The sequence below is a fragment of the Aeromonas sp. 600948 genome (assembly GCF_049174875.1).
In the GTDB taxonomy this organism is placed as follows: domain Bacteria; phylum Pseudomonadota; class Gammaproteobacteria; order Enterobacterales; family Aeromonadaceae; genus Aeromonas; species Aeromonas veronii_A.
In genome coordinates, this window is record NZ_JAAKTY010000015.1 from 1 (window position 1) to 57,671 (window position 57,671).

The 57,671-nt window shown below is 57.2% G+C and carries 53 protein-coding genes (1 of these 53 running past the window's edge); 29 read left to right on the plus strand and 24 right to left on the minus strand.

Features of this window, described 5'->3' with window-relative positions:
- Positions 1-169 precede the first annotated feature (169 nt).
- The gene (gene rne / locus G5182_RS13400) at positions 170-3,253 is read right to left on the minus strand and encodes a ribonuclease E (protein ID WP_421254435.1); all 3,084 of its coding nucleotides are present in this window, start codon (positions 3,251-3,253) and stop codon (positions 170-172) included.
- A gap of 413 nt (positions 3,254-3,666) precedes the next feature.
- Between rne and rluC the strand changes: the two genes are divergently transcribed.
- A complete protein-coding gene (gene rluC / locus G5182_RS13405; protein ID WP_227342952.1) occupies positions 3,667-4,611 on the plus strand; it encodes a 23S rRNA pseudouridine(955/2504/2580) synthase RluC in 945 nt (314 codons plus the stop codon).
- A complete protein-coding gene (locus tag G5182_RS13410; protein WP_227343055.1) occupies positions 4,611-5,273 on the plus strand; it encodes an HAD-IA family hydrolase in 663 nt (220 codons plus the stop codon). Before rluC ends, G5182_RS13410 begins: the two co-directional genes overlap by 1 nt.
- A gap of 100 nt (positions 5,274-5,373) precedes the next feature.
- Here the strand turns inward: G5182_RS13410 and G5182_RS13415 are convergent, their stop codons facing one another.
- Positions 5,374-5,955 carry a Maf family protein gene (locus G5182_RS13415; RefSeq protein ID WP_227342950.1) on the minus strand — a complete coding sequence of 194 codons (582 nt, stop codon included), beginning with the start codon at positions 5,953-5,955 and terminating at the stop codon, positions 5,374-5,376.
- A gap of 119 nt (positions 5,956-6,074) precedes the next feature.
- Between G5182_RS13415 and yceD the strand changes: the two genes are divergently transcribed.
- From yceD to G5182_RS13490, 15 genes are all read left to right on the plus strand, one after another.
- Positions 6,075-6,596 carry a 23S rRNA accumulation protein YceD gene (yceD, locus tag G5182_RS13420; RefSeq protein ID WP_227342948.1) on the plus strand — a complete coding sequence of 174 codons (522 nt, stop codon included), beginning with the start codon at positions 6,075-6,077 and terminating at the stop codon, positions 6,594-6,596.
- Between the two features lie 19 nt (positions 6,597-6,615).
- Complete coding sequence (rpmF, locus tag G5182_RS13425) at positions 6,616-6,783, plus strand: 50S ribosomal protein L32 (RefSeq protein ID WP_005300935.1); 168 nt, start codon at positions 6,616-6,618, stop codon at positions 6,781-6,783.
- A 9-nt stretch (positions 6,784-6,792) separates the two neighbouring features.
- Positions 6,793-7,812, plus strand: coding sequence for a phosphate acyltransferase PlsX (gene plsX, locus G5182_RS13430; protein WP_100653778.1), 1,020 nt, complete (start codon positions 6,793-6,795; stop codon positions 7,810-7,812).
- A gap of 7 nt (positions 7,813-7,819) precedes the next feature.
- A complete protein-coding gene (locus G5182_RS13435) occupies positions 7,820-8,779 on the plus strand; it encodes a beta-ketoacyl-ACP synthase III (protein WP_040065495.1) in 960 nt (319 codons plus the stop codon).
- A gap of 71 nt (positions 8,780-8,850) precedes the next feature.
- The gene (gene fabD, locus G5182_RS13440) at positions 8,851-9,786 is read left to right on the plus strand and encodes an ACP S-malonyltransferase (protein ID WP_421254443.1); all 936 of its coding nucleotides are present in this window, start codon (positions 8,851-8,853) and stop codon (positions 9,784-9,786) included.
- A 13-nt stretch (positions 9,787-9,799) separates the two neighbouring features.
- Positions 9,800-10,534: a 3-oxoacyl-ACP reductase FabG gene (gene fabG / locus G5182_RS13445; RefSeq protein ID WP_005333159.1), complete on the plus strand. Its 735-nt coding sequence runs from the start codon at positions 9,800-9,802 to the stop codon at positions 10,532-10,534.
- A 158-nt stretch (positions 10,535-10,692) separates the two neighbouring features.
- Positions 10,693-10,929: an acyl carrier protein gene (acpP, locus tag G5182_RS13450; RefSeq protein WP_005300909.1), complete on the plus strand. Its 237-nt coding sequence runs from the start codon at positions 10,693-10,695 to the stop codon at positions 10,927-10,929.
- Positions 10,930-11,011: 82 nt separating this feature from the next.
- On the plus strand, positions 11,012-12,253 hold the full coding sequence (fabF, locus tag G5182_RS13455; RefSeq protein WP_421254436.1) for a beta-ketoacyl-ACP synthase II: 1,242 nt from the start codon (positions 11,012-11,014) through the stop codon (positions 12,251-12,253).
- Between the two features lie 68 nt (positions 12,254-12,321).
- Positions 12,322-13,128, plus strand: a complete 807-nt coding sequence (gene pabC, locus G5182_RS13460) for an aminodeoxychorismate lyase (protein ID WP_227342946.1) — start codon at positions 12,322-12,324, stop codon at positions 13,126-13,128.
- The gene (mltG, locus tag G5182_RS13465) at positions 13,118-14,119 is read left to right on the plus strand and encodes an endolytic transglycosylase MltG (RefSeq protein ID WP_042083043.1); all 1,002 of its coding nucleotides are present in this window, start codon (positions 13,118-13,120) and stop codon (positions 14,117-14,119) included. Before pabC ends, mltG begins: the two co-directional genes overlap by 11 nt.
- The gene (tmk, locus tag G5182_RS13470) at positions 14,119-14,760 is read left to right on the plus strand and encodes a dTMP kinase (protein ID WP_005345536.1); all 642 of its coding nucleotides are present in this window, start codon (positions 14,119-14,121) and stop codon (positions 14,758-14,760) included. The genes mltG and tmk overlap by 1 nt, the downstream gene beginning before the upstream one ends.
- Positions 14,745-15,692, plus strand: a complete 948-nt coding sequence (gene holB, locus G5182_RS13475; RefSeq protein ID WP_069526838.1) for a DNA polymerase III subunit delta' — start codon at positions 14,745-14,747, stop codon at positions 15,690-15,692. The genes tmk and holB overlap by 16 nt, the downstream gene beginning before the upstream one ends.
- Positions 15,693-15,717: 25 nt before the next feature.
- The gene (locus G5182_RS13480; RefSeq protein WP_227342945.1) at positions 15,718-16,497 is read left to right on the plus strand and encodes a TatD family hydrolase; all 780 of its coding nucleotides are present in this window, start codon (positions 15,718-15,720) and stop codon (positions 16,495-16,497) included.
- A 373-nt stretch (positions 16,498-16,870) separates the two neighbouring features.
- Complete coding sequence (locus G5182_RS13485; protein WP_227342943.1) at positions 16,871-17,812, plus strand: site-specific integrase; 942 nt, start codon at positions 16,871-16,873, stop codon at positions 17,810-17,812.
- 173 nt (positions 17,813-17,985) lie between these two features.
- Positions 17,986-18,258 (plus strand): RepB family protein, encoded by a 273-nt coding sequence (locus G5182_RS13490; RefSeq protein WP_005360467.1) that lies wholly within the window; start codon positions 17,986-17,988, stop codon positions 18,256-18,258.
- A gap of 226 nt (positions 18,259-18,484) precedes the next feature.
- Here G5182_RS13490 and rsmF read toward each other — a convergent pair whose 3' ends face one another.
- The 4 genes from rsmF to G5182_RS13510 form a co-directional block, all read right to left on the minus strand.
- Positions 18,485-19,915, minus strand: coding sequence for a 16S rRNA (cytosine(1407)-C(5))-methyltransferase RsmF (gene rsmF, locus G5182_RS13495; RefSeq protein WP_216953590.1), 1,431 nt, complete (start codon positions 19,913-19,915; stop codon positions 18,485-18,487).
- Between the two features lie 144 nt (positions 19,916-20,059).
- A complete protein-coding gene (locus G5182_RS13500) occupies positions 20,060-22,612 on the minus strand; it encodes an MlaD family protein (protein ID WP_216953589.1) in 2,553 nt (850 codons plus the stop codon).
- A gap of 55 nt (positions 22,613-22,667) precedes the next feature.
- A complete protein-coding gene (locus tag G5182_RS13505; protein ID WP_005333132.1) occupies positions 22,668-23,270 on the minus strand; it encodes a paraquat-inducible protein A in 603 nt (200 codons plus the stop codon).
- Positions 23,254-23,880 carry a paraquat-inducible protein A gene (locus G5182_RS13510; protein ID WP_005345516.1) on the minus strand — a complete coding sequence of 209 codons (627 nt, stop codon included), beginning with the start codon at positions 23,878-23,880 and terminating at the stop codon, positions 23,254-23,256. The genes G5182_RS13505 and G5182_RS13510 overlap by 17 nt, the downstream gene beginning before the upstream one ends.
- Before the next feature lie 147 nt (positions 23,881-24,027).
- Here G5182_RS13510 and prpB point away from each other — a divergent pair, with 147 nt between their 5' ends.
- The 3 genes from prpB to G5182_RS13525 are packed head-to-tail and all read left to right on the plus strand — an operon-like array spanning position 24,028 to position 27,509.
- Positions 24,028-24,915: a methylisocitrate lyase gene (gene prpB, locus G5182_RS13515; protein ID WP_421254444.1), complete on the plus strand. Its 888-nt coding sequence runs from the start codon at positions 24,028-24,030 to the stop codon at positions 24,913-24,915.
- A gap of 10 nt (positions 24,916-24,925) precedes the next feature.
- Positions 24,926-26,053: a bifunctional 2-methylcitrate synthase/citrate synthase gene (prpC, locus tag G5182_RS13520; RefSeq protein WP_319920512.1), complete on the plus strand. Its 1,128-nt coding sequence runs from the start codon at positions 24,926-24,928 to the stop codon at positions 26,051-26,053.
- 10 nt (positions 26,054-26,063) lie between these two features.
- Entirely contained in the window at positions 26,064-27,509 is a 1,446-nt protein-coding gene (locus G5182_RS13525; protein ID WP_319920513.1) for a bifunctional 2-methylcitrate dehydratase/aconitate hydratase, read from the plus strand.
- Between the two features lie 99 nt (positions 27,510-27,608).
- Here the strand turns inward: G5182_RS13525 and G5182_RS13530 are convergent, their stop codons facing one another.
- Positions 27,609-28,337 (minus strand): FFLEELY motif protein, encoded by a 729-nt coding sequence (locus tag G5182_RS13530; protein WP_319920514.1) that lies wholly within the window; start codon positions 28,335-28,337, stop codon positions 27,609-27,611.
- Positions 28,338-28,596: 259 nt separating this feature from the next.
- Here G5182_RS13530 and G5182_RS13535 point away from each other — a divergent pair, with 259 nt between their 5' ends.
- Both G5182_RS13535 and G5182_RS13540 read left to right on the plus strand, forming a co-directional pair.
- Complete coding sequence (locus G5182_RS13535) at positions 28,597-28,929, plus strand: polyhydroxyalkanoic acid system family protein (protein WP_100645872.1); 333 nt, start codon at positions 28,597-28,599, stop codon at positions 28,927-28,929.
- A 255-nt stretch (positions 28,930-29,184) separates the two neighbouring features.
- A complete protein-coding gene (locus tag G5182_RS13540) occupies positions 29,185-30,615 on the plus strand; it encodes a wax ester/triacylglycerol synthase family O-acyltransferase (protein ID WP_319920515.1) in 1,431 nt (476 codons plus the stop codon).
- Positions 30,616-30,730: 115 nt separating this feature from the next.
- On the opposite strand, the gene G5182_RS13545 is transcribed toward G5182_RS13540, so the two are convergent.
- The 4 genes from G5182_RS13545 to G5182_RS13560 form a co-directional block, all read right to left on the minus strand.
- Positions 30,731-31,519, minus strand: coding sequence for a hypothetical protein (locus G5182_RS13545; protein ID WP_421254437.1), 789 nt, complete (start codon positions 31,517-31,519; stop codon positions 30,731-30,733).
- Positions 31,520-31,544: 25 nt separating this feature from the next.
- Positions 31,545-32,186 (minus strand): TetR/AcrR family transcriptional regulator, encoded by a 642-nt coding sequence (locus G5182_RS13550; RefSeq protein ID WP_227342928.1) that lies wholly within the window; start codon positions 32,184-32,186, stop codon positions 31,545-31,547.
- Position 32,187: 1 nt separating this feature from the next.
- The gene (locus tag G5182_RS13555) at positions 32,188-33,375 is read right to left on the minus strand and encodes a patatin-like phospholipase family protein (protein WP_108612728.1); all 1,188 of its coding nucleotides are present in this window, start codon (positions 33,373-33,375) and stop codon (positions 32,188-32,190) included.
- Positions 33,376-33,469: 94 nt separating this feature from the next.
- Complete coding sequence (locus G5182_RS13560) at positions 33,470-34,042, minus strand: phasin family protein (protein WP_005333118.1); 573 nt, start codon at positions 34,040-34,042, stop codon at positions 33,470-33,472.
- A gap of 248 nt (positions 34,043-34,290) precedes the next feature.
- On the opposite strand from G5182_RS13560, the gene G5182_RS13565 reads away from it, so the two are divergent.
- Positions 34,291-36,264, plus strand: coding sequence for an SDR family oxidoreductase (locus G5182_RS13565; protein ID WP_227342926.1), 1,974 nt, complete (start codon positions 34,291-34,293; stop codon positions 36,262-36,264).
- A 90-nt stretch (positions 36,265-36,354) separates the two neighbouring features.
- Here the strand turns inward: G5182_RS13565 and G5182_RS13570 are convergent, their stop codons facing one another.
- The gene (locus G5182_RS13570; protein WP_227342924.1) at positions 36,355-37,230 is read right to left on the minus strand and encodes an esterase/lipase family protein; all 876 of its coding nucleotides are present in this window, start codon (positions 37,228-37,230) and stop codon (positions 36,355-36,357) included.
- Between the two features lie 170 nt (positions 37,231-37,400).
- On the opposite strand from G5182_RS13570, the gene G5182_RS13575 reads away from it, so the two are divergent.
- The 4 genes from G5182_RS13575 (at position 37,401) to G5182_RS13590 (ending at position 41,243) form a co-directional block, all read left to right on the plus strand.
- Complete coding sequence (locus tag G5182_RS13575; protein ID WP_139407553.1) at positions 37,401-37,703, plus strand: YebG family protein; 303 nt, start codon at positions 37,401-37,403, stop codon at positions 37,701-37,703.
- A gap of 378 nt (positions 37,704-38,081) precedes the next feature.
- Positions 38,082-39,362, plus strand: coding sequence for a tyrosine-type recombinase/integrase (locus tag G5182_RS13580; protein ID WP_227343050.1), 1,281 nt, complete (start codon positions 38,082-38,084; stop codon positions 39,360-39,362).
- 71 nt (positions 39,363-39,433) lie between these two features.
- Positions 39,434-39,898: a hypothetical protein gene (locus G5182_RS13585; RefSeq protein WP_421172900.1), complete on the plus strand. Its 465-nt coding sequence runs from the start codon at positions 39,434-39,436 to the stop codon at positions 39,896-39,898.
- A gap of 667 nt (positions 39,899-40,565) precedes the next feature.
- Positions 40,566-41,243, plus strand: a complete 678-nt coding sequence (locus G5182_RS13590) for a hypothetical protein (protein WP_227342920.1) — start codon at positions 40,566-40,568, stop codon at positions 41,241-41,243.
- Here G5182_RS13590 and G5182_RS13595 read toward each other — a convergent pair.
- Positions 41,220-41,495, minus strand: a complete 276-nt coding sequence (locus G5182_RS13595) for a hypothetical protein (protein ID WP_227342918.1) — start codon at positions 41,493-41,495, stop codon at positions 41,220-41,222. The two genes, G5182_RS13590 and G5182_RS13595, sit on opposite strands and share 24 nt — an antisense overlap.
- A gap of 129 nt (positions 41,496-41,624) precedes the next feature.
- Between G5182_RS13595 and G5182_RS13600 the strand changes: the two genes are divergently transcribed.
- Together G5182_RS13600 and fabA are read left to right on the plus strand one after the other, a co-directional pair.
- Positions 41,625-43,601, plus strand: a complete 1,977-nt coding sequence (locus G5182_RS13600; protein ID WP_421254438.1) for a Lon protease family protein — start codon at positions 41,625-41,627, stop codon at positions 43,599-43,601.
- Positions 43,602-43,698: 97 nt separating this feature from the next.
- A complete protein-coding gene (fabA, locus tag G5182_RS13605; protein WP_216954370.1) occupies positions 43,699-44,238 on the plus strand; it encodes a 3-hydroxyacyl-[acyl-carrier-protein] dehydratase FabA in 540 nt (179 codons plus the stop codon).
- 84 nt (positions 44,239-44,322) lie between these two features.
- Here the strand turns inward: fabA and rmf are convergent, their stop codons facing one another.
- From rmf to pepN, 11 genes are all read right to left on the minus strand, one after another.
- Positions 44,323-44,502, minus strand: coding sequence for a ribosome modulation factor (rmf, locus tag G5182_RS13610; RefSeq protein ID WP_005315693.1), 180 nt, complete (start codon positions 44,500-44,502; stop codon positions 44,323-44,325).
- 158 nt (positions 44,503-44,660) lie between these two features.
- Positions 44,661-46,571 carry an ABC transporter ATP-binding protein gene (locus G5182_RS13615; RefSeq protein ID WP_421254439.1) on the minus strand — a complete coding sequence of 637 codons (1,911 nt, stop codon included), beginning with the start codon at positions 46,569-46,571 and terminating at the stop codon, positions 44,661-44,663.
- A gap of 73 nt (positions 46,572-46,644) precedes the next feature.
- Positions 46,645-46,875 (minus strand): glutaredoxin family protein, encoded by a 231-nt coding sequence (locus G5182_RS13620; RefSeq protein WP_139459381.1) that lies wholly within the window; start codon positions 46,873-46,875, stop codon positions 46,645-46,647.
- On the minus strand, positions 46,875-49,070 hold the full coding sequence (gene rlmKL / locus G5182_RS13625) for a bifunctional 23S rRNA (guanine(2069)-N(7))-methyltransferase RlmK/23S rRNA (guanine(2445)-N(2))-methyltransferase RlmL (protein WP_421254440.1): 2,196 nt from the start codon (positions 49,068-49,070) through the stop codon (positions 46,875-46,877). Before rlmKL ends, G5182_RS13620 begins: the two co-directional genes overlap by 1 nt.
- A 139-nt stretch (positions 49,071-49,209) precedes the next feature.
- The gene (ykgO, locus tag G5182_RS13630; RefSeq protein WP_005336596.1) at positions 49,210-49,335 is read right to left on the minus strand and encodes a type B 50S ribosomal protein L36; all 126 of its coding nucleotides are present in this window, start codon (positions 49,333-49,335) and stop codon (positions 49,210-49,212) included.
- The gene (locus G5182_RS13635; protein ID WP_005336598.1) at positions 49,336-49,599 is read right to left on the minus strand and encodes a type B 50S ribosomal protein L31; all 264 of its coding nucleotides are present in this window, start codon (positions 49,597-49,599) and stop codon (positions 49,336-49,338) included. It abuts the gene before it with no gap.
- Between the two features lie 365 nt (positions 49,600-49,964).
- Entirely contained in the window at positions 49,965-50,501 is a 537-nt protein-coding gene (locus tag G5182_RS13640) for a cell division protein ZapC (RefSeq protein WP_227342900.1), read from the minus strand.
- A gap of 90 nt (positions 50,502-50,591) precedes the next feature.
- Positions 50,592-51,602, minus strand: coding sequence for a quinone-dependent dihydroorotate dehydrogenase (pyrD, locus tag G5182_RS13645; RefSeq protein ID WP_005336601.1), 1,011 nt, complete (start codon positions 51,600-51,602; stop codon positions 50,592-50,594).
- Between the two features lie 77 nt (positions 51,603-51,679).
- Positions 51,680-56,518 (minus strand): NAD-glutamate dehydrogenase, encoded by a 4,839-nt coding sequence (locus tag G5182_RS13650; RefSeq protein WP_227342899.1) that lies wholly within the window; start codon positions 56,516-56,518, stop codon positions 51,680-51,682.
- Positions 56,519-56,796: 278 nt separating this feature from the next.
- On the minus strand, positions 56,797-57,018 hold the full coding sequence (locus G5182_RS13655) for a DUF2835 family protein (protein WP_005351919.1): 222 nt from the start codon (positions 57,016-57,018) through the stop codon (positions 56,797-56,799).
- Positions 57,019-57,088: 70 nt separating this feature from the next.
- On the minus strand, positions 57,089-57,671 hold the 3' end of the coding sequence (gene pepN / locus G5182_RS13660; RefSeq protein WP_421254441.1) for an aminopeptidase N. 2,042 nt of this gene lie beyond the right edge of the window; the window shows 583 of its 2,625 coding nt (coding positions 2,043-2,625); its start codon lies beyond the right edge, outside the window; its stop codon occupies positions 57,089-57,091.

Sequence of the window (57,671 nt, forward strand, 5' to 3'; positions counted from 1 at the left end):
CAGTTTAAAAGTCAGCGAGTAATCGCGCAGTGTCCGTTTCACACCTTGTCCCATCGGGTTCTCCATTTATTGGGGGGAAAGGTGTAAACCATATTCAGGACGGGACAAGAGAAATAAAAAAGCCACACCGGTTGGTGTGGCTTTTGTTTAGGGGGTCAACCCGGGTTGCTTAGGGGCGACCGGCCGGGCAGGTGGCCACGTTGACGGCGGCAGTGCTGCCACCATGACGACCTGATGTGCTCACCTCGTTGCGTACCAGCGGCGGGTAGTTAACCGGCTCACGGGCAGGCAGGGCAGGGGCTTCGGCAGGGGTTGCCATCGGGGCGGATGCTTTGCGGGCACGAGCCAGCAGGCCAGCACCGTGAGCTACCTGTTTGGTCACGACCGGAGTCTCTTCCACCACAACCGCAGCGACAGGTGCCGGGGCAGCAACTGGCATTTCGACTGCAGCCGGTACAGCTTCCACGACAGGAGTGCTGACAGCAGGGGCTTCTTCAACAACCGGAGCAGTTTCAACGACTTCAATGGCAGCCATGTCGACAGCCGGAGCGGCGACAACGGCAACTTCCGGCTCTGCAGGCACCACGACCTCAGCGACAGCGTCAACAACCGGGCTCGCGATCACATCGGCTTGAGTTGCTTCGACCTGGGCAGCAGCCTGCTCGGCAGCTTCTTCAGCAACGGCTTCGACAACCACATGCTCGGTCAGTGCAGCAGAGGCTTGCAGGGCAGCAGCGACGGCTTCAGCGCTCGGGATGGTAACAACAGGCACTAACGGCTCTTCGACTTGCGCTTTGGCAATATCTGCCTGAGCTGCGGTGGTCAGAGTGGTGGTATCTTGCTGTTCTTCGTCACGCTGGCTGCGGGCATCTTCGTTGATGCGCTTGCGGCGCTGGCCTTCGATACGCTGGCTGCGCGGAGTGCGGCGTGAACGGCGCTGGCCTTCACTCTGCTCTTCCTGTTCGTTACCCACGGTAGCATCGATCACTTCAGCTTGCGCTGGTACTTCGTCAACCGGCAGGGCAGGGGTGTCAGCAGCGGCGACATCGACGCGGATCTGCTTGCGCAGTTGGCGACGTTCGCGGCGCTCGGCCACTTTCTGCTCTTTCTCCTGACGTGGCTGGACGGCAGCTGCATCGACGGTATCTACTGCGTCAACAACGACTTCGGCGCGCGGCTCACGGGGAGCACGAGGTTCACGGGCCGGACGTGGCGCACGTTCCTGACGCGGTTCTCGAGGCTCGCGCTCCTGACGGGGTTCACGTTCCATGCGCTGTTCGCTGCGCACTTCGCCACGAGCTTCACGCTCCTGACGAGGCTCGCGCTCTTTACGTGGACGGCGATTGCGGTTTTCACCGGCTTCGCGGTTGCCACCTTCACGCTTCTCGCCAGCTTCTGCATTGTTGCGGTTGCCACGATTGTCGTCACGACGAGGACGCTGACCACGGCCACGACCTTCTTCGCGCTGGTGACGTTGACCTTCATCCTTGCGTGCTTCACGAGCAGCAGGTTTCTCGGCGGGCGCTTTCACGTCGGCAGGGGCTGCATCGCTGCTGAACAGGCCGGTAATGCCTTTGATCAGCTTGCTGAAGAAACCGGCTTCGGCAGGGGCCGCAGCAACGGGAGCCGCCGGCTGTTGCGGTGCAACAGGGGCCGGTTGTGCCGGTTGGGCAAAACCTTGCAGCAGCGGTTGCTCACGCTCGATCACCTGAGCTTGCTTCGGTTGGTAGACCGGCTTGGCAATCTCGGTTTTTAGCTCGTAGCTGGCCGCTTCCGGGATCTCGTTCTGACGAATGCGGGTTACTTCGTAGTGCGGGGTTTCCAGATGCTGGTTCGGAATGATGTAAACACGCACATCATTGCGCTGTTCCAGACTGGCGATGGCGGCGCGCTTCTCGTTAAGCAGATAGGCGGCAACATCCACCGGCACCTGAGCATGCACCTGCTCGGTGTTGTCCTTCATCGCCTCTTCTTCGATGAGACGCAGGATGGACAGGGCGAGGGATTCGTTGTCACGGATCACGCCTTGACCCTGGCAACGGGGGCAGATATGGCTGCTGGACTCGTTGAGGGAGGGGCGCAGACGCTGACGAGACATCTCCAGCAGACCGAAACGGGAGATCCGCCCCAGCTGGATGCGGGCACGATCCTGATGCACCGCTTCACGCAGACGGTTTTCCACTTCGCGCTGATGGCGAACCGGGGTCATGTCGATGAAGTCGATTACGATCAGGCCACCCAGGTCGCGCAGACGCAATTGACGGGCAATTTCGTCGGCCGCTTCCAGGTTGGTTTGCAGCGCAGTCTCTTCGATATCGCCGCCCTTGGTGGCGCGGGAGGAGTTGATATCGATGGAGGTCAGTGCTTCGGTCGGATCGATAACGATGCTGCCACCGGAAGGGAGGCGCACTTCACGCTGGAAGGCTGATTCGATCTGGCTCTCAATCTGGAAGTGGTTGAACAGGGCAACTTCACCCTTGTACAGCTTCACGCGGTTGAGGAAATCGGGACGTACCAGCTCGATATGGGCCTTGGCGCGTTCGAAAATCACCGGATTGTCGATCAAAATCTCGCCCACATCGCGACGCAGGTAGTCACGGATGGCACGCACGATGACGTTGCTTTCCTGGTGGATCAGCACCGGCGCAGCGCGCTCCTGAGAGGCCTTGTGGATGGAGTCCCAGTGGTTGAGCAGAACGTTCAAATCCCATTCCAACTCTTCTGGCGACTTGCCCACACCAGCGGTACGCACGATTAGCCCCATGCCTTCCGGCACGGTCAATCCACTCAGGGCTTCTTTTAGTTCAGTCCGCTCATCACCCTCGATGCGGCGGGAGATACCACCGGCACGGGGGTTGTTGGGCATCAGTACCAGGTAGCTACCTGCCAGGCTGATAAAGGTGGTGAGGGCTGCACCCTTGGTGCCACGCTCTTCCTTGTCGATCTGGACGATAACTTCCTGACCTTCGCGGACCACTTCTTTGATGTTGGGACGACCCTGATAGGAGTAACCGGAGGGGAAGTAATTGCGGGCGATCTCCTTCAACGGCAGGAAACCGTGGCGCTCGGCGCCGTAGTCGACAAAAGCAGCTTCAAGGCTGGGTTCTACGCGGGTGATCTTACCCTTGTAAATGTTCGCTTTCTTCTGCTCGTGTCCCGGACTTTCAATATCCAAATCGTAGAGCTGTTGTCCGTCAACCAGCGCTACGCGCAACTCCTCTTCTTGAGTTGCGTTGATAAGCATTCTTTTCATTGAGTTCTCATTATTGTGTCATTTTGATTTCCTCCATCTGGGTCCTGCCAGCGCCGGCCTCGGGTCTTCAGCATACTGGGGCAACCTCCCGGTTGGGGTATGCATGAGGCGCAAACTAAGGGCGTTCTGGTCATCACTTCTCGAGAAGGAATGAATAAGGATGCCGAAATGGAGACAAATAAACGGTGATGTTTGTGTTCTCCATGCGTTGTACCTCGCACCCGGGAACCGTCATGTTCTTATATACACGGTGTTTCGGGATTGGGTGGCATACTTTTTGGCCACTTAGTACAAGGCTTGAACACAATGACAAAACCTTGTTTATTATCCCATTTAAACCTCTTTTATAGCAAGGCGCCATTTTTCAACAAACCATGCAGCCAAGGGGCGCGGGCAGTGTTAAAATCCGCGCCATGACACAGATACAACAACAAGTGCAGCTGCTCACCATCGAAGCTGAGCATGACGGGCAGCGCATCGACAATTTTCTCAAGACTCAGCTAAAGGGCGTCCCCAAGAGCCTGATCTATCGCATCCTTCGTAAAGGCGAAGTGCGAGTAAACAAAAAGCGCATCAAACCGGAGTACAAACTCTGCGCAGGTGACGAGGTGCGGGTACCCCCCGTGCGCGTTGCCGAGAAGAATGAGCTGCCTTCAGCCAACCTCGGGGTTATCCAGCGTCTGGAGAGCCAGATCCTGTTCGAAGACGATGCCATGATCGTGTTGAACAAGCCCTCCGGCATGGCCGTACACGGTGGCAGCGGCCTCAGCTTTGGTGTGATTGAAGGGCTACGCGCACTGCGTCCGGAAGCCCGCTTCCTCGAACTGGTTCATCGACTGGATCGTGACACCTCTGGGGTATTGCTGGTTGCCAAGAAGCGCAGCGCCCTGCGCAGCCTGCATGAACAGTTGCGGGTCAAGACCATGCGCAAGCAGTATCTGGCACTGGTACGCGGCAAGTGGCAGGCTCACGTCAAGGTGGTCAATGCGCCGCTGCGCAAAAACGATCTGCAATCCGGTGAACGGGTAGTGCGGGTCAGTGCCGATGGCAAGCCCTCCGAAACCCGGTTCCGTATCGTGCGTCAATTTGCCGAAGCGACTCTGGTCGAGTGCAGCCCCATCACTGGCCGTACCCACCAGATCCGCGTGCACACCCTGCATGCCGGTCACCCGATCGCCTGTGACGATAAGTACGGTGAAGCGGCGTTTGACGATAAAATGCGCAGCCAAGGTCTGAAACGGCTCTTTTTGCATGCCTGGAAGCTCAGCTTCACCCATCCGGCCGATGGTCGCGAAATGCAGGTAGAAGCGCCGCTGGCACCTGAGCTCGACAACTTCCTCAACGGCTTGCCACGTTGATGCAGGATATCCGGCTCGCCATTTTCGATTGGGACGGCACCCTGATGGATTCGGTAGGCCGGATTGTTGCCTGTGTGCAAGGGGCCGCCAGAGATTGTGAGCTGGCGGTACCTGCACCAGCCCAGATCCGGCAGATCATCGGATTGAGCCTCGATGTCGCCATGTCCCGTCTGTTCCCCTTATGCAGTGGCAGTGGCGCCACCAGCGGTGAGCGCCAGATTGCCGCACTCATCGATCGCTATCGTCATCACTATCTGCACGATGCCACCCCCAGCCCGTTGTTTGCCGGGGCAGGGGAGTTGCTGCATGACTGGCGGTCACGAGGGCTGCAACTGGCCGTCGCGACCGGGAAATCACGCCGCGGGCTGGATCGGGTATTGGATGAAACCGGGCTACGCCCGTTGTTTGTGGCTAGCCGAGGGGCCGATGAGGCCCGCTCCAAGCCTGATCCGCTGATGCTTGAGCAGATCCTGGACGAGCTGGGGCTGTCACCCCGGCAGGCGGTAATGATCGGCGACTCTGTTCACGATATGGCGATGGCCGAGGCGATCGCCATGCTGCGTATTGGTGTCACCTGGGGGGTGGATAGCCGCGATGCCCTCAGTCGTCACGGGCCAGTGGCGGTGGTGGATTCTATGGCGGCTCTTCGCGGGCTGTTATAGACGCCTCTCTTTAAGAGACGTCGATCTGATTGATAACAGAAGCCCGGTCTATTGACCGGGCTTTTTATATGCTCGATCTAGCTTATCTATTCGTCCGCGATCAGGGCAGGGCAATACCGTGGCGCTCCAGCAGCTCGATCAGGCCGATCAGTGGTAGACCGATCAAGGCGTTAGGATCGCGCCCCTCCAGCCCCTTGAACAGCACGATCCCCATCCCTTCACATTTGAAGCTGCCCGCACAATCTAGGGGCAATTCTGCCTCTACATAGCGGCGAATGGCGGCTTCATCGAGGTTGCGAAAATGGACGGTGAAAGGTTCCACCAACTGATGAGCCTCCCCGGTTGCAGCGTTAAGTACGCACAGCCCGGTGTAAAAGGTGACGCAGCGCCCCTGGGCCGCCATCAGCTGGGCGATGGCATTGTCTATGGTGCCCGGTTTGCCGAGGATGTGATTATCGCAGACACACACCTGATCAGATCCGATGATCAAGCCGTGATCACGTTGCCCGGCGATGGCATCAGCCTTGGCACGAGCCAGTCTGGCCACCAGCGCCTCGGCGGATTCGCCAGCCAGTGGTTGCTCATCCACATCGGGCGCGGCACATTCAAAGGGGAGTCCGAGCTTCTCCAGCAGGGCTTTGCGATAGCGAGAAGTTGAGGCGAGGATCAGATTCTGTGGCATAATCGAGTTACCGATGAAAGCGAGTACCGGCATTCTAGGGACTTGTGACGTTAAAATCATCGGCGGTAAGGACTTTTTCCTTTGACTATCAGTTGTTGGACCTATATTATTCGCGCCCTATGCAAAAGGTGAAGTTGCCCGTTAAGGTTGATCCAGTCCGTAGTGCCTTGAAGCTGCTCGATTACATCGGGATAGTGGAAAAGTCGCAGATGCCCAGGCTGGAGGAATCAACCGCTGGCTTGCAGAGTGATATCGAGGTATCACTGCACTTTGGCAAAGATGTCCAGAAGTTGACCGTTATGAAAGGCACTGCCCATGCCAAGGTTGACCTGGTTTGCCAACGTTGCGGAGAGACATTCGAACACCTCTGTGAAGCTGAATTTATCTACACTCCGCTGTTCGAAAGAACAAACGAGGAAGAACTGCCGGAAGCTTATGAGCCCATTGAGTTGGACGAAAACGGCGAGATGGATCTTCATCAAATCCTGGAGGATGAACTCATCCTCTCGTTGCCTCAAGTCGCTATGCATTCTCTGGATGCATGCCCGAGAGGAAACATGGAGATGACTTGGGGTGAAATCGAACCTGCTGATGAGCGGCCGAATCCCTTTGCAGTTCTTGAAGAGCTTAAACGTAAGTGAATTTAGGAGTTAGCCTACAATGGCCGTACAACAGAACCGTAAAACCCGTGCCAAGCGTGGCATGCGTCGTTCCCACGATGCGCTGACCACCGCTGCCCTGACTGTTGATCAGACCAGTGGCGAAATTCATCGTCGTCACCACGTGACTGCCGATGGTTTCTACCGCGGTAAAAAGGTAATCGCTTAAGGATTGCCTTTGTCTACGCAAACTGTCGCGCTAGACATCATGGGGGGAGATATTGGCCCCTCGGAAACAGTGCCTGCCGCCGTGCAGGCACTGTCTCTTTTACCCCAGTTAAAACTGATCCTGGTCGGCGACCAGCACCAGACCTCCTCTCTGCTGCAGCAACATGGTTTGCTGAATCATCCCCGAGTCCGTTTCGTACATGCATCCCAAGTGGTTGGCATGGGCGATAAACCGATCGTGGCGCTGCGTACTCTGAAAGACTCCTCCATGCGGGTGGTACTCAATCTGGTGAAAGCCGGTGAGGCCGATGCCTGCGTCAGTGCCGGCAATACCGGTGCGTTGATGGCGATGGCCAAGTGCGTGCTCAAATCCCTGCCCGGGGTCGATCGGCCGGCACTTATCAAGGCGCTGCCGACATTGAGCGGCAAACGCACCGTGATGCTGGATCTAGGCGCCAACGTCAGTTGCGATGCGGATACCTTGCTGCAGTTTGCGGTGATGGGCTCCGTCGTGGCCGAAAAGGTAGAAGGCATTGCATCCCCCCGTGTTGCCTTGCTCAACATCGGCGAGGAGGAGATCAAGGGCAACGATCTGGTGCGCCACAGCGCCGAATTGTTGCGTCAGTGCCAAGCGCTCAATTATGTCGGGTTCGTCGAAGGGGATCGCATCTTCAGCGGCGACAGCGATGTGATCGTCTGCGACGGTTTTGTCGGCAATGTCGCCCTCAAGACGGCAGAAGGGGTGGTGCGGATGATGGCCCAGCTGGCCGGATATCCCCGCAAGAAACGCACTTTTCTTGGCCGGATCGCCGGATTTATGTTCAAACGGCGTTTTTCTTACCTGAACCCCGACCAGTATAACGGAGCAAGTCTGTTAGGATTGCGCGGCATTGTGGTAAAAAGTCATGGGCGGGCCGAACGGCGCGCTCTGTGTAATGCGATCCTGCTGGCCGCACAAGAGGCCAAACATCAACTTCCACTGCAAATAGCAGATCGCCTTGAAGCTGTCTTCTCTGACAGGGATCTATAAGAACTCTATGCATAGCAAAATTCTGGGTACTGGCAGCTACCTGCCGAGTTCAGTGCGTACCAACGCCGATCTCGAGCAGATGGTTGAGACCAGTGATGAGTGGATCGTGGAACGTACCGGTATCCGTGAGCGCCGTATTGCCGGGGCTGACGAGACCGTTGCCACCCTCTCTTACCAGGCCGCTCTGCGCGCCCTGGATGCAGCCGGTTTGACCGCTGCCGATCTCGATATGATAGTGCTGGCCACCACCAGTGCTGAAAATGCCTTCCCGGCTGCCGCCTGCGAGCTGCAGGGGCTGCTCGGCGTACCGGGCATTCCTGCCTTTGACGTGGCAGCGGCCTGTGCCGGTTTCACCTACGCACTCTCCATTGCCGATCAGTTCGTCAAATCCGGCGCCGCCCGCCATGTGCTGGTCGTCGGGGCCGATGTGCTCTCCCGCATGTGCGATCCGCAAGATCGCGGCACCATCATCCTGTTTGGTGATGGGGCAGGGGCTGTGATTGTCGGTGCCAGCGAGACGCCGGGCATTCTCTCTACCCATCTCCATGCCGATGGCCGTTATGGTGAGCTGCTCAAGCTGCCTCATCCCCGTCGCGGCATGCCGGGTGCTGAGCTCGAAGCCTACATGTATATGAAGGGCAACGATGTCTTCAAGGTCGCGGTCACCCGTTTGAGCGAGATCGTCACCGAAACGCTGGCCGCAGCTGGCATCGAGCCGAGCGAGCTGGACTGGCTGGTACCGCATCAAGCCAACTTCCGCATCATCAGTGCCACCGCCAAGAAGCTGGGTATGAGCCTCGATAAAGTGGTGCTGACCCTCGACAAGCACGGCAATACCTCTGCTGCTTCCGTTCCGGTCGCCTTCGACGAAGGGGTGCGGGATGGCCGGATCAAACCGGGTCAGCTGGTACTGCTGGAAGCCTTTGGTGGCGGTTTCGCCTGGGGCTCGGCGCTGGTTCGCCTCTGATCTTCGGCGGGATGGTGCGCCTATCATCCCGTCACCGATTTCATTTTTGTCTTATCTAAAAGGAATCAATGATGACCCAATTTGCCATTGCCTTCCCGGGACAAGGTTCCCAGTCCGTAGGCATGCTGGCCGAGCTGGCCGAACAACATGCCGTGATCAAGGAGACCTTCGCCGAGGCGAGTCAGGTGCTGGGTTATGACCTGTTTGCCATGGTGATGGATGGTCCGGTTGAAGATCTGAACAAAACCTGGCGCACCCAGCCTGCACTGCTGACTGCCTCTGTCGCTCTGTGGCGCCTGTGGCAACAGCTGGGTGGGGCAACTCCTGCCATGATGGCGGGTCACAGCCTGGGTGAGTACTCCGCGCTGGTTTGCAGCGGCGCACTCGATTTTGCCGATGCGGTCAAACTGGTCGAGTTGCGTGGTCTGGCCATGCAGGAAGCGGTACCGGAAGGCACCGGCGCCATGGCTGCTATCATCGGTCTGGATAACGAATCCATCGCAGCCAACTGCGAAAAAGCGGCACAAGGGCAGGTCGTCTCTCCGGTCAACTTCAACTCCCCGGGCCAGGTGGTTATCGCCGGTCACAAAGAGGCCGTTGAGCGCGCCAACGTGCTGATGAAAGAGTCGGGCGCCAAGCGTGCGCTGCCGCTGCCGGTCTCCGTGCCGTCTCACTGCGCGCTGATGAAACCTGCCGCAGAAAAACTGGCAGCTGCGCTGGACGGGATCGAGATCAAGGTTCCAACCATCGCGGTCATCAATAATGTCGACGTATCCTGTGAACAGGATCCGGTCGCCATCAAGCAAGCACTGGTTCGTCAGCTGTTCAGCCCGGTTCGTTGGACCGAGACTGTCGAGCGGATGGCCAATGAGGGGGTTACCCTCGAGATCGAGATGGGACCGGGCAAAGTGTTGACTGGGCTCGCCAAGCGTATCGACAAGCGCGTGGAAGGTATTCACGCCAACGATGCCGCCTCTTTCGAGCAGGCGCTGGCCCAGATCAAGTAAACAGGAGCAAGTGATGAGCTTTACCGATAAGGTTGTGTTGGTGACCGGTGCCAGTCGTGGCATCGGCCGTGCGATTGCCGAAACATTCGTGGCCCGTGGCGCGAAAGTGGTCGGTACGGCGACCAGCGAGAGCGGTGCCGAGGCGATCAGCGCCTATCTGGGCGAGAATGGTTGTGGCATGGCACTCAACGTGACCAGCCAAGAATCCATCGAAGCCGTCTTCGCCGCCATCAAGGCGCGCTTTGGCGACATCGACATCCTGATCAACAACGCAGGGATCACCCGTGACAACCTGTTGATGCGGATGAAAGATGACGAGTGGAACGAGATCATCGATACCAATCTGACCTCGCTTTACCGTCTGAGCAAACCGGTGTTGCGTGCCATGATGAAGAAACGTCACGGTCGCATCATCAGCATTGGCTCCGTGGTGGGAACCATGGGCAATGCCGGTCAGGTCAACTATGCTGCCGCCAAGGCCGGTCTGGTTGGTTTTACCAAATCGTTGGCGCGGGAAGTGGCATCCCGTGGTATCACAGTGAACGCGGTTGCCCCCGGTTTCATCGAAACCGACATGACCCGTGCCCTGAATGACGATCAACGTGCCGGCATCATGAGTCAGGTGCCTGCCGCCCGTTTGGGTGATCCAAAAGAAATTGCCGCAGCTGTGGTATTCTTGGCTTCTGATGAAGCAGCCTATATCACCGGCGAAACCCTGCATGTTAATGGCGGGATGTACATGGTGTAATCAATTTGTCGTAAGATCTGTTCAAATTTGCGATAGTACGCCGAAGTTTGGCACATTTCGTGGTTTGACCAGCGGCAAGCTACTTGCAAACTCACGTCAATTGAATAAACTACCCCAACCAGACGCAAATAGCGTATTTTTAAAGGAAAATTCAGGTCATGAGCAACATCGAAGAACGCGTAAAGAAAATCATCATCGAACAACTGGGTGTTAAAGAGGAAGACGTTAAGAACGCTGCCTCCTTCGTCGACGACCTGGGCGCTGACTCTTTGGATACCGTTGAACTGGTAATGGCGCTGGAAGAAGAATTCGATACCGAAATTCCTGATGAAGAAGCCGAGAAGATCACCACTGTTCAAGCGGCTATCGACTACATCACCGCTAATCAGGAATAAGTTCCTGTTCTGAAAGAAGCGGCCCAAGGGCCGCTTCTTTTGTATTTGTTCCTTTTCAAAACACCTCTCGGAGACTACCTCAGTGTCAAAACGCAGAGTCGTGGTGACCGGCTTGGGGATGCTTTCCCCGGTGGGTAACACTGCCGAATCCAGCTGGCAAGCACTGCTCAACGGGCAGAGCGGCATTTCCCTTATCGAACACTTTGATGCCAGCGAGTTTGCAACCCGCTTCGCAGGTCTGGTCAAGGATTTCGATCCAGAGCAGTACGGTATCAACCGTAAAGACGCTCGCAAGATGGATCTCTTCATTCAATACGGCATCGCGGCCGGTATGCAGGCGCTGGATGATTCCGGCCTGACCATCAATGAAGAGAATGCCGAACGTGTCGGCGTGGCGATTGGCTCCGGTATCGGCGGTCTGGGTCTGATTGAACAGAACCACGAAAGCTTGGTCAACGGCGGCCCGCGCAAGATCAGTCCCTTCTTCGTTCCGTCCACCATCATCAATATGGTGTCCGGTCATCTTTCTATCATGAAAGGTCTGCAAGGGCCGAACATCGCCGTGACTACCGCCTGTACCACTGGTACCCATGCCATCGGTATGGCTGGCCGGATGATCGCTTACGGTGATGCAGACGTGATGGTCGCTGGCGGTGCCGAGAAAGCCTCCACCGCGATGGGGATGGGGGGTTTTGCTGCCGCCAAGGCACTCTCCAACCGCAACGATGAGCCGCAAAAAGCGAGCCGTCCGTGGGATAAAGATCGCGATGGTTTCGTGCTGGGTGACGGTGCCGGTGTGCTGGTACTGGAAGAGTACGAACACGCCAAGGCCCGTGGCGCCAAGATCTACGCCGAGCTGGTCGGTTTTGGCATGAGCGGTGACGCGTACCACATGACTGCGCCTCCTACTGATGGCAACGGTGGCGCTCGCGCCATGAAAAATGCCATCAAGGATGCCGGCATTGCCCCCGAGCAGATTGGTTATATCAACGCGCACGGCACCTCCACCCCGCTGGGTGATGTGGCCGAGCTGCGTGGCATGAAGTCGGTGTTTGGTGAGCACGCCAAATCCCTGATGGTCAGCTCCACCAAGTCCATGACCGGTCACCTGCTGGGTGCCGCCGGTGCCATCGAGGCGATCATCACTGTGTTGGCCCTGCGTGATCAGGTGGCTCCGCCCACCATCAACCTGGACAACCCGGATGAAGAGTGCGATCTGGATCTGGTGCCCCATGTGGCCAAACCAGGCAGCTTTGAATACGCCCTCTCCAACTCGTTTGGTTTTGGCGGCACCAATGGCTCACTGATCTTCAAACGCGTATAATTTGCCGCAGGGCAAAGACACAGGCCCGATACTGCCGGTATCGGGCCTTTTTTATCGGAGGGATCCCTTTGCTTATCAATGGTATGAAGCTTGATACGATCTCGGCCCATGATCGGGGGCTGGCCTATGGTGACGGTCATTTCACCACCATGGCGGTCAGGGAGGGTCGCGTGTTGCAGTGGCCTGCCCATCTGGCACGGTTGCAGCTGGCCAACAACCGGCTGGGATTGGTTGAACCGGACTGGGATCTCTTGACCCGGGAGGTTGAAGAGATGGTGGCCGAGCAGCCACACTGCGTGGCCAAGGTGATCCTGACCCGCGGCGAGGGGGGGCGGGGCTATGACGGCAGCGGATGTCAGCACACAACCCGGATTGTCACTCTGGCGCCGTTTCCCACTCACTATGGCCAGTGGCAACAGGAGGGGATCGAGATGGTGGTGTGCCGCCAGCGGATCGGCGATGCCCCCATGCTGGCCGGGCTTAAAACCTTGAATCGTCTGGAGCAGGTATTGCTGAAAAGCGAACTTGTCAGCCGAAATGCAGTCGAAGGGATAGTACTTAACAGTCGCGGTTTTCTCATTGAAGGGGTCAGTGCCAATCTGTTTTGGCGTCGGGGCAAGACGGTGTTTACGCCCGATCTCGCCCGCGGTGGTGTCGATGGCATCATGCGCCGCCAGGTGATGGCGATGCTGAAACAGATGAGTATTGAGTTGCGTGTGGTAGAGGCTCCGCTGGAGTCACTATGGCAGGCGGAAGAGGTGTGGCTCACCAATACCCTGATGGGGGTCGTGCCGGTCAATGGCATCGAGGATATCCATTATCCCCCAGCGGTATTGAGTCGCCGTTTACAGGAGCGTTTGGTCATTGAAGTTTAATCGGCTTTACACCCTGCTCGCGGGGGCGGCACTGACGGTAGCCGCTGCCGGGGGCTATGTACATTACAAATGGCAACAGGTAGAAACGCTCACCAACAAGGGGCCGACCCGGCTCTTTACGGTGGAGAAGGGCGCCCATGCGGCGCGCCTCATCGCCGAACTGGGGGAGGGGGAAGCCAGCCCCTGGGCGGTGCGGCTCTGGCTGCGCAGCCATCCCGAACTGGTGGCCATCAAATCGGGCACCTATGAAATCAAGGAAGGGGCCCCTCTCAAGGAGACCCTTTCTCTGTTCGCATCGGGCAAGGAGTTTCACTTCAGCCTCACCTTCGTCGAAGGTTCCCGTTTCGAGGATTGGCAGAAGCAGCTCTCCAGCGCGCCATACCTTGAGCGATTGACCGTCGAGCAATCAGAAGCCGACCTGGCGCAGGAGCTCGGCATCGAGAATGGCAAGCTGGAGGGGTGGTTCCTGCCGGAAACCTACGCCTATACCACCCATGCCAGCGATCTCTCGATCTTGCGTCGTGCCCATCAGGATATGGAGACTTTCCTGCAGCAGAGCTGGGAGAAACGTCAGGCCAACCTGCCTTACAAGACCCCCTACGAGGCGTTGATCATGGCCTCCATCATCGAGAAGGAGACCGGTCAGCCGGACGAGCGGGCACAGATCGCCTCGGTGTTTGTCAATCGTCTGCGTCTGGGCATGAAGTTGCAAACCGATCCCACTGTCATTTACGGGGTGAAGGATCGCTACGATGGCAATATTCGCCGTAGCGATCTGACCGACAAGAACCCCTACAACACCTATGTGATTGACGGTTTGCCGCCCACGCCTATCGCTATGCCGGGCAAGGCCTCCATCGAAGCTGCGCTTAACCCCAAGTCGACCGATTATCTCTACTTTGTCGCCAAGGGGGGCGGTGCCCACTATTTCTCCAAGACCCTCGATGAACACAATCGGGCGGTTCGCGAATACATATTGAAGAAACCTTAATGTCTAAATTTATTGTGATCGAAGGATTGGAAGGGGCAGGGAAGAGCTCGGCCGTGCGTTATGTGACCGACTATCTGCAGCGCCACGGCATCAACCGGATCGAGTGCACCCGCGAGCCGGGTGGTACGCCGCTGGCCGAGCGGATGCGGGCCATCGTCAAAGAGGTGCACGACGAACGCCTCACCATCGAGGCGGAACTGCTGCTAATGTATGCCTCCCGGGTACAACTGGTGGAGACCCGCATCAAACCCGCACTGGCCGACGGTGTCTGGGTGGTGGGGGATCGCCACGATCTCTCCTCCCAGGCCTATCAGGGTGGTGGCCGTGGTATCGATGCCCAGCTTATCGGAGCCATCAAACAGGCGGTGCTCGGCAACTTCAAGCCGGATCTCACCCTCTATCTCGATATCGATCCTGCCCTTGGCTTGCAGCGCGCGCGCCATCGTGGCGAGCTGGATCGCATCGAACTGGAGCAACTGAGCTTCTTCGAGCGTACCCGAACTCGTTATCTCGAACTGGCCGCCAAGGATGATTCCATTGTGGTGATCGATGCGGCGCAAACGCCGGAACAGGTCAAAGCTGCCATCGAGCGTGCATTGGATCACTATCTGTCGAACGAGCCGCTATGTATCCCTGGCTGATCCCCGACTGGCATGCCCTGAGCCAGACGGCTCAGTCCGGACGTCTCGGTCACGCCTGGTTGTTGCTGGGCGATCCCGGTCTTGGCAAGGAGCAACTGGCCGAGCGGCTGGCACGTTTGCACCTTTGCCAGCAACCGGATCGCGGAGAGCCGTGCGGTCAGTGCCACTCTTGCCAGCTGTTTGACAAGGGCAACCACCCGGATCTCGGCACCATCACGCGCGACAGCAAGACCATCGGGGTCGAGGCCATTCGCGAGATCTGCACCCGGCTGCAGGGCTCTGCCCAACTCGGCCGCGGCAAGGTGGTGATCATTCCTGATGCGGAGCGGATGACCGAATCGGCGGCAAATGCCCTGCTGAAAACCCTGGAAGAGCCGGCCGGCGACAGCTTGCTGTTGCTGATTGCCTCCCAGGTTTCCCGGTTGCTTCCCACCATTCTCAGTCGCTGTCACAAACATGTCTGCCAGTTGCCAGCGGAAGGGGAAACAGTACGCTGGTTGGCCGAGCAGGGTCATCAGGCTACTCTGGCTCAGGTGCGGATCTGTCAGGGGGCCCCGCTGCGGGTACTCGACTATATCGAGCAGCAACAGGACGGTACTCGCCGCGAATTGCTGGAGCAGTTTGTCGCCCTGAGTCAAAGTCCGGTCAAGGCGACGGCACTGTGCAGCCAGCTTGGTCAGGAGACGCAGGTCAGGTTGCACTGGTTGCAGCTCTTCTTGTGCGATGCCCTGAAAACCCAGGCAGGATGCGGTCACCATCAGCTGGCAATGCCTGATCTGGCCATCTTGAGTCAACGGTTGGCGGAGCAGCACTCCAGCGAAAAACTGCTGGAGGCAGAACAAGATCTGGTTGCCCTGAAAGCGGCATGCCAGCCGGGTCAGCTCTCCAATCCCACCATCCATCTGATGAACTGGCTCAGTCGCTGGTTATAAGTACCGACAAGTAGAAAGGTTTTATATGTTACTCGTTGATTCCCACTGTCATCTCGATCGCCTCAGCTATGGTAGCAAGCAGACCAGCATGGCCGATGTGCTGGCCAAGGCCGCGCAACTGGACGTGGGATATTTTCTCTGTGTCAGTGTGACTCAGGCACAGTTCCCGACCATGCTCGAGGCGATCGCCCCCTATCCCCAGGTGTTTGCCTCTTGCGGGGTACACCCGCTCAATCAGGAACCCGGGGTGGATGCCGAGTTGCTGCTCAAGCAAGCTGCCGATCCACGTGTGGTGGCCATCGGTGAGACCGGTCTCGATTACTTTTACTCGCCCGAGAACAAGGAAGTTCAGCAAGCCTCTTTCCGCGAACATATCCGGGTTGCTCGCGCGCTGAACAAGCCGCTGATCATCCATACCCGCGATGCCCAGCAAGATACCTTGCAGATCATGCTTGAAGAGGGCGCTGATCAGGTTGGCGGTGTGCTGCACTGCTTCACCGAATCCCTCGAAATGGCAGAAGCAGCAATGGCGATGGGGTTCTATATATCCATCTCCGGGATCACCACCTTCAAAAATGCGTCTGCCCTGCAAGAGGTGGTCAAGGCTCTGCCCCTCGACAGATTGCTGGTCGAGACCGACTCACCCTATCTTGCCCCCGTACCGCATCGGGGGAGGGAGAACGAACCCGCCTTTGTACGAGACGTTGCCCAGTTTATTGCTGACCTGCGTCATATTCCGCTAAATGAATTGGCAGAAGCCACCAGCCGGAATTTCTTTGAACTGTTCAAGCTGGCGAAAAAATAACCCCCAAGCCCCGTTATTCGGGGCTTTTTAATTTTCAAATATCAAGCTGATTACCCACTTGAATATCAACACCGAGCTACGTTATCTCTCACTTCTTCCTGCCAATTTTACTTTTTCGTTTTTGCTAAACTGGGTCGAATGATATTCCTATGTTTCCTTTATTCAGCGTGGTCAAAGGGTATTGAAATAAGATGTTCTAAGTATCGATAATATTCATTATCGATACTTGATGTGTGTGGAGGATCCTGTAAGATCCTATCAAACTTCATATGAATCATAGTGTTCCGTGGCATATCCATCCTTATCCAATCCGGCTCATCAGTCACTGCAGACTGTTTTCGATGCACAGCTAAATAGTCGGGCACGCCGCTTTTTGCGCAGTGCAAAAGCGGATTCCACCCTCAATGCCTATCAGGCGGATACCCGTATTTTTGTCTTCTGGTGTCAATTGCACGGGCTGGATCCGCTGCAAACGACCCATCACGACATCATGAATTTTCTCGCTGATCAGGCCGACGGCGTATTGGCCGACTGGGTATGGCTGGATAAAGAGGAGGGGAAGGGAGAACTGCGTAATGGCGAGCCTCGAAAACCAGCAACCCTGGTGAGACGGCTGGCGGGGATCCGTTATGCCTTCAAGCAGAAAGGCATTCACCCCATGCCCACCGAACATCCCGAAATCAAGGAGATGATGCGCGGTATTGTCAGGTTGGGGGATAACCGTAAACGCAAAACCGGCGCCCTGACGCTGCAACCATTGACCCAGGTGCTGGATGGCATCGACACCAATGACCTCGCGGGTTTACGTGATCACACCCTGATACTGCTGATGTTCAGTGGCGCCTTGCGCCGTTCGGAAGCGGCCCGAATTGAGGTGAGCGATCTCGATTTTATGGGGCAGGGGATCCGCCTTCGCCTCAAACCGAGCAAACATCAGCTGCATGAAACCGAGATCGCCCTGATCCCGGGCAAGCACTACTGTCCCGTCTCGGCACTGCAAAAGTGGCTACACAAAAGCCGGATCAGCGAGGGGCCGCTGTTTCGGCGCATGAACCGCTGGGGTCAACTGATGGCTGAACCACTCGGCCCCCAGGGCATCAATCTGATGATCAAGCGGCGAACCGGTCAAACCATCGACGATCTCTACGTCAGTGGCCATAGCCTGCGGCGCGGATTTATCACCTCGGCGGTGACTGCCGGCAAGCCAATGAACAAGATCATCGAGGTAACGCGCCACAAGGATATGCGAACCCTGCAGGAGTACTTCGATGACGCCCATAAATTCTCCGATCATGCCCTTGATGGCTTGCTTTGACACAACTGCGTCACTTTGTTTTTTATGTTAAATGATATCTTGTTGATCTGATGATATATTTGCCGTGCAGCCAGCAGCCCAAGGTGGAAGGGGCATCTTCCAATGGATAATGACATGTGATGAGAGATAACAAACTAGGAAACGTAATATCGCAAGGACATATGAGACCAGAAATGACAGTACGTGAAGAGCAAGAGGCAGGGCCCCAAAACAATGCCGAGCGGCAGCGCCAACATGTAAAACGCAAGCAGGAGACCCATACCCGGCTGCAATGCTGGATCAGCAATCGCCACGCCGAACGATTGGCCGCGCTGGGTCTTCATCTCGAAGACAGTCAGGCATCACTCATCGAGCAGGCGATCGATCTGCTCTACCAACATGAGCTGGGTAGAGAACCTCCGTTTGAAAACAGAGTCGCCACACAGGTCGAAGAGACCGTTGAATAGACACAAGAGTGAAGTAACAGCGATACGTGAAGAGATAAAAAAAGCCAGGTACGAATTCCTTGTACCTGGCATAGGGGAATTGGCTCCTTGCAGAGCCGTGCGCTAACTGGTGTTCGGATTGCCTTAAGCTTAGACAAGGCTCAAGGCTTTTCAAGATCCGAAGAAAAGTTCAACCAGAGTGTGGGTATTTCAGACTCGTTCAAGTGCTTATGCACCGAGCGGCCCACTACGCATTGAACAGATTGTTGTCACGCACCAGCTCGCGGGGGAGGGCATTCTTGACCCGACTCCCCACCCATTTCCCCATGCCCAGGGTATGCCCCTGATAGCGGACGATAACCTCGCCAGTGCCAGCATCCTGCTCTGGCCAGACATCACGCCCCATCATGAATTCCCGCGCATTGGCGCTATCAAGCTCAACCACGCCCTTGCTCGCTTTATCGCCATAGGCCAGAGCCCACTCATGAGTGAGGCGATAGCCTTTCTTGAAGGTTTCGGCCAACTTGATGCCGATGCGATCGAAACGCAGCTTGCCCTGCACCTGATCAAACTGCTGGGGAAAGAGCCAGATCTCGTCATTGCGGCCAAACAGTTGACCCTGCGGTGCCACTCCGAAGTTGGCTTCAATCTCGCGCAGCATGGGCTCTGACTCTTTTGCTGCCAGTGGCAGGAAGGGGAATTTGCCCAGCTTGCCCGGCTTGAACATGGTGTTGGGTACCGAGTGATGCTTGCGCAATCTGGCCACGAAAAAGCCTTCACTGTCGAAGATCTGGGGCCAAACGTGCAGATATCCTTCAGGTGTGCAGGCTTGCTCTGCATGGGGAAACAGGTCGGCCAGCGAGTCAAAACTCAAGGCATCGCCAAACTTGTCCAGCAGGGATTGGCAGACCGCCTGATTCTCCTGCTCACTCAAGGTGCAAGTGGAGTAGACCAGTACGCCACCCGGTTTCAAGGCATGGAAGGCACTCTCCAGCAGCCCCTGCTGCACCGCCGCGATCTCGTCGATGCTCTCGATACTCCAGTTGCGCAGCGCATCTTCATCCTTGCGCACCGTACCTTCACCGGAGCAGGGGGCATCGAGCAGGATGGCATCGAAGGTCTCCGGCAACCACTGGCCAAATACCTTGGCATCAAAATGGGTCATCCCCACATTGGTCACGCCGCAGCGCTGGATATTGGCGCTAAGCACTTTCAACCGGCTGCTGGAAAACTCGTTGGCAACCAGCATCCCCTGATTGTTCATCAAGGCGGCTATTTGAGTGGTCTTGGAGCCGGGGGCCGCCGCCGCATCCAGCAACATGCCATCCGTTTTGATCTTGTCGCTGGCAAAGAGTGCCGTCACCGGCAGCATGGAGCTCGCTTCCTGAATGTAGAAGAGCCCGCTCAAGTGCTCAGCGGTGTTGCCAAGTGGGACGGTTTCATCGCTGCGGGTCAGCCAGAAGCCAGTATCACACCAAGGCACGGGGTCGAGCTGCCAACCCAGTGGCTCCATCAGGGCGACGAAATCCGAGACGGCGATCTTCAAGGTATTGACCCGAATGCTGCGGCGCAGCGGACGTCGACAACTGGCCACAAACTCATCCATCGAGAGATGAGCCGGCATGATGGCCGCAATGTGGCGTAAAAAGTAATCGGGAAGGAAGGTGTTGTCGTGCACTGTGCCGTCTCGTTGACCGAAAAAGAGGGGCGATATCCTACCACAAGGCTAAGAATATTCTGAATCTGAACCCTATCAACAGGCACCGGAATATAAAAAAGCCCGGCGCGATGCCGGGCTTGTATGAGATACAAAGGGAAGAGATCAGGGCTGGATACGCGGACTCCACTCCAGCCACTCTTTCTCGGCCTTGCCGTAGAGCGGATAGCTGTGGCCAGCCTTGACGGTTGGCCCCATCTCTCTCTCCGGCGTATTGAAGGCGATGCCGCCGGCCAACAGACTCTGCACCGTCTCCACTTCGATAGTGCCGCCAGTCAGGCCAATATCCGCCTTGACCCCGGAGACATTCCAGAAACGAGAGTTGGCCCGCACCAGATGGGCATACTCCTGATCCACGTTGACATCGATCACCACCTCGCTGCCATCCCGAGCCAGCGCCACCTTGGTGACACTGCCCACCACCATCTTGCGAAACAGCAGCGGGCTGCCGACGCTCAGGCCATTGACGGAGGGGCTCTTGAGGGTCAGGGCCAGACCCACCGGGCCGACCTGACTCAAGGGGAAGCGATCTTTGCCAGCGCCTTTACCGGGTTGTGCTTCTACAAACGCCCCCTTGATCAGGGTATCGAGGTGAGCGACACCGCCCAGCCCCAGCTTGGCCTGCACCAGAGTGAAGCGGGCGCCGGACTGCAGGAAACGCTCGGCATAGTGGCCATCGAGTTCCGCCTTGAAGATCACCTGACCCAGAGACGGCTCCAGCTCGATCTCTTCAATTTTGCCGATATCGACCCCACGATAGCGGATCGGGCTGCCAATCCCGAGCCCCGGATTGCTATCTGCCACCAGTGACAGCTGGCGCACCTTGGCCTTGGCTTGCTCTCTGGAATCGAACAGTTGATGACTGCTGCGGCCATTGGCCAACCGGTCGAACTCGATAGCGCCGCGCAGCAGGGTAGCGAGGTTGCCCACCTTGACCTGCACCCCATCGACCCGCACCTTGGTGTCGATGGCCGGTTTTTTCCAAAACTGGGGTTGCTGGGCGAGGAGGGGAGCATAGACGCCATCAATTTCTAGCTCGATCTCGACCCCCTCTTTGGCGGCGCGCAGCTGTTTGACTTTGCCCGCTTCCAGCCCCAGATAGAGCACAGGTGAGCCAATGCCAATGCCATCGGCCTGATCTGCCTTGAGCAACCAGCGCTGCGGCTTGGCATCACGGGTACCGAGCAGTGCCAACTCCTGACTCGGGTAGAGACGGTTAATCCGCTCGCCACTGCTGGCTTGTACCAGCTTGATCCCGCCCCCCAACCAGGCACTGGCCGGACTGGTTTCTACTTTGATGCCGCTCAGATCGGCATCGATCTGCAACGGGGCGGCGCGATAGAAGCGGGCACGGTTGAGCAGATGGCCATAGTTCGGCGCCATCACCAGCTCAACGCTGGCATTGCCGCGCGCATCCAAGGTGAGCTGGCTGATACGGCCCACATGCAATCCCTTGTACCAGACAGGTGCATCCTGATTGAGCCCCGCCAGATCGTCAGCCTGCAGCGTCACCTTGGTACCGCTCTGGGGCGCGCGATCGGTCAGGGTCATCTTCTGTACCGGTTTGCCCGCTACATAGTCGAGGCGAATGGCCGGGCCGGAGAGCAGGCGATCTGCATGCTGCACGCCGGTCGCGGAGAGGGAGACGCTCTCCCACACCAGTTGACTCTTGTCAGTAATGCGGTAAGCCTGCTCCGGGTTGATCAGCGCTGTGACCACACGGCCTTTGTCGGTGAGGCGAATGGGGTCGATACGACCAATCTCGATCCCCTCATAGAGGATGGGCATCCCCTCCTTGACCGGAAGATCGCCAGCCGCAATGTCGATACGCTCGCCACGCGCCGCTTCCGCCAGCCCTTTATAGAGGACGAAAGTCTGTCCCTTCTCCGGTTCCGGTGAATCTTTGGGCGAGTCAAAGGCAATGCCGCCGCTCAGGATGGAGGTAAGGCTGCCAGCCTCCACGTTTACCCCGGCCAGACTGAAGGAGCCCTTGATGCCGCTGATGTTCCAGAAGCGGGTATCGGCTTTGACCAGATGTTCGAAACGCGGCTCGATCACCAGATCCAGAATGACATTCTGGTTGTCCTGACCCAGGCGGGTATTGATAACGCTGCCCACCTCGATGCCGCGGAAATAGAGCTTGGCGCCAATCCCCACAGAACCCAGCGAATCGGCGGTCAGGTGCAGCATGCGTCCCTGAGCCTGATAGCCGGGGGGAGGGCCCTCAAGGGCATCGAAGGTCTCCTCCAGCGGATTGCTTTCACGCCCCGGTTGCAGGTTGATGTAATTGCCGGAGACCAGAGTATCGAGGCCGGAGATCTCGGTCAGCGATGCCTTGGGGCTCACCAGCCAGAAGTCGGAGCCTTTGCGGATCAACGGCCGGGCACGGCTGTCAATCTTGGCCATTACCGCAATCTTGCGGCCATCTTCAGCCAACTCCAGCTCCTGCACCACACCGATAGCCACCCCCTGATAACGAACCTGGGTTTTACCAGGCAAGATGCCGTTGCCCTGGGCGAAGTTGATCTGGATAAGCTGGCCACGGCTCAATACCTGCTGATAGAGAAAGCCACCTGCCAGCAGCAGGGCTATCAGGGGTAACAGCCAGACCGGCGATAACCAGCGACGCTTTTCGATGACGGGTTCAGCCCCGATCATAGTGACTCCTTATTGGCTGGATTAAACAGCACATCAGACAAAAACAGAGAAATCATCAACGGGCCGCCTTGTCCCACAGTAAACGGGTATCGAGCATGCGGGCCGACATCATGGTCAGCACCACCACACCGGCAAAGGCGGTGGCCCCCGGGCCTGCGCGGACACTCAGCAGCACACCCCGATCGACCAGTGCCACCATCAGCGAAATCACGAACAAGTCCAGCATTGACCAGCGACCGATAAAATCGATCACCCGATACATCACCAGCTGGCGCTTGCGCCGCACCGGCTTGGCCCGCTGCAACTGCCAGCAGATCCAGCCCAACCCCAATATCTTGCCCACGGGTACCAGTATGCTGGCGGTGAGGACTATGGTGGCAATCCCGCTCATCTTGCTGCGATAGAGCATCATGATACCGCTGAAGATGGTATCTGACTGCAGTAACCCCTTGTTGTAGAAATGGGTAATGGGCAATAGATTGGCAGGCAGCAACATGAAGGTGGCGAGTGCCAGCAAGCCCCACGACCAGGCGAGGGAGCGGGGAATGCGCACCTGTAATTTGCTGCTGCAACGGGGGCAGACTGCCCCGGCTTGATAACGCACCAGCAGACCGCAGGTATGGCAGCGGCAGAGCCCCATCTCACGGGCGCTGGTCATGTTCCGGCTCCTTTAACGGGATCCGCGCCCAGTAGGGGGCGGGGTCAAACAGGATCAGCAGAGTCATGTTGAGCAGCATCAGAATACCGAGGCTGAGCAACCCGCCACCGAGGCGTACATCGGCGATGTCGATCAGTTTGAACAGGGCAACCAGCAGGCTGACGATATAGACCTCCAGCATGGCCCAGTGGCGAAACACCTCGACCAGCTTCAAGGTGACGGGAAGAATGTGCCAACGTTTGGCCAGACCCGAAGCCAGCACAAAGATCCCCGCCAATAATCCCACCGGCGCCAACACCGCGCACCAGAGCACCAGGCTGGCCACCCACCATTCGCCCTCGCCAAACAGCACCAGAATACCGCGCAGCAGGTCGGCGTCGGTGTTGACCCCAGCCAGCCGCAGATAGATCAGCGGTTCAAAAAAGGCGGAGGGCAGCAGCAAAAAACCGGTGATGGTCAGGGCCATCAACTGAGAGGGACGAAAGGCATAACGACCATAGAGATGCTGATGACAACGCGGGCAGTGGGCATGACGACGCAGCGGCAGTGCTTTGCGCTGGATCAGCAAGTCGCACGCCGGACAGACAATTACGGAACCGGGCTCCATCATACAATTCAACCTGTTGAAGGAATTGGTGAAATTTACCCTAAAACCGGTTTCCTGTCTTGCCTGCGGTCGGAATGTTACGAAAGTATAATTGACGTTAACGTAAACGTGATATTAGATAGCCAGACTAGACAGGTGAAAGGAGTCATGATGTCCAGTTTGTCCCCCTCGGCAGGCTTGCGCTTTCGCACCGCCCTTGCCAATGAACATCCCCTGCAGATCGTCGGCACCATCAACGCCTATATGGCGCTGATGGCCGAGCGCAGCGGTTTTCAAGCCCTCTATCTCTCCGGCGCCGGAGTCGCCAACGCCTCCTACGGATTGCCGGATCTCGGCATGACCTCCCTTAACGATGTGCTGATTGATGCAGAGCGGATCACGGCGGCCACCCGAGTGCCGCTGCTGGTCGATATCGATACCGGCTGGGGCGGGGCATTCAACATTGCCCGCACCATTCTCGCGTTCGAGCGGGCCGGAGTTGCCGCCGTCCATATGGAAGATCAGGTGGCCCAGAAGCGCTGTGGTCATCGCCCCAACAAGGCGGTGGTGTCGCTGGATGAGATGTGTGATCGGATCAAGGCGGCAGTAGATGCTCGCGAGAATGGCGAGTTCGTCATCATGGCCCGCACCGATGCGCTGGCGGTAGAGGGGATGGAGTCGGCTCTTGAGCGCACCGCCGCCTATGTGGCCGCCGGGGCCGACATGATCTTCGCCGAGGCGGTGACCGAACTGGCCCAGTACGACCTGTTCAAGCAGGTGGCCGGGGTGCCCATCCTTGCCAACATGACCGAGTTCGGCAAAACCGAGCTGTTTGACAAAGAGCAACTGGCCGCCCACGGGGTCGACATGGTGCTCTACCCGTTAAGCGCCAACCGGGCCGCCAATCAGGCCGCCCTCAACGTCTATCACCATATTCGCCAGGATGGCCATCAACGCGCCGTCGTGGAGACCATGCAGACCCGGGAGTCACTCTACGACTTCCTCGGATATCACCACTACGAGCAGACACTGGATCGTCTGTTTACAGCCAAGGAATAGGAGGCAGCTTATGGGACAGCAAAAACCGTTGGGCGGGGCCGGTCTGCGCGGCCAAAGCGCAGGGGAGACCAGTATCTGCACCGTGGGCAAGAGTGGCACCGGTCTTACCTATCGCGGCTATGACATCAAGGAGCTGGCCGACAGCGCCCAGTTCGAAGAGGTCGCCTATCTGCTGCTCAAGGGGGAGTTGCCTGGTGAGCAGCAGCTTGACGCGTACAAGCGCGAACTGCGTCGCCTGCGCACTTTGCCGACGGCGTTGCTGGAGGTACTGGAGCGCATTCCCGCCGATGCTCATCCCATGGATGTGCTGCGCACCGGCTGTTCCATGCTCGGCGATCTGGAACCGGAAGATGGTTTCGAGCATGAGCATGAAGTGGCGGATCGGCTGCTGGCGGCCTTTCCGGGCATTCTGATCTACTGGTACAAGTTCAGCCATGAAGGTATTCGTATCGCCCTCGACAGCGACGAGGAGTGTATCGGTGGCCACTTTCTGGCGCTGCTGCACCAGAAGGCACCGAGCGAGCTGGAGCGGCGGGTGATGCATGTCTCTCTCATCCTCTACGCCGAGCATGAGTTCAACGCCTCCACCTTTGCGGCGCGGGTTTGCGCCTCGACCCTTTCCGACATGTTCTCCTGTATCACCGCCGCCATCGGTACCCTGCGCGGCCCGCTCCACGGCGGTGCCAACGAGGCGGCCATGGCGATGATCGAACACTGGCAGGATGAAGCGCAGGCAAGGCGCGAACTGCTGGCCAAGCTGGCGGCCAAGGAGAAGATCATGGGCTTTGGCCACGCCATCTACCGCACTTCTGATCCGCGCAACGTCATCATCAAGGAGTGGTCGGCCAAGCTCGCCGAGGCGGTGGGGGATGATCGCCTCTATCGCGTCTCCTGCGAGGCGGAGAAGGTGATGTGGGAAGAGAAAGAGCTCTTTCCCAACGCCGACTTCTTCCATGCCAGCGCCTATCACTACATGGGGATCCCGACCAAGCTGTTCACGCCTATCTTCGTCTGCTCGCGGGTCACCGGCTGGTGCGCCCACGTGATGGAGCAGCGCGAGCACAACCGGATCATCCGCCCGAGCGCCGATTATGTCGGCCCGGCCCCCCGTCACTTTGTCTCTCTACAACAACGATAAGGAAATCACGATGTCCGCCAACGTCGACGTCAACCACAGACCCGAGCCCGATCAGGTACTGGTCGATATTGCCGATTATGTCTGCAACCACCCCGTAACCAGCGAGGCGGCTCTCGACACCGCCCGTTACTGCCTGATGGATACGCTGGGCTGTGGCCTGCTGGCCCTGCGCTTTCCCGAGTGTACCAAGCACCTTGGCCCCATCGTACCCGGTACTGTCGTGCCCCACGGTGCCCGGGTGCCCGGTACCCAGCTCTGCCTCGACCCCGTCAAGGCAGCCTGGGATATCGGCGCCATCATCCGCTGGCTCGATTACAACGACACCTGGCTGGCCGCCGAGTGGGGTCATCCATCCGACAATCTGGGCGGTATTCTGGCCACTGCCGACTGGCTCTCCCGTACTCGCGTGGCCGAGGGCAAGGCGCCGCTCACCATGGCCGATGTGCTGGTGGCCATGGTCAAAGCCCACGAAATTCAGGGGGTGCTGGCGCTGGAGAACTCCTTCAATCGGGTTGGTCTCGATCACGTGGTGCTGGTCAAGGTCGCCAGCACAGCCGTGGTGACTCATATGCTGGGTGGCACCCGTGATCAGGTGATCGATGCGGTCTCCCAGGCCTGGGTCGATGGGCAAAGCCTGCGTACCTACCGTCATGCCCCGAATGCGGGTTCCCGCAAGAGCTGGGCGGCGGGGGATGCCACCTCTCGCGCGGTGCGCCTCGCCCTTATCACCATGAGCGGCGAGATGGGCTATCCAGGCGTACTGAGCGCCCCCAAGTGGGGTTTCTACGATGTGCTGTTCAAGGGCAATCAGTTCGCTCTGCATCAGGGGTACGGCAGCTATGTGATGGAGAACGTGCTGTTCAAGATCTCCTATCCCGCCGAGTTCCACGCCCAAACTGCGGTAGAGTGCGCCATGAAGCTGCATGGGCAGGTGAAGGGGCGGCTCGACGAGATCGACCGTATCGAACTCACCACCCATGAGTCGGCCATTCGCATCATCAGCAAGGTCGGTGCCCTCAATAACCCGGCCGATCGGGATCACTGCCTGCAGTACATGGTGGCGGTGCCGCTCATCTTTGGGCGCCTCATCGCCGAGGATTACGAGGATGACGTGGCGGCCGATCCCCACATCGACGCGCTGCGTAGCAAGATGGTGGTGCAGGAGGACAAACGCTACAGCCGCGAATATCTGGAGGCGGACAAGCGCTCCATTGCCAACGCCATCCAGATCTTCTTCAAGGACGGCACTCACACTGCCAAGGTGGAGGTGGAGTACCCGGTCGGCCATCGTCGCCGTCGGGAGGAGGGGATCCCGCTGCTGGTGGAGAAATTCCAACACAATCTGGCCACCCGCTTCCCGGCCAAACGGGTCAGCGACATTCTGGCCCTCTGTCAGGATGGGCCGCGTCTTGCCGCCACCCCGGTACACGCCTTTATGGATCTGCTGGTGATCTGACCGGTCTTGCATTGGCCAACATATCGGCAAACAGTGATAAACGAAAAGCGGGCTCATCGGCCCGCTTTGTTATTCTGGCGGCTTATCCCTCGATAAGCCTCACCCCAGCACACGGCTGTCGCCGTTAAAAAGCGCCGTCATGATGGCCGTCTCGCGACTGGCGATGGTTTCGAGAAACTCGTTGGCACACCCCATCTGATGACACACCTGATAACCACGCTCGACAAAGGAGAAGAGCTCGCCAAGCCCCGCCAGATGGGCGGGACCTGACACCAGCTTGAGGGTCGCCCCCAGCAGTGGTTTTCTCGCCAGCCTGTCCAGCGTCATGCCAAGCTCGCTCACCAGCGCAATCTGATGTTCCCGGCGCGCCTGTTCACCTACGGCACGATAGGCGATGGTGTAATGGTCCGGTGTGATGGGAGCAATGCCATCAATGCGCCGTAGCGCCACCACCATCAGGTAATCCAGCTCTTCGGAGAGAGCGTCTAGCTCGATCGCCTGCGCCAGCACCTTGAGACCGGACTCCGGCAACAACCGCTCGGCGGTCGGCATCACCCGCATCACGTCCGCATCGCGGCGGGCACAATCCCCCGGGCCATAGAGATCGGTCAGGAAAAACTCGGCGGCAGGGCCGTAGCGGTCACTCTCCAGCAGATCACGATGGGTTCGCCCCAACCGGTCGGCCTGCCACTGGCGTAGCCGATCCCGATCCTGCTGATCTTCCGGGTGGGCACGCATCTGCTCGCGCAAGGCTGCAACCCGCTTGAGCTGGCGGTATAGCCGACCCAGGGTGCTATCGTCGTCGTGGGCATGTTCTTGATGCGTCATCTACAGCTCTCTGGCCTTGGGCCCATTGATGGGAATTGGGTGATACGAAGATACAAGTGAATGAAAAACAAGCAGCTTTTGCTGAAGGTTCCGTGACAAGTGTAGCGCGCACGGGGGAGGGAATAAATGCCATGCCCCGCTGATGGCCTGCATCCCTCTCGACTCTGTTAAGTGAGTCCCATTTATGTGAACCATCCTTTCATTTGTTGTGAACATGTGTTTAATATCAATAACTAACTTATGACCCAGAGTAACGACCATGTTCTTCAACTCGCTCGCTGGCAGCAGCGCACTCTCTACCATCCAGATCAGCCGTCAGCATCCGCTGGGATTGGCCGCCGCCCGGATCGCGGCCGAAGCCATCGCTGCGGACATGAGCGAGAGCTATCAACTCGATTGCGAATGGGCAGATGAAGAGGAGACCGAGCTTCGTTTTCGCGGCTCAGGGGTACATGGCACTCTCACCCTGGACGAAGATACCCTGGAACTGGAAGTGCATCTTGGTTTGATGCTGTTGCCTGTACGCAGCGTACTGGAGCAGGAGATCCTCGATTATGTCGACAATCGCTTACCTTGCCCCAAACGTGTTTGAAACTCTTCGTTGCACTGGTTTTAAATAAACCAGCTGTAAACGATGGCTGTTTGAAATAAGTTGGCAAGCCATATAGTTTGTCAGATTTATTATTCGGCGAGGTCTCAATTCTATTTTTTAAGTAATCTTTCATCTTTATTTCATATTTCGAGTCGGCACTCATTAATGTCATTCTGATTGCATCAAGTCTTCATCCGGATATGAGGGCAGGAGCAATTTGCCGCCTCGGTAAATTCATTTTGTAGGGAAACAACCATGCCACTGAGTGAATTTATCTCCTGCGTCGATACCGCCTGGTTACGCATGGACAGACCCAACAACCTGATGCAGATCATCGGTGTCCTGATGTTTGAAGGAGAGCTTGATGAAGCGCGTCTGCGGGCCGGATTGCGCCACACCATTTCGGTACAGCCCCGCTTCCACCAGCGGGCCGTGCTGGAGGGGGGCTCCTACTACTGGCGCCATGATCCCGATTTCGATCTCGATCAGCACCTCAAGCGAGTGATCCTGCCGGGTGAAGCAGGCAAGCTGGAGCTGGAGAAGCTGGTGGCCGATCTCGCCTCGACGCCGCTCAACCACCAGCGCCCCCTGTGGGATATGCACCTGACCGACACGTCGCTGGGTGGGCAAGCGCTGGTGGTGCGCATTCACCACGCCATGGGCGACGGCTTCTCGCTGGTGCGGGCCATGCTGACCATGATGGATAACACCCCGGAAGGGGCGCCGCGACCACCGTCACCGGAGCCACTGGATGACAGCGATGACGAGGATGAGGAGGATTGCCACCAGGGCAGCCGTCTGGTGCGGGCCGGTCTCAAGCTGACCGGTAGCCTCTGGTCCAAATATGTCGAAGTGGTCACCCATCCCACCAAGGCGGTGGATTACCTCAAGACCGGGCGGGATGTGGCGAGCGAGCTGTGCAATATCGCCACCCTAGGTGATGATTCACCCTGCCGCCTGCGGGGCAAGACCACCAGCACCAAGCGGGTGGCCTGGTCGGAGCAAATTGATCTGCCGGATATCAAGGCAGTGGGCAAGGTGCTGGGCTGCTCGGTCAACGATCTGCTGATCGCCGCCACCGCAGGGGCGTTTCGCCACTACCTGCAGGAGAAGGGGGATGATGCCAACAAGGTCAAGATCCGCGCCCTGGTGCCGGTCAATATGCGTGCACCGGACGATGAGGGGGCACTTGGCAACCGCTTCGGGCTGGTGGCCCTGGACTTGCCACTGGATGTTGCACACCCGTTGCAGCGGCTCTATACCGTGCGTGACCGGATGCAGGCGCTACGCACCTCGCTGCAACCCGTGGTGGTGCTCAACTTGTTACATGCCCTTGGCATGGCCCCCAATGCGGTGCAACAGCAGGCCGTCGAGCTGCTCACGGCCAAGGCCAGCGCGGTGATCACCAATGTGCCCGGCCCGCAGCAGACCCTCTATCTGGCTGGAGCAAAATTGCGTCAGCCGCTGTTCTGGGTGCCGCAATCGGGGGATATCGGCGTCGGCGTCTCCATCCTCTCTTACGATCACAAGGTGCAGCTGGGCCTTATCACCGACAAGAAGCTGGTACCGGATCCGGATCGGGTGGTCGAGCGGTTTGCGGTGGAGTTCGAGCAACTGCTGTTGCTGGTTCTGATGGAGCCGGAGCTACTGTTTGACCCCAACGGACTGGATGCGCTGCTCGGTTGAGTGTGCACTTGAGCGACCGGTGACGGCGTAGCCAACCGGTCAGCCCCCATCATAAAAGAGGCCAACCCGCGGGTTGGCCTCTTGTTTTGTTATCTATCCGTGGCAAGAATGGTGGTTAATCCTCCAACTCTTCCCGCGCCGCCTCTACATCGAGGCGCTCCATGGCATCCATGGGTTCGCACTCAGCCGCTTCGGCATAGAGGGCTTCGGCTGCTTTCAGGCGGCTCTTGCCGTGCAGCATCACCTGAGCGTTGGCGTACTCCATGCGGGCGATAGCCGAGTCGGGGATCAGCGCCAGCGCCTCCTTGAAGTGACGCTCGGACTCCTCCTTCTTGGCGCCATAGGTGAGGCCGCCGATCATGGCCCCCAACTTGTCGACGATCTCCGCATGCCAGGCGCCAAAGGCAATATGGGCCTCGGCGTGATCTGGCGCCAGCTCCAGAGTCTTCTCAAGGCTTGCCTTGATCTTGTCGCCAATTCCTTGCGAGAGGGCCTTGGAGATGGAGATCACCTGGCTGTAGCGCCCGAGGGCCAGCGCGTGGAAATACCAGGCGTTGGCGTTCTTGGGTTGACGCTTTTGCAGCTTCTCGGCATGGCTGGCCGCCCGCTCGAAGGCGGCGCGCTTGGCATATTTGTCTTCCAGCAGATAGCTGGCATGGATCACCAGTGCCTTGTTCGCCACATTGAAGCCCGCCTCACCGGCCGCTTCGCCAAGGGCGACGGCCTGGGCAAAATCCCCGGCATGATAGGCCCGCCAGGCATCCTGAACCTGTTCATCTTCAGGCCAAGATTCGGCATCCCCCTGATGGAGTCGATCCCAGTTGTCCGCCAGCTTCTGGCCGGCATAGTCATAGGCCGCATCCGCGTAGGGGAAGGGGACAAATTCGAGTTGTGAAGTGGTCATGCTTGTTCTCCCTGTAGCATGTGAATCAAACCTTGTCGGTGTAGTGGTGGGCGAGGGCGCCCAAATGAGCGCGAGCATCGGCCCGCAAATAGGGTGCGACCAGCTGCATCACCTGAAAGACGCCGAGGGCAATATCGGCGTCCGCCTTGGGGTGCAGTGCCCGCTGATAAGAGATCCAGAATGTGCCCACCAGCGCCACATTGGCCGCCAGCGTGCGCATCTGTTGCGCCGTGCCCTCCATCAGCCCGACCGTTTGCAGATGGTTGCAAATGGCGATGGCAGTCTGCTCCTTGCGGCGCAGCAGGGCGGAAAAGCGGTGCTCTACCTGATGATAACCACTCATCAGGGTCGCGATATCGTAGTAGAGGAAACGGTACTGCCAGATGGCTTCAAACATCAGGTGGAGAAAGAGCCAGATATCTTCTGGCTCATCGGACGGGGTGCTGACCGCCTCCAGCAGGCGATCCATCTGCTGTTCAAATTCGCAGAACAGGGCGTTGACGATCTCCTCCTTGTTGTGGAAGTGGTAGTACAGATTGCCCTGGCTGATCTCCATCTCGGCCGCAATGGCCGAGGTGGTGACGCTGGGTTCCCCTTGTCGATTGAAGCAGGCGAGGGCAGTGGTCAGGATCCGCTCCCGGGTACGACGTTTGGGTTTGCGATCCATGCTACTCCTTTGGTGATGAACGACGCACGCCGTGGCGATAGCGTTTGGCAAGCCAGTGCTGCAGCTGCTCCAGCGACTTGTCGAGGGCGGCAACCGAGCCAATGCCGGGGGCCAGCAGGGTGCGATCTTCATCGGCCAGCGCGGCCAGATTGAGCTCGAGGCCATGCTTGGCCAGCACCGGCGCCAGCTCGTCACGGCGCTGCCAGAGATCGCGGCGGGTATGCTGGTAAGCGTGCTCGCAGAGACGGCGGCGATCCCGATAACTGAACACATTGGTGAAGAACATCTCGCCATCGGCAGAAGAGGGCTCAAACAGCAGGGCGTCGGCGTCCGGATATTGGTGTTTGTAGCGATCCATCCCCACATGCATACGGGAGTGGATGATGGCGCGAAAGGTCTGGGCCAGTACCACCGGCAGACCGCTGTCCACCAGATTGGTGGGCGCGCCGGCGGCCATGTCCGCATCATAGGGCACCAGCGGATTGATGCAGAACACCAGATCCGCCCCCTCTTCCAGCGCTACCGAAGCGTGCAGAGTCTTGATCAGCGCCCCGTCCACATAGTAACGCCCGTTAATCAATGAAGGGGGAAAGAGGCCGGGCAGGGCGGCCGACGCCTGTACCGCCGCCGAGATGGGCACGTCATCGAGCCCCGGGCTGCCGAAGGCGACCGGATGGCCGGTATCGAGTTCGGTAGCGACCACAAACAGTCGGCTGCGCAGCTGGCGGAAATCGTTGCTGCGGCCGGGACGAGAAAAAAACTGGGTCAGGGTGCGATCCACCCCGCGGTTGTCGAACAGTCCGGTCGGAATGGCCTTGGAGAGCCCCTGCAGCGATTCAAACAGGCTGCGTTTCCAGGGCGCCGCCAGATAGTAGGTCAGGCTCTGCCACGCCAGTGGCGGGATCGAGGTCAGACGGTCAGCGTATTCACGAAAGGCGGGGCGCAGCAAGGTGGCCGGGTCAAACATCTCCCCCGAATCATCGCTGAGCAGGATCCGCACCAGCTTAGCCGGCGAGATGCCGTTGGCCAGCGCCGATGCCACCACGGCCCCCGAACTGACGCCGACATAGATATCGGCATGGTCAAGGCGCAAGCCACTGATGCTGTCAGAGAGGGCAGCGCAGGCACCGATCTCGTAGATGCCGCCGAGGGGCCCGCCGCCAGCAAGGGCAATTGCGATGGTACTCATAGCGTCGCCTCCCTATCCATGACATTCACCATGACAAGACCGGCCCAGCGCAGGGCATGGGCCGGTATCAATCACCTTCCGTCACCGCGAGGGATCAGGGCAGAACGCTCTCGGCCTTGGCCTTCACCTCTTTGACTGCATCTTCTGCAGCGGAGAGGAGATCGGCGGCCTGCTCAACCACGGCCTCTTTAGCCTTGGCTACCGGTGCCTTCTTTACCGGAGGCTTGCGGGCAGCGGGCTTTTTGGCGGCAGCCGGTTTGGCTTCTGCGGCCGGGGCTTCTTCTTCCTGTGCATCCAGCAGTTGCTGGACCACATCGGTCAGCTCGGCCATGCGCTTGGAGAGCTTGTCGATATCCTTGCGGGTCGGAATGCCGAGGCTGGCCACAGCGCGGGCCACGCGATCTTCAAACACCTGCTCCAGACGACCCCAGGTATTGGCGGTCTTGTCGGTCACAGCGGCAATCTTCTCATCTGCGCTCTGACGGGTTTTTGCTTGCAGCGCTTCACCTTCCTGCACCAGCGCTTCAAAGATCTTGCCACCCTCTTCCTGCGCCTTGGCATAGGCACCCAGACCCGCCAACCAGATCTGCTGGGTGGACTCCTTGATGGTGGAGGTGAGTTGGTTGTCGGTCACTGACCCTGCCAGCGCTTTCAATTTCTTAGCCATGATCTTCTCCTTGAATAACGACAGTTAAATGTAATGGCGACAACGAAACTGCAATCGGGTTGTGGCATTACTGATTTTTCAACTTCAGTCTAGGGACAAAAAATAGAGGGTTCTACCTAATAACGGAACAGGCACACCACCGAAATTAGGGTTTGCTCACGAACCGACAATCAAATTGCGGATTCCCATATGAATCGTGATATATCTAACAACCTAGTAATACCCTAATCAGTAGCAGGATTCTCTTTATGAACTATTTCATTACTGGCGGTAGTGGTTTTATCGGGCGTCGATTGATCAAAAAGTTATTCCAACAGCATCCCGACTGTATCGTCTATTTTCTGATGCGCGCCTCTCATCAGGATAAATTGCCGGAGTTATTTGCATTCTGGAATGTGGATGAATCGCGCGCAGTCCCGGTTTTTGGCGACATGACGCAACCGCTGCTGGGGGTATCGATCGAGATGCAGGAGCAGTTGATCGGCAAGATCGAGCACTTCTTCCATCTGGCTGCTATCTATGACCTCAACGCCAAGGCAGGGATCCAGCAGCAGGTCAACACCGAAGGGACCCGTCAGGCTGTTCAACTTGCCGAGCGGCTGGGGACGGGGCAGTTCCATCACTGCAGCTCCATCGCTGCAGCGGGCCTGTTCGACGGTCTGTTTCGCGAGGACATGTTCGATGAAGCCGAGCACCTCGACATGCCTTACTTCCAGACCAAGCACGAAGCGGAAGGGATTGTGCGAAACGAGTGCACCATTCCGTGGCGGGTCTACCGCCCGGGCATCGTTGTCGGTGACTCCAATACCGGCGAGATGGACAAGATCGACGGCCCTTACTACTTCTTCAAGACCATTCAGAAACTGCGCCGTCTGCTGCCGCCCTGGATGCCAGCCATCGGGGTTGAGGGCGGGCGCATCAACATAGTGCCGGTCAACTTTGTGGTCGATGCCATGGAGCATATCGCCCATCAGGAGGGCGAGGAGAACAAAACCTTCCACCTGACCGACCCCAACCCGATGCGGGTCGGCGACATGCTGAGCACCTTCTCCCGCGCCGCCCATGCGCCGGAGCCTGCGATCCGCATCAATGCCTCTCTCTTTAACTTCATTCCCCGCCACCTGACCGCCATGCTGATGACCATGGCGCCGGTGCGCCGCATCCGCGATGCCGCCATCGCCGATCTGGGTCTGCCCAAGGATGTGTTCCGCCTTATCAGCTATCCCACCCGTTTCGACAGTCGCGAAACCCAGCGGGTACTGAAAGGGACCGGTATCGAAGTGCCACCGCTGCACAGCTACGCCTGGCGGTTATGGGATTACTGGGAGCGCCACCTCGACCCGGAGCTCTTCATCGATCGCTCCCTGCGTGGTCGGGTAGAGGGCAAGGTGGTGCTGGTGACCGGAGCCACCTCTGGTATCGGCCGTGCAACCGCGCGCAAGCTGGCGGGTGCGGGGGCCAACGTCGTTACCATCGCTCGCGACGAGCAGAAGATTGCCGAGACTAAAGCGGAGTTTGCCGAGCTGGGGCTGACCATCGAAATCTATCAGGGGGATCTCTCCAATCTGGCGCAGGCCGAGGAGATCACCGCTCGCATCGTGGCCGATCACGGTGGCGTCGATATTCTGGTCAACAATGCCGGCCGCTCCATCCGCCGCTCCATCGAGGACTCCTTCGATCGCTTCCACGATCTGGAGCGCACCATGCAGCTCAACTACTTCGGTGCGCTCAAGGTGATCATGGGGGTACTGCCCACCATGATTGAGAAGAAAAAAGGGCACATCATCAACATCTCCTCCATCGGGGTGTTGACCAATGCGCCGCGCTTCTCCGCCTATGTTGCCTCCAAATCGGCCCTCGATGCCTGGGTGCGTACCGCCGCCTCCGAGTTTGCCGATAAAGGGGTCAGCTTCTCCATCATCAATATGCCGCTGGTGAAAACGCCGATGGTCGCGCCGACCAAGGTCTATGAGCAGGTACCGATGATGACGCCGGAAGAGGCGGCCGATCTGGTGTGCGATACCATCATCAACAAGCATGTGCGACTGGCCACACGCCTCGGGGTATTTGGTCAGATGGTGCATGCCCTGGCACCGCGCGTCGCCCAGGTGATCATGAACACCAGCTTCCGCACCTTTGCCGATCCCAAGGACGGCGACAAGTCCAAGGCGACCGCCGATCAGGTTGCCGTCTCGACCCTGATCAAGGGGATACACTTCTAACCGGATGATGGGATAAAGAGATCAACAGGGGCCTGAGCAATCAGGCCCCTGTTTTATTTGGAATAACAGTTGAAGGACGAATAAGGAGGGTCAGACTCGGGACAGCAGATCAAGCAGCAGATCTGTCGTACGACGGGAGTAGAGCAGAGAGAGATGGCCAATGGCAGGCAACTCGATATCTTCCATTCCCGCCAATCGTTGCCGCTCCTGCGGCATCACCACATTGTCGTGACTGGTGCGCACCGAGATGCCGGGCACGCAAAGCGGCACCGAAGCAAAACGCTGTAACCAACCGGAGCCGGGCTCCATCTCGCGGGCATTGGCCCCAAGCCCAAGGGCGGCTAGCTGACTGCCCTGATGAGGCGTAGCCAGCGTGATCAGGCGTGCGACCTTGTCACCCCCATGGAGAGCCAGATAGTCGCGGCAGACCAGCCCCCCCATGCTGTGACCGACCAGCACCAGCTTGTCAGCCCCGGTTTGCGCGAGCACATCGTCAATTCGCTTGGCCAATAGCGGCACCATCTCATCGATATGACCAAATGGTGGCATCAGGGTAATGGTGGCAACCACATGGCCTGCGGCTTCCAATCGGGCGCGCTGGGTGCGCCAGATCCCGCGACTGCAACCGTAACCATGCACCAGCAATACGGGACGCTGGTATGGCCGCAGCCGATCTGGTGCCATCAGCAAAGGCTCGAACGGTAGCAACAAGGTGAAGGTGTAGAGGTAGGCCAGCATCTCCTGCGCCATCATCTTCACCCTGCGCCAGGGGCCGATAGCCGGGGAGGGGTAGAAGCGGGTAAACAGCCAGCTGCCGAGCACCACCAGACAGCGCAACCCAAGCAGGGCAAACACCACAAACAGCAGGGTCAGCAACCAGGGGAGTCCCACGACCACGTGGGCGATACTCCCGAGGAGCAGCACCTCTACCATCAGCAGGATAAACAGGTGTCGTACGATCGTCATAAGGCCATGATCCGACCAGTCTGGCGTGGAAGTCAAATGGCACTTTGAGACAACTTGATCCAGCGCGGCTTTTGTCGCTAACCCCCGACGAACTCATTTCCGGTGAGGTTATTTGCAATACTGTATATCCATACATATACTCTATCCATCATCACCAAGAGGAGGCCATCATGGCTGTCGAGATCAAATATGTGGTTGTTCGTGGGGGAGTGGAAAAAATGACCTTTGCCAGCAAAAAAGAGGCCGATGCCTATGACAAGCTGCTGGATACGGCAGACGAGTTGATGACCCTGTTGGCTGGCGCCCCGATCGAGCTGGCCCCAGAGCAGCAAGAGAGTCTGGCATTCTACCTGGCAGAGCAACGCGATGTGCTGCAAACCCTGCTGCGCGGCGGCAAGGTTCAGGCAGGCACGAAAGAGGAACAGGCTCCAGCAGCCAAGCGCAAGGAGAAGCCACTAAAGCAGGTGGCCTGATGGCACAGACCTTATTTCTCGGGATAAATGGTTCAACGCATTCACTTTATTTGCATTTAAAACCATTTTCACGGCTATTTACCCCGAGAATTTTTTAACCATGCTGCATATCCTATGCATAACTGAATAGCGTGCACCACTGAGCGACACCAGCCAGATCTATGAGGAAATAATGAGCAAACAGTGGAGAGAACGTTATCCAGATCGCTCCCGGTGACTTTAATCAGCAACAACAAGAGGCAGTACCAATCCCAATAGAAGCCGCATTCATCTATCACGAGCCCTTTTCTAGCAACTCGGCTCACAGGCTCATATCGACTCATCTCAGCATCAACAAGCAACACCATGACTCAACAACCATTATCCTTGCCGCCGGCCATGCCGCTGTTTGACAGCCTTATCTATCTGGAAGCTGGCAATCCGCAGGTCAATCAGTACCTTGCCAACCTCAGCCTCAATGATGTGCCCGATGCCGGGCTGGTTTACGAACTGGCGGTCGATTGGCTGCTAGAGCAGCGCAACAGCGAAAACAACTACAAAACCTATCGCAGCGAACTGACCACTTTTTTACACTGGTGCTTTCGCGAGGCGGCCATCAGCCCGAAAGATCTCACTCGCCGCATCATGATCCGCTATCTCGACTACTGTCAGTCGCCCCCTGACGAGTTGATCGCCTATCGCAACGTAGCGCAGTTCATCCTCGACAAGGAGTGGGGAGAGCGGTTGCCCAATCCGCAATGGCGACCGTTTCTCGGCAAGCGGGAGCTGGGCCGCACCTTGCCCTATCGTCTTAGCGAGCAGGCGATGAAGACCAAGCTCGCCATCCTGTCGGCCTTCTTCCAGTTCCTGATCCAGGAGGAGTACATGGACAGGAATCCCGCTCTGCTGCTGCAGCGGGTCAAACGGCCGCAACAGCAGGAGGCCGATGATCAGGTTCAGGCCTTCAGCGAATTGCAGTGGTCATACGTGATGCAGGCCGCCGATACCCTTGCCAACGACCATCCGGAGCAACACGAGCGCAGCCGTTTTCTCACCATTCTGATGTACGCCTGCTATCTGCGGATCTCTGAGGTTGCAGCCCGGCCGGGCTTTACCCCTGTGATGGGGCAGTTCAGGCGGGATCGCAAAACCGGCGTCTGGGGCTACTTTATTCCGCAAAGCAAGGGGGGCAAACGGCGTACCGTAGCGGTATCCCAAGCGCTGTTGGCGGCACTCGAACGCTACCGCCGTTTCCTCGGTCTCTCTCCCTTGCCGAGACCGGATGAACAGACACCACTGTTCGTTCGCCATAAAGCGGCAGCACATGGTCGCGATCAGGGGGAACTCAACGCCAACCTTGGAATTCGCCAGCTACGGGATTTGATCATGGTGATCATCGGTAAAGGCGCAGAATTGGCAGAGCAGGATGGATTTGTCCAGGATGCGGCCGAGATGCGGCAACTCTCTCCCCATGCGATCCGCCACACCGGGATCACCCATGACATCAACCTGCATGGTCGACCGCTTTCCCACGTACAAGCCGATGCAGGACATGACAGCATCGACACCACTTCGAAATACCTGCACACCAGCAACAGCGAACGACATGAGAGCGCGCAACAAAAACCGCTAGACAGATTGAGCCAACAAACGAGAGATAATCGTTCAAAGGGCGGGTGAGCATCGTGACCTAAAAAAGTGATTCATTAAGGTCTAATTCAAGCTGGTGCCGTTATTTTGTACTTCTCTGGATGGCAACCGGTTCAGGGAACAGCAGGGCTGTTAAGAACGAGCAGGTAGCCATCCGCGGGATCAATATTTATTCCGTATCAGAGAGAAAAATAACCAAATCGCTTGCTCAAACATCGAGACAACCCCCTATGCCGATAGACATCATCAAGAAGACCTACAAGATTGTCGGACAAGGCGATCTGATGGCGCAATTTACCCTTATCCCCTCAGGCACGTTGAATATCTGGTTTCCCGAAACAGGATTGCAGATGGAGGCACCCTGTAGCCAACTTCGTTTTGAAAATGACACCCTGCTCTATACCAACGGCATGCACTACAGCCAGGCGAGAGCATTCTGGTCGTTAACACTTCACTCTGTCGATATGAATGAACTGAAGAGGTTAATCATGGATATGTGCAGCAATGTCCACATATCCCATCCGCGAACGCCCATACCCAAACGCAAACATTGGCTAATAGCCTGATCAGCCGGAATGAAAGAACAAGACCCGTCTCGCAAAAGGCGGGTCTTTTTCATTCTCTCTGTGGAGTGCATCGAGGTCTAAAAAGGTGATTTGATGACTTATAAGAATGGTCATCATCGTGGGCTACCGAAAACACTCAGGAGCCAAACACAACATAACGAAAATATATAAATGGTTACGTTAAATGCACCATTATAAAAGTCACGAAAGCCAAGAGGGGAGGGAGCGCTTATTGCATCAAGGGCATTGGTGATCCAGCACTTTTGTAAGTGTTAACTATTCAACACGGGAAATTTGCATCTTTAGCATATTGAGTAAGGGCAGGGGATCTGTCCATCCATTAAGGCGACTACTTTAACCAGGTCAAGGCAGCCTCTAATAGTGGACTCTTGTCTCAAAATGGGACATTTGTGGTTTCAGAATATCGACTAAGGGGAGGGGGTATATCTGATCATTGGGATGACTACTTCAACCAGGAAAAGGCACCGCCCGACTTCCTGGTTGAGCGAGTAGATGTTGTGGGCGAGGGGGCTTTGGCGGATCAGTTGGCCAAGTTGGCCGACCTCTACATTGCCAAACAGCAGGGGAACCGGATGGCAGGTCTTGCTGACTTGGGTGAGGATCTTCTTAAGCTGGCCGAGAGCGGCATTCGTGACGGTTCATCGTCATGTGCTGGATTGGTGAAGGAATTGTGCCGCAGAACCGGCTGAATAAAGCCTTGTTATCTCTCACAATGATGCCGATAAATGGGGTTATCGGCATTAGCCTTAACCTTGTCTGCTATCTTGGCTTGTTGCATCATACGAATCTCATTTTCTACTTAATGAAGGACTATATGGCAAGCAGGGACAAACGGGCTCAGCGCTCGAAGCTCAAAGCCAAGCAGGCTAGAAAAGCGAAGCAGGCGTCCATAGCTCGACAATCAACTCATTACACATTAAACGATGACCAGATTCGTGTGTTTCAGTCATTGCCGCAACCAGACCCTTCATTTTCCTATGTAAAACCATTGATAGATGAAATGTACGCAGGGCTCTGTGCTGAGGGCCAAGAAGATGATGTGTTGGCCTTTGAGTTCATTGAGATCGTAACTCTCGCCGCTGCTTCTTATATCATCTGGTCAGAGAACAACCTGAGGTCATTCCAGCAAAGTCTCATTGCCACAATATCCGATGAGCTTGCTGATAATCCTCAGTTCATGCACGCATTGATGGGTTCTTTGCCGCCAATCTTCCTTGAAGACCTCAGTGTGATGAGCCAAGTCTTCGAGAACGCTAACGAACAGGGTGAAGTTTCTGAAGACTTTCTGAAGAAACTCAATTCACCGGCTATCAACTTTCTCTGAACCCATATCTGGGCCCCAATCCATTTCACCTGGTGACGCGGCATTGGGGTCACAGTGTGCCAACAGTTCTTTCAGTGTGTAGCTCGGCTGGCCACGCAGTTTGGCACGAGCACGCTCCACATCATCAAACGCCGCAGTCAGCAGCGCCGGATCACCATCTTCAAGGGCTGCCTGCAGATAGGCAACCATATCGGCCTCAGTGGCCAAGCCGTCAGCCACATCAAAGCGGCTCCATTGCTCAGTTCTCTTCATTCAGTCCTCCTGCATCCGTCATTGCGCATAATGTATATTATGTTAAATTTGGTATCTTGTTTCCTGTCACCTCTTATTGAACTGTGTATAATGGCAACAATTGATCCTATCTTCGACCGGACGTCTTAAGTGGCTGAATTAACATCAGAACAATTAAAACCCGCTTTTGCGATTGAACAGTTCCCCAGGCTTTGTGAGCTTGATCCCATCCCCTTTGCCGCTCTGCAACCCAGAGCAATCTCCGGTATCAAACGTCTGGCCAGTTTTGATGGTGATTGCCCGGTTATGCTGCTCAACGGTTTCCCCGGTGCCGATTATGAAGATGTGTGCCGCACTCTGATTGCCGACTCCAATGGTAAGGATGGCGATCTGTTCGACCTCTGCTATACCGAGAATCTCAACAACCCGTTCAAACCTATCTGGCTGCGACTGCAACCCGGTACTGGCGTTGAGTTTTGCGAAATGGTTGGCGAGCTACTCAAGTTGCTTAGCCACCATCTCGATGCCGAGCGAATCGTAACCCGCATCATGCGCAAGCAAAACAACGATCCAAAGATCGATGACTTTCTCTCGGATCTGGCGGCCCATGTGGCATTGGGACTGGAGTTTCAGCATCCGGTGCTGATCAACCTGCTTATTCATCACCAAGAGCAGGAAGCACCGGTAATTTACGGTCGTGATCTCAACTGGGATACCCTGTTTGGTTCCATCAACTATCAGACAGAACAGGGTTCTGTCTACGCGAATCAGCACTTGCTGGAACCAGGTTTGCTACGTCAGGCCAATGGTGGCTACCTTATTCTTCAACTGGATGAGCTGCTCGACCAGCCTCATCTTTGGTTTAAGCTCAAAAATGCTATGCAAAAAGGCGAGCTGGACTGGAACGCCTATCAGGAAGGCAAGACACTAACCCCCTTCTTTGCACCTGAAGCGACCCCCATCAAGCTCAAGCTGATCTTGGTGGGTGACCGACTGGACGTGGCTGAGTTCCAGATGCTGGATCGTGACATGTCAGAGCGTATATTCCTGCGCGCCGACCTAGTATCCGAAGTAAACATAGAGGAAGACCTGCAGGAGTTTCTGCAGTATCTGGCCTGGTTACGTGAACGCTGGAACTTGCTGGATTTCACACCGGCAGCCCTTGTCGCACTCTGTCGCCATGCCAGCAGACTCTGTGATCACCAGGAGTGGCTCTCTCTCTCCGCGGTACAACTCTCCGCCATCATGAGGATGGCTGACAGTCTGGCACGGGAGCTGGAAGCGGAAGAGGTCACCGACGAGCACATTCGTGGTGCGCTGGAGGAGCAGGATTATCGCCTCAACTATCTGGTTGAGCAGTCCGATCAGGGGGTTATCGACGGCCAGATCCTGCTGCAAACCGATGGTGAAGAGATTGGCCAAATTAATGGTCTCTCCGTCATTCAGGTCTCCGGTCACCCATATGACTTTGGCGAACCGGTACGCCTGACCGCCACTGTTCACTTGGGTGATGGCGATGTGGCGGATATCGAGCGCAAGGCTGAACTGGCTGGCCATATTCATGCCAAGGCGATGATGATCATTCACGGCTACCTCTCCAACAAGTTCGGTGCCGAGAACCCCTCCCCTCTGTCGGCCAATCTGGTATTCGAGCAGTCTTACCACGAAATCGATGGTGACAGTGCCTCCCTGACCGGCCTGTGTGCCCTGCTCTCTGCCCTCGCCCGCCAGCCTATCTATCAGCACTTCGCCGTGACCGGTGCGGTCGATCAGTTTGGCAATGTGCAGGCCGTTGGTGGCGTGAACGAGAAGATTGAAGGCTTCTTCCGGGTGTGCAAGATCCACGGCATCACCGGCAAGCAAGGGATCATTTTGCCGGGCACCAACATCCAGCAGCTTAACCTCTCTGACGAGGTGATTGCAGCGGTTGAAGCAGGCCAGTTCCACATCCATCCGGTGGACCATGTTGAAGAGGCCATCGAGCTACTGACCGGTTGTGTGGCCGGTGAACCTGATATGCCTGACACCTTGTTTGGCCGTATTCAGGAGCGTCTGGATGAACTGAACGGCACCACAGCAAAAGCCGGGCTACTACGCTCGCTGCTGGAGCGCTGGTTGGGCCGTTAATGAAGTGATCGGAGTTGTTTAGCTAACAACTGTACGCTAGATTGACGCAGCTTTATTCATTTGAAGGAAACTCAGTGTGACCGTAGACAATCCAACCATGGAAGCCCGCCTTTCCCTGTGCGAACAGGGCAAGAACTCTTTTACCCGTGAGGAGCTGCTGGCTTGCAGCCGTGGCGAACTGTTTGGTGAGGGTAACAGTCAGCTGCCCGCCCCCAACATGTTGATGATGGATCGCATCGTCAAGATTAATGACCACGGCGGCGAGCACGGCAAGGGAGAGATCCTCGCAGAGCTCGACATTACCCCTGATCTCTGGTTCTTCGATTGTCACTTCCCCGGCGATCCCGTGATGCCTGGCTGTCTCGGTCTGGATGCCATGTGGCAGCTGGTTGGCTTCTTCCTAGGCTGGAAAGGCGGTCCTGGCAAGGGTCGTGCTCTGGGCGTGGGTGAAGTGAAATTCACCGGCCAGATCCTGCCGACCGCCAAGAAAGTGACCTACAAGATCACCTTCAAGCGGGTCATCAACCGCAAGCTGGTGATGGGAATTGCTGATGGTGTGGTCGAAGTCGACGGCCGTCCGATCTACAGCGCCACCGACCTGAAAGTGGGCCTCTTCAAAGATACTACCGCATTCTGATCTCTCTGATTGGTGGTAAAACAGCATTAACGCAAAGGGGCCACAACGGCCCCTTTCCTTTTGTAATGAGTGATGAAGTACCTGCTACTTCATGAAGAGGCCTGAGCCCCGCCCTTCCATGGCGTCACGCCAACCACCAAGCCAATGCCCACGGGCATCCAGGCATTGATACGGACACGCTTCTTTCTGTTTGCCGACCACGCCAGCCTGATAACCACGAGCACGAGCTCTTTCCAGACGGTCCCGCTTCTGTCTCTTCATCATCTACGACCCTCTTCGTGGAACAAAAAAAGCGACCAAATTCTCATCGGTCGCTTTCATCTTTACTCCTGCGAGCGCACTCGGTCAAACAAAAACTTCCACCCTAACCGGGCTATGTGACACAAGGCACTGAACTGGATTAAGTTTTAATTACAGGGAACTTACTCCTGATTTTTGAGTCCTTCCAGCTCTTCCCAACGAGCAAATGCCTCCTCCAGCGCCGTCTCGGCTGCACTCAATTCGGCCAGTTTGGGCTGGGTCTGCTCGCTTGGCAGGGAGAAGAAACCGGGCTGGTTGATCTCGCTTTGCAGCGCATCGAGTTCGGCTTCCAGCTGCTCAAGACGCGCCGGCAGACCATCCAGTTCAAGCTGTAGCTTGTAGGAGAGTTTTTTGCCTTTCTTCGGCGCTTCGCTCACTGTGGCTACCGGCTCGGGAGCCTTCACAGGCGTGCTCTTGGCCTGTTGCTGAGCACGCTGCTGCTCGCGGGTCGCAATCATGTCGGCATAGCCGCCCACGTAGTCGCTGATGCGGCCATCCCCCTCAAACAGCCAGCAACCGGTTACCGTATTGTCGATGAAGCGACGATCGTGACTGACCAGCAGCAGAGTGCCTGGATAGTCCGCCAGCAGCTCTTCCAGCAGCTCCAGTGTCTCGACGTCGAGGTCGTTGGTCGGTTCGTCGAGGATCAGCAGGTTGCTCGGTTTAAGGAACAGCTTGGCCAGCAGCAAACGGTTTTTCTCACCGCCAGAAAGCGCCTTGACCGGCGTTCTGGCCCTCTTGGGTTCAAACAGGAAGTCCTGCAGATAGCCGAGGATATGGCGGGAGCGACCGCGCACCATCACTTCCTGCTTGCCCTCCCCGACGTTGTCCACCACCGTCTGCTCGGGATCGAGCTGTTCGCGGTACTGATCGAAGTAGGCCACTTCCAGATTGGTACCCTGACGCACCGAACCACGAGTGGCATCTAGCTGACCCAGCAGCAGCTTGATCAGGGTCGACTTGCCGCAACCGTTGGGGCCGACCAGCGCAATCTTGTCCCCACGCAGCACCTGCAGATCCAGCCCCTCGAACAGGGTGCGATCACCAAAGTCGAGTCCCAACCCTTCAGCTTCAAATACCAGCTTGCCGGAGCGGCTCGCCTCGTCGAGTTGCAGCTTGGCTTTGCCCTGCAGTTCGCGACGCTGGGTACGCTCCATGCGCATCGCCTTGAGGGCGCGCACTCGCCCCTCGTTACGGGTACGGCGCGCCTTGATCCCCTGGCGTACCCACACCTCCTCCTGCGCCAGCTTGCGATCGAACTCAGCATTTTTCAGCTCTTCGACCCGCAGCCACTCCTCTTTGCCCTGCTGGTACTCGTCATAGTTGCCGGGCCAGGAGGTGATCACGCCGCGATCCAGATCGATGATCCGGGTCGCCAGCTTGTGGATGAACTCACGGTCGTGGGAGATGAAAACGATGGCGCCACGGAAATCCTTGAGGAACTCTTCCAGCCAGTTGATGGCCTCGATATCCAGGTGGTTAGTCGGCTCATCGAGCAGCAACAAGTCGGGATCGCAAGCCAGCGCACGGGCCAGCGCCACTTTTCGCAGCCAACCGCCAGAGAGACTATCGAGGGTCACATCGGGATCCAGCCCCAGCAGGGTCAACACCTGACTGATGCGGGTCTCGAACTGCCAACCGTTCTGATAGTCGAGCTGCTCTTGCAACTCGCTCATCTTGCGAATATTGGCATCTGACGGATCGCTCGCCAGCTCCATGGAGATGTGGTGGTACTGCTTGAGCAGCTCCCCCACCCCCGCCAGCCCTTCGGCGGCATAGTCAAACACCGTCAGCTCGCTGGAAGCAGGCGGATCCTGCTCAAGGCGGGTCACTTTCAAATCTTGTTGCAGCACCAGACGCCCGTCGTCCAGCGGCAATTCGCTGGCAATGACCTTCATCAGGGTAGACTTGCCCGCCCCGTTGCGGCCAACCAGACAGAGGCGCTCGCCCCGCTCGATGGTCAATTCGGCATTGTCGAGCAGCGGGAAATCACTGAACGACAGACATGCGCCGTGCAATGTTAAAAGAGCCATGTGTGTTCCTTATTTCATATGAAAAAAACGGGCAGCAGACTGGGTCTGCCCCCGTTTTATCGTCAAATCACTCTCACCCCTGACGGGCGGCCCAGCTTTTGAGCTCCACCAGTGTGAAGGGCCAGCCGAGCTCGCGGCCTGCTTCGTCACGCAGCACCGGAATGCGCACCCGATAGGCGGCAAGCCACTGCTCATCATCCATGATGTCGCACTGGCGGGTGGTAGCGGCAAGGCCGGCCTCCTCCACCAGCGCCCAGGCCTGCTCGCACAGGTGGCAACCGTCGGTATGAAACAGGGTCAGCATCACGCCTCGCCTTGCTCCGGCGCATGGGTGATGATCCAGCAGTTGTGGATGTGCTGGTTGCGCTCGAAATCCTTCGGTCGCGTCTTCTGGGTGATGTTCTGGGCCTTGAGACCAGTGGCCTCTAGACCGGCCAGATCCATCTTGAAGTGACGCTTGTTGTTGGAGAAGACCAGGGTGCCGTCCGCCGCCAGCAGGCGCTTCAGGTGCTGCATCAGCAACAGGTGATCGCGCTGTACGTCGAAGCTCTCGTCCATCCGCTTGGAGTTGGAGAAGGTGGGCGGATCGATAAAGATGAGGTCGTACTGCTCATCGGCTTCAGACAACCACTTCAGGCAATCGGCCTGGACAAACTTGTGCTGACGGCCCACCAGCGAGTTGAGACGCATGTTGTCCTGCGCCCAGTTCAGGTAGGTGTGGGACATGTCCACTGTGGTGGTCTCGCTGGCACCGCCAAGACCTGCATGCACGGTGGCACTGCCGGTATAGGCAAACAGGTTCAGGAAGCGCTTGCCCTTGGCCATCTGGCCCAGCATGCGGCGAGTCTGACGGTGGTCGAGGAACAGGCCGGTATCCAGATAGTCGTAGAGGTTGACCCACAGGCGGGCACCGTACTCCTGCACTTCCATCCGGTGCTGCTCTTCGGAGAGCTTCTGATACTGCTGTTTGCCTTCCTGACGCTCACGTACCTTCAGGATCACCTTCTCGCCATCCATGCCGGTCACCTTGATGGCGGCCTGAACCATGTCGAGCAGACGCTGACGGGTCTTCTGGGCGGGGATGTCCTTGGGCGCGGCATACTCCTGCACCACCAGATAGTCCTGATAGCGGTCGATGGCGGCGTTGTATTCCGGCAAGTCGGCATCGTAGATGCGATAGCAATCGATGCCCTCTTTGTTGGCCCATTTCTCGAGGGTTTTCAGATTCTTGCGCAGACGGTTTGCAAAGTCCTGTGCGACCTCTTTTTGGGAAGCCACGGAGTCCAGTGCGATTTGATAATTGCGCAGCTGACACTCGAGGGCGCCGTTGAACAGGCGATACTGCTTGTCGGCGCGCAGGCGCAGACAGCTGAGCAGCTCGGGCGATGCGGAAAGAATGGAGACTCTCCACCCCTGGAAGCTGCGACGCAGGGCATCGCCAAGGGCCTGATGCACTTCCAGCAGCGCCGGGAACTCGCCAAGACGCTCGCCGTAAGGCGGGTTGGAGATAAGCATGCCGACCTGGCGGGCCTCCCCTTGACCTGCTTCCCCTTCAACAGGGGCAGGCATCGGCAGCGGGTTTTCCAGCTTGGTGACGTCGGCCTGCTTGAAGGTGATGAGGTGGGCCACACCGGCTGCTTTGGCGTTATCACGGGCTTTGAGCAGCACACGCTGGTCGGCATCACAACCAAACAGTTTTACTTCGCAACGCTGCATGCCGCGTTTGGCTCGCACTTGCGCTTCCATCATCAGGCTTTGCCACAGCTCGCTATCGTGCTGCAGCCAGCGATCGAAACCGAAGCGCTCGCGGCGCAGCGCCGGTGCCATGTCGGCGGCGATAAAGGCCGCTTCAATCAGCAAGGTACCGGAACCGCACATCGGGTCCATCATGGGCTCACCGGCCCAGCCGCTACGGGCAATCATGGCGCAGGCCAGGTTCTCTTTAAGCGGTGCCTCACCGGTTCCCTGACGATAGAAACGCTGGTGCAGCGCAGGGCCTGACAAGTCCAGCGTGATATTGGCTTTGCCTTTGCCCAGGTGCGCCATGATGCGAATGTCCGGCGACTTTTTGTCCACGTCCGGACGCACGTGACCGCGCTTGGTGAAGCGATCTACGATGGCATCCTTGATCTTCAGCGCGCCATATTGGGTATTGCGAATGGCGGGGTTGGTACCGGTAAAGTCCACCGCGATGGTAGAGGTACCGGAGAAGTGCTCTTCCCAGGGGATGGTGTGGGCGCCCAGATAGAGATCCAGATCATCGTTCATCTGGAATTCGGAGAGCACCAGCACAATACGGGAGGCAAAACGACTCCACAGGCAGGCCTTGTAGCCAATTGCCAGTTCGCCTTTGAAGTGAACGCCAGCCACGGTCTCACGGACCTGCTCTGCGCCCAGGGTGGTCAGCTCGTCGGCCAACAGGTTTTCCAGCCCCTTGGGGCAGGTTGCAAAAAATTCTTTCATCACGCTCACGGGGAACCCATAAAAATAGTGCCGCATTATACCTCATCAGGCGGGCTGGAGCATGCAAAAGTCGGCGCAAACAGCAGGATGGAAACAGATTGATAGGTGGCGAAAAGGTAAAAGGCCCCATGACTACCCGATGGCGAGATCATGGGGCCAGACATCATTTAGCGGATCACTTCATACGGGCCTTGAAACGGGGATTGCTTTTGCAAATCACGAACAATTTGCCCCGACGGCGCACCAACTGACAATCGGGGTGGCGCGCCCGTGCGGATTTGAGTGAACAGACGACCTGCATTCAGGACTCCTTCTTGCTTGAAAATGCGCCAAAGCGCTTGTTGAAACGGGCCACACTCCCCTCACTCGATACCTGCTTCTGCTTGCCGGTATAGAACGAGTGCGACTGGCTGGAAACATCGAGCGACACATAGGGATACTCCTTCCCGTCTTGCCACGTGTAGCGGCGATCGCTCTTGATGGTTGAACCGACCAGGAAAAAGGCATCTGCCGCCGTGTCATGGAACAGAACCAAACGATAATCAGGATGAATATGAGGCTTCATGGCAACTCCATTTTGTTATGTTATAACAAAATGTAAGTGAGAATAGCTCTCGTTTCAAGCATAAAATGTCGTATGAAGAAAATCGCAGCAGTGAGTGATGTGTTGATAGTTAGGTGGAGGCACTACGCAAGCAGAGCGAAACAGAGGGAAGTACCATGCTTACAGCACGGAATACCAAGATACTGCGTGGTGCAAGTGGATGTAACAAGCCTCAAGAGAGGCTGGATCACAACTATGAAGATCAATCAGAATGGGCAAGATGTTCGCGGATCAATGAAGTATCAGAAACGAGGCACGATTGAGGTGACAACAGTAAAAACAGGCAGCGGTGTAATCACAGAGATAAAACGATTGATGAAAATATATCAACTAACCTGACGATATTGCTCGGTCACGGTAATACGCGGTTTCATCCGGTTATTCATCACCTTGATCACCCCGAAACGCGGCAAAGCTTTACTGGTGGTCAATACCAGATCGGCAGTGAGGTTCAAACAGACGCTGGCCTGCTCCCCTGCCTCAATGACCATAAATTCGCCGTTACCATGGGGTGTATTCATCAGGACCAGATCACCGTTTTGCGGGATCACTTGCGGATGTTGTTCACTAAAAAACCAGCTTTGCGGCATCAGGGGTTTATAAAAGCGACTGACCGCGATGGCATTAAGCACCAACTGAACCTGATGGGGAATACTCCACTCAAGTTCGGCTGCTTTATCCATCAACTGATAATAGAGGGCGGTATCATCGACACAAAAAGGCTGGGCTGCAAACGAACTGGGCACCAATTGTCGCCCTTTATACTCGGTCGCAAATAACATGTTATCAGACAGGTCCAACATCAGACGGTCACTCTGGGCATCATAGTGCCATTGCCAGCTATCGGTCGGTTGGATAAACATGTTGGAGCCCTTACTTGATAATTACCAGTTGACTTTATTCCATATGCAGGAAATCAGCAACGTCAAATAAAGGGCTCCGCCATCTATTTCTTAAATATTGGTCACAATCTCTTTGACCAACCCCGGCCCTTTATAAATAAAGCCGCTATAAATTTGTACCAGACTGGCACCGGCGGCCAATTTTTCACGGGCGGCCATGGCACTATCAATACCACCCACACCGATAATTGGCAGAGCACCATTGAGCGCCTTGGCCAGATGACGGATCACCTCGGTACTCTTGTGCTGCAGCGGACGACCGCTCAAGCCACCCGCTTCACCGGCGTGGGGCATGTCATAAATCATCTCGCGCTCGAGGGTGGTATTGGTGGCGATAACCCCATCAATACCATTCCGTACCAGCGACGCGGCCACCTGATCTATTTCTTCAAGGCTTAAATCCGGGGCAATTTTAACCGCCAGCGGCACATACTTTTTATATTGGGCGGCCAGCTCTTGCTGACGCACCTTGAGGGCGGCCAGCAATTCATCCAGCGCCTCGCCATATTGCAGTGAACGCAAACCCGGGGTGTTGGGGGAAGAGATATTGACGGCAATATAACCGGCATGATCATAAACCTTGTCCATGCAGATCAGGTAATCATCCTTGCCCTGTTCGATGGGAGTGTCTTTGTTTTTGCCGATATTAATGCCGATGACTCCCTGATATTTGGCCTCTTTTACCTTGGCCACCAGATGATCCACCCCCTTGTTGTTGAATCCCATCCGGTTGATGATCCCCTCTGCCGGAATAACCCGGAACAGGCGCGGCTTGTCATTACCGCTTTGGGGTCTGGGGGTGACGGTACCGACTTCGATAAAACCAAATCCCATGGCGCCCAGCGCGTCAATGCACTCACCATCTTTATCCAGACCGGCCGCCAATCCCACCGGATTGGCAAAAGAAAGCCCCATGACAGTGACGGGGCGTTTCGGCAAATTCTGGCGGAAGAAACAATCGAGTGGCGTACCGAGAAGGCGGGGCAAATATTTCATGGAGAGATCGTGAGCCTGTTCCGGATTGAGTTTGAACAGGAAATGCCTGGCGATGGGGTACAACATCTTTGCTCCTTAAAGAAAGCCCCGGCAACTGGCCGGGGCTTTAGGTGTAATGTCGGTGTCATGCCTTAATCTGGCAATTAAAGTGCCCGACAATTCAACTGGAGCAGGTTCAACTCTCGCAAGGCCACCGAGAACTTGGCGAACTCGTGGGTACTGGTGGTCTTGAAGTCGGCCAACATGTGGGTCCAACGGGACAAGAGTTGCTCATGCTCCGAAATCCAGTCGGCCAGTATGGTAGCGCATTCTCCCTGATCTTTGCACCCTTCCAGTACCACAGAAGTGAGACTGCGTTGCTGCCAGTCAAGATCTTCGCGGAAGGAGGCACGCGCCATCGCCTGCCAGTGGTTGCCGACCGGCTGATGGTTGATCTGGTCGAGGAACCAGTGCAGATCAAGCTTGGCCCCGAGGCGATAGTAAACATTTGCGGCGCGCAGGATATCGGTCTTGTGCTCCGCGGCAATTTGCGCCAGATCCAGGCTGGAGAAGAGGCTGCTCATATGGGCGACCTGACGGGCAATGGCCTCCGGCACCTGTTTCTCCATCCACTTGGCGACAGCCTGACGATGCTCGGCCACTTCGCTCTCATCCATGACCTCGTAGAGGTGCTTCCCTAAGGTTTCGAACGCCGGGCGGAAGAAGGCGATGTTCTCGCTGATACTCCAGCTGCGATTGCGAGCACGCAGGAACCAGCGGGTGGCTCGGCGCACAATGCGGCGGCTGTAGAACATCAGTTCGAGCTGAGTCTGGGCATCCACCAGGTTGTCGCACCCTTCGATATCGCGCCACAGCTGGTTCATGCCAAACACTTCGCGGGCCATGGCAAAGCAGCAGGCCACTTCCGCCACCGAGGCTCCGGTCTCGTCCTTCATCCGGCTGGCGAAGTTGAGCCCCATGTCATTGACCAACATGTTGGCCACCCGGGTAGCGATGATCTCGCCGCGTAGCGGGTGATCGGCCAGCTGTGCACCAAACTGCTGCTGCACCTTGGCCGGGAAGCTGGTGACCAGCATGTTAGCGAGGAAGGGCTCGTCGGTCACTTCCGGGCAGTTGAGCTGCTCTTTCAGCACCATCTTGCCGTAGGCCACCAGCACTGCCAGTTCGGGGCGGGTCAGTCCCTGCCCTGCCGCCATCCGCTCGGAAAGCTCCTCATCGGATGGCAGGAACTCCAGCGCACGATCGAGCTTGCCTTCCCGCTCCAGCCCCTGAATAAAGCGCTGCTGCTCTTTCAGTTGTTCAGAGCCGCGGAAGCTGGTGACCGAGATGGACTGGGACTGGCGATAGGCGTTGGTGATCACGATCTGCGCCACGTCGTCGGTCATCTCATACAGCATCTGGTTACGCTGCTTGAGCGTCAGATCCCCTGCCGCCACCAATTGGTTGAGCAGGATCTTGATGTTCACCTCGTTGTCAGAGCAGTCCACCCCGCCCACGTTGTCGGTAAAATCGGTATTGATGCGACCGCCCTGACTGGCGTACTCCACCCGACCGAGCTGGGTAAAGCCGAGGTTGCCCCCCTCACCCACGATGCGGGCCCGCAGATCGCGACCATTGACCCGCAGAGCATCGTTACTGCGATCGCCCACCTCGGCATCGCTCTCGCGGGCGCTCTTCACATAGGTGCCGATGCCGCCATTCCACAGCAGGTCTACATTGAGGCAAATCAGCGCCTTGATCAGCTCGTTCGGCGCCATGCTGGTCTTGTCGGTGCCGAGCAGGGTCTGCATCTCGGGGCTCAGCTTGATGGACTTGGCCGAGCGCAGGAAGATACCGCCCCCTTGTGATATCAGCTCGCGGTTGTAGTCATCCCAGCTGGAGCCCGGCAGATCGAACAGGCGCTGGCGCTCGACAAAACTCTTGGCCGCATCCGGAGTGGGGTCAACGAAGATGTGCATGTGGTTGAACGCGCCCACCAGCCGGGTGTGCTCGGAGAGCAGCATGCCGTTGCCGAACACGTCGCCCGCCATGTCCCCAATCCCCACGCAAGTGAAGTCGGTGGTCTGGCAGTTGACGCCAATTTCACGGAAGTGACGCTTGACCGACTCCCAGGCGCCGCGGGCGGTGATACCCATCTTCTTGTGGTCGTAACCGACCGAGCCGCCGGAGGCGAATGCATCGCCGAGCCAGTGGCCATATTCGAGGCTTATTTCGTTGGCGATGTCGGAGAATGTGGCTGTGCCCTTGTCGGCAGCGACCACCAGGTAGTAGTCATCCTCATCGTGACGCACCACGGATTTGGGCGGGATCACCTCGCCGCCGATGATATTGTCAGTCACATCGAGCAGACCGCGGATAAACAGGCGATAACAGGCCTTGCCCTCCTCCTGGATAACGGCGCGAGGCGCCCCCACCGGCATCTGTTTGCAGTAGAAACCGCCCTTGGCCCCCACCGGCACAATGACGGTGTTCTTCACCTGCTGGGCTTTCACCAGACCCAGCACTTCGGTGCGGAAGTCCTCTTTGCGATCGGACCAGCGCAGACCGCCACGAGCCACTTTACCCCAGCGCAAATGTACCCCTTCCACCCGCGGCGAGTAGACGAAGATCTCGAATTTCGGCAGCGGCAGTGGCATGTCGGTGATGCTGGACGGCGCCAGTTTGAAGGAGATGTAGGGCTTGATGTTGCCCGCCTTGTCCAGCTGGTAGTAGTTGGTGCGCAGGGTAGCGTCAATCATCTCCACATAGCGGCGGATGATGCGATCGTCATCCAGGTTGGCCACCTGATCCAGCTTGGCGGCCAGCTCCTCGTGCAACTTGGCCTGTACCTTGGCGTCCTGCTTGCCGGCCGGATCGAGGCGCTGTTCGAACAGGGTGAACAGCAATTGGGCAATATCCGGGTAGCGGGTCAGAGTCTCTTCGATATAGGACTGGCTGAAGGAGACGCCAGTCTGGCGCATGTATTTGGCATAGGCGCGCAGCACCGAGACCTGGCGGCCAGTGAGACCAGCCCCCAATACCAGACGGTTGAAGCCGTCATCTTCCAGCTGCTTGTTCCAGATGGCGGCAAACGCCTGCTGGAAGCGCTCCTGGCTCTGGGCCAGATCAAAGGGCTGCTCGCCATGCAGCAGCATGGAGAAGTCGAGGATCCAGAACAGATCGCCCCCCGGAGTGCGTACCTGATACGGGGTCTCGCCGATCACCCGCAGTCCCATGTTTTCCAGCATCGGCAGCACATCGGAGAGGTGAATGGGCTCGGTGCGGTGGAACAGCTTGAGCCGTACCCGACGATCGTTCTCCTCCTCCTGCGCGCGGTAAAACAGCATCCCCAGCGGCTCGGCTTCGCTCAGGTTATCGAGCGCCATGATGTCGGCCACGGCAGAGCCAGGCAGCACATCTTCTTTGTAAGCGCGAGGGAATGCAGTACTGAAACGGCGGCGCAGCTCGTTGCCACGGGCCTCGCCATAGTGGGAAAGCAGCACGGAGTCGAGTCTGTCGTCCCAGCTGCGGGCCGCTTCAATCAGGTTGTTCTGTACTTCGTTCACATCCACATCCACGTTGTTGTTGTTGACCCGCACTATGTAGTGGGTCCGCGCCAGCACGCCTTCGGTGAAGTAGACGTTGAACTCCACCTCTTCATTGCTGCCAAAATATTTCTGCAAAATTTGCTGGGTCTTGACGCGCAGCGCCGTGTTGTAGCGCTCCTTGGTAACATAGACCATGCAGGAGAAGAAACGGCCATAGACATCCCGGCGCACGAACAGCCGCAACATGTCCCGCTCCTGCATCTCCAGCACCCCAAGACCGGTGGCCAGCAGCTCCTCTTCACGGGCCTGGATCAGCTCGTCACGGGGGTAGGTTTCCAATACGTTCAGCAGCGCCTTGTAGGCGTGAGAGCCCTTCTCGTGACCGGAGGCGGCCATGATGCGTTCGAGACGATGGCTGATGAGCGGGATCTGGGTCGCGCTGGTGTTGTAGATGGAAGAGGCGTAGAGACCGATGAAGCGATCTTCCCCGATCACCTTGCCATGCTCGTCAAAGCGCTTGATGCCAATGTAATCCACATAAGCCGGACGGTGCACCCGGGACTTGCTGTTGGATTTGGTGAGGATCAGCAGATCAGAACTCAGAGCGGCGTGACGGGCGCTGGCTGGCATGTTGCCAAGGCGCTGACCCACCTCCTTGATGGAGTTTTTCATCAGCCCCAGGCTGGAGCTCGCCTGCGGCAGGATTTCGTGATCCCCCTCCACCGCCTTGACGTCGTAACGGCGATAGCCCATCAGGGTAAAGTTGTGGGCAGCCACCCATTTGAGGAAAGCAACGCAGGAGGCCACTTCCTCCTTGCTGACCGGGTGCTTGCGCTTGGGAAGTTCGTCGATGATCTCATTGAGCTTGGCTAGCATGGGCTGCCAGTCGCCGACTGCCAGCGCTACTTCACCAGCCACGGAGTTGAGCTCGGCAGCCAGCGCGGCCATCTGCTCCTCGCTGGTGAGGTGATCGATCTCGATAAGGAAGGCCGTTTCAACCGAGGTCTGCCCGTCGGTGTTGTCGAGCGCCAGAATGGCGTCAATCTTGCCATCCGCACCGCGAATGAGGTGCAGCGGTTGGTGCAGCATCATGTGGGCGGTGATATTGAGCCGCTTGAGCGCCATCCGGATGGAGTCCACCAGGAAGGGCGAGTCCTGCAGGATCACCTCGACGATGGTATGGGGCGATTGCCAGCCGTGACGGGTTAGCTCGGGATTGTAGACCCGGATGTAGGGATCGGTACCGCTGCGCTGATTGAGGGCATTCCACAGGCTCAGGGCCGCGCCATAGAGATCGCTGTCATTGCGATCGTGCAGATCGGAGCTCGCCATGTTGCCGTAGAACTTGGCAACGAAGCGCTCGACCAAAGAGGCACTGTTTTTGGGCAACTTCTGATGGATCAGACTGAGAACGTTTTCGAGCAGAACTGAGGTAGGGGCGTCTTTCAATGCCATTTTTATATTCCTTATCGGACGACATTAACCACCGACGCAGAGGCAACCACCCTGGTTACCCGCTGGTGCAGAGTTGTTGCGAAGTGTAATGGCTTGGATAAGGGAAGGCGAGGAAAGGTGCTAACGAGATGTTAAAAACAAGGTGCAGATCACGGCTTAAACTGTGAGAAATTTTGCAAATAACCAAAAATACAGAAATTCCCACTACCTTTGTGCCAGTTTACCGGATAGATAGTGACACAAAGCAGATAAACAGTCGGTAATCTGTTCGATTTTTGTTAATTTATGCGTTCGAGGCTGATAAAGCGGTAATCGTCCTGGGTTTTGAGCCGAAAATAGCCATGCACACCATTGATGGCGACAAAGGGGCGTATTTTTTCTATGCCAAGTTCCAGGGTTAATCCCTGTTCGCTGCGCACCACCAGCCGTCTGGCATGGCCCTGATACATCAGCATCACCTCATCGCTATTCAATGAGAGCCGAAAAGTAAACTGCTTCACGCTTGCTCCTGATCACACGACAAATCACACAATAGGGGCAGGCGCATTCACGCCCCTGCCCCGTCAACACTTACTGCTGTAGTGCCTTGCTGACCTTCTCGAACAGATCCCGTGCCAGCCCCTCAAGGTTGGCAAGACGGGTCAGCTCGGCGCGGATCAGGGCCTTGCGCGCCTCATCCAGTCGCTTGAACTGGATAAGCGGAGTGATGAGACGGGAGGCCACCTGCGGATTCACCTCGTTGAGCTCGATCAGCAGATCGGTCAGGAAGCGGTAACCGCTGCCATCCACCGCATGGAACTGCACCTGATTGCTCATGGCGAAACTGCCGATCAGCGCCCGCAACCGGTTCGGATTGCGAATGCTGAAAGTGGGGTGACTCATCGCCTGTTTCACTTCACTCAGCACATCGGCAGCCGGTTTGCTGCCAATCAGCCGCAGCCAGTTGTCCAGCACCAGTCCATCCTTGGCCCACTTGCCTTCAAAATCGGCCAGCAGCGCAGCGCGGCATGGCAACAGATAGCCGTTGGCCACCTGCAGCGCCGCCAGAGTGTCGGTCATGTTGTCGGCAGTTGCATACTGCTCGCGCACCAGCGCATCGGCATGCTCCGCATCCAGCGCCGCCAGATAGCCGAGCACTACCCCTTTGAGGGCC

Bases quoted from the DNA above. Each gene is read 5' to 3' on its own strand.
- pyrD (WP_005336601.1), bottom strand. From the start codon at position 51,602: ATGTTGTACCCCATCGCCAGGCATTTCCTGTTCAAACTCAATCCGGAA.
- tmk (WP_005345536.1), top strand. From the start codon at position 14,119: ATGTCTAAATTTATTGTGATCGAAGGATTGGAAGGGGCAGGGAAGAGC.
- G5182_RS13615 (WP_421254439.1), bottom strand. From the start codon at position 46,571: ATGGCTCTTTTAACATTGCACGGCGCATGTCTGTCGTTCAGTGATTTC.
- G5182_RS13565 (WP_227342926.1), top strand. From the start codon at position 34,291: ATGAACTATTTCATTACTGGCGGTAGTGGTTTTATCGGGCGTCGATTG.
- G5182_RS13480 (WP_227342945.1), top strand. From the start codon at position 15,718: ATGTTACTCGTTGATTCCCACTGTCATCTCGATCGCCTCAGCTATGGT.
- G5182_RS13570 (WP_227342924.1), bottom strand. From the start codon at position 37,230: ATGACGATCGTACGACACCTGTTTATCCTGCTGATGGTAGAGGTGCTG.
- G5182_RS13490 (WP_005360467.1), top strand. From the start codon at position 17,986: ATGACAGTACGTGAAGAGCAAGAGGCAGGGCCCCAAAACAATGCCGAG.
- G5182_RS13505 (WP_005333132.1), bottom strand. From the start codon at position 23,270: ATGACCAGCGCCCGTGAGATGGGGCTCTGCCGCTGCCATACCTGCGGT.
- prpC (WP_319920512.1), top strand. From the start codon at position 24,926: ATGGGACAGCAAAAACCGTTGGGCGGGGCCGGTCTGCGCGGCCAAAGC.
- fabD (WP_421254443.1), top strand. From the start codon at position 8,851: ATGACCCAATTTGCCATTGCCTTCCCGGGACAAGGTTCCCAGTCCGTA.
- G5182_RS13635 (WP_005336598.1), bottom strand. From the start codon at position 49,599: ATGAAGCCTCATATTCATCCTGATTATCGTTTGGTTCTGTTCCATGAC.
- G5182_RS13435 (WP_040065495.1), top strand. From the start codon at position 7,820: ATGCATAGCAAAATTCTGGGTACTGGCAGCTACCTGCCGAGTTCAGTG.
- G5182_RS13650 (WP_227342899.1), bottom strand. From the start codon at position 56,518: ATGGCATTGAAAGACGCCCCTACCTCAGTTCTGCTCGAAAACGTTCTC.
- G5182_RS13585 (WP_421172900.1), top strand. From the start codon at position 39,434: ATGGCAACCGGTTCAGGGAACAGCAGGGCTGTTAAGAACGAGCAGGTA.
- holB (WP_069526838.1), top strand. From the start codon at position 14,745: ATGTATCCCTGGCTGATCCCCGACTGGCATGCCCTGAGCCAGACGGCT.
- ykgO (WP_005336596.1), bottom strand. From the start codon at position 49,335: ATGCAGGTCGTCTGTTCACTCAAATCCGCACGGGCGCGCCACCCCGAT.
- G5182_RS13590 (WP_227342920.1), top strand. From the start codon at position 40,566: ATGTGCTGGATTGGTGAAGGAATTGTGCCGCAGAACCGGCTGAATAAA.
- rne (WP_421254435.1), bottom strand. From the start codon at position 3,253: ATGAAAAGAATGCTTATCAACGCAACTCAAGAAGAGGAGTTGCGCGTA.
- G5182_RS13525 (WP_319920513.1), top strand. From the start codon at position 26,064: ATGTCCGCCAACGTCGACGTCAACCACAGACCCGAGCCCGATCAGGTA.
- G5182_RS13410 (WP_227343055.1), top strand. From the start codon at position 4,611: ATGCAGGATATCCGGCTCGCCATTTTCGATTGGGACGGCACCCTGATG.
- G5182_RS13555 (WP_108612728.1), bottom strand. From the start codon at position 33,375: ATGAGTACCATCGCAATTGCCCTTGCTGGCGGCGGGCCCCTCGGCGGC.
- G5182_RS13535 (WP_100645872.1), top strand. From the start codon at position 28,597: ATGTTCTTCAACTCGCTCGCTGGCAGCAGCGCACTCTCTACCATCCAG.
- G5182_RS13530 (WP_319920514.1), bottom strand. From the start codon at position 28,337: ATGACGCATCAAGAACATGCCCACGACGACGATAGCACCCTGGGTCGG.
- rlmKL (WP_421254440.1), bottom strand. From the start codon at position 49,070: ATGCGGCACTATTTTTATGGGTTCCCCGTGAGCGTGATGAAAGAATTT.
- rpmF (WP_005300935.1), top strand. From the start codon at position 6,616: ATGGCCGTACAACAGAACCGTAAAACCCGTGCCAAGCGTGGCATGCGT.
- rluC (WP_227342952.1), top strand. From the start codon at position 3,667: ATGACACAGATACAACAACAAGTGCAGCTGCTCACCATCGAAGCTGAG.
- G5182_RS13580 (WP_227343050.1), top strand. From the start codon at position 38,082: ATGCCGCTGTTTGACAGCCTTATCTATCTGGAAGCTGGCAATCCGCAG.
- fabA (WP_216954370.1), top strand. From the start codon at position 43,699: ATGGAAGCCCGCCTTTCCCTGTGCGAACAGGGCAAGAACTCTTTTACC.
- G5182_RS13575 (WP_139407553.1), top strand. From the start codon at position 37,401: ATGGCTGTCGAGATCAAATATGTGGTTGTTCGTGGGGGAGTGGAAAAA.
- G5182_RS13545 (WP_421254437.1), bottom strand. From the start codon at position 31,519: ATGACCACTTCACAACTCGAATTTGTCCCCTTCCCCTACGCGGATGCG.
- G5182_RS13620 (WP_139459381.1), bottom strand. From the start codon at position 46,875: ATGCTGACCCTGTTTCATACCGACGGTTGCCACCTGTGCGAGCAGGCC.
- G5182_RS13595 (WP_227342918.1), bottom strand. From the start codon at position 41,495: ATGAAGAGAACTGAGCAATGGAGCCGCTTTGATGTGGCTGACGGCTTG.
- G5182_RS13640 (WP_227342900.1), bottom strand. From the start codon at position 50,501: ATGTTTATCCAACCGACCGATAGCTGGCAATGGCACTATGATGCCCAG.
- fabG (WP_005333159.1), top strand. From the start codon at position 9,800: ATGAGCTTTACCGATAAGGTTGTGTTGGTGACCGGTGCCAGTCGTGGC.
- G5182_RS13550 (WP_227342928.1), bottom strand. From the start codon at position 32,186: ATGGATCGCAAACCCAAACGTCGTACCCGGGAGCGGATCCTGACCACT.
- G5182_RS13415 (WP_227342950.1), bottom strand. From the start codon at position 5,955: ATGCCACAGAATCTGATCCTCGCCTCAACTTCTCGCTATCGCAAAGCC.
- G5182_RS13540 (WP_319920515.1), top strand. From the start codon at position 29,185: ATGCCACTGAGTGAATTTATCTCCTGCGTCGATACCGCCTGGTTACGC.
- G5182_RS13510 (WP_005345516.1), bottom strand. From the start codon at position 23,880: ATGATGGAGCCCGGTTCCGTAATTGTCTGTCCGGCGTGCGACTTGCTG.
- G5182_RS13500 (WP_216953589.1), bottom strand. From the start codon at position 22,612: ATGATCGGGGCTGAACCCGTCATCGAAAAGCGTCGCTGGTTATCGCCG.
- rmf (WP_005315693.1), bottom strand. From the start codon at position 44,502: ATGATGAAGAGACAGAAGCGGGACCGTCTGGAAAGAGCTCGTGCTCGT.
- yceD (WP_227342948.1), top strand. From the start codon at position 6,075: ATGCAAAAGGTGAAGTTGCCCGTTAAGGTTGATCCAGTCCGTAGTGCC.
- G5182_RS13560 (WP_005333118.1), bottom strand. From the start codon at position 34,042: ATGGCTAAGAAATTGAAAGCGCTGGCAGGGTCAGTGACCGACAACCAA.
- acpP (WP_005300909.1), top strand. From the start codon at position 10,693: ATGAGCAACATCGAAGAACGCGTAAAGAAAATCATCATCGAACAACTG.
- prpB (WP_421254444.1), top strand. From the start codon at position 24,028: ATGTCCAGTTTGTCCCCCTCGGCAGGCTTGCGCTTTCGCACCGCCCTT.